The organism is Pseudomonas sp. Xaverov 259, from assembly GCF_019352915.1.
GTDB lineage: Bacteria > Pseudomonadota > Gammaproteobacteria > Pseudomonadales > Pseudomonadaceae > Aquipseudomonas.
In genome coordinates this window covers 1-57,671 of the sequence record NZ_JAAAFV010000042.1, presented here as the reverse complement: position 1 = coordinate 57,671, position 57,671 = coordinate 1, and the positions used below count along the sequence as shown (strand labels likewise).

Genomic DNA, 57,671 nt, shown 5'->3' with positions numbered 1-57,671 from the left:
CAAAATTCGCCAGCGTTCCATCCAACAAGAAGGACTGGCGTTGTTGATAAACCAAGTCGACAGTCCGCTCTACCATAGCGGTTACGGCACGCTGAAAAAGGCTGGAGTTTCGCCCCGTGTATTCCGGAAAGTATTCCCTGAAGTCATCAGGGTCGATACGCAATGCACTGGATCCCCCCTCCCCCATCAAGTGAATAAATGATTTTGAGACTTCTGTTTTGCCCGCGCCGGGAGAACCCGCCATGAATACCGAAACCGGATAATTTTCGCCCGGGTAATTAGCCAGACACGCCAGTTCACGTGCGATCCTGGTTCGATTTGCCTTGGCAAAAACCAATGCGCGATCAGAAATGCTTCGCTCCAGCGGGGTCATTAGGTACTCCTCAACGGAGGCCGACTCTAACATCGCTATCGCCTGGGAATACAACTGTCGGCCTACCTACGCTACTATGTGCGCCACATCACCCGCCGCTCCTGCGGGCAGGGCAACGCTTCACATTGGTACAGGCATACACCGTACCGTTCTGAAACCTATACGGAAACAGTCCTGTGACATTGGAACAAAACTATACCGCGATCCTCGGCCAGCTCGGCGAGGACGTTTCCCGCGAGGGCCTGCTCGACACGCCAAAGCGTGCCGCCAAGGCGATGCAGTACCTTTGCCGCGGCTATGAACAGACACTGGAAGAGGTCACCAACGGTGCCTTGTTCAGCTCCGACAACAGCGAAATGGTGCTGGTCAAGGACATCGAGTTGTACTCGCTGTGCGAACACCACCTGCTGCCGTTTATCGGCAAGGCGCATGTGGCGTATATCCCGAGCGGCAAAGTGCTGGGCCTGTCCAAGGTCGCGCGGATTGTCGACATGTATGCACGTCGCCTGCAGATCCAGGAAAACCTCAGCCGCCAGATCGCCGACGCGGTGATGCAAGTGACCGGCGCCCTGGGCGTGGCGGTGGTGATCGAGGCCAAGCACATGTGCATGATGATGCGCGGTGTGGAGAAACAGAATTCGTCGATGATCACTTCGGTGATGCTGGGTGAGTTCCGCGAAAATGCGGCCACTCGCAGCGAATTCCTCAGCCTGATCAAGTAACAGGCTGCGTAAGAAAAAGCCGGCGTTCATCGCCGGTTTTTTTTCGCCCGCGAAATTCAGGTAAGCTGCGGCCCCTTCTTCATGGGCAAGAGGTTTTCAGCCATGTTCGTCAAAGCACTTCGAGTGGGTCTCGGCCATATCATCATCGCGGGCGACTTCCTGACCCGCCCACGCAAAAAGCAGCGTTCTGCCGAGCAACAGGCACAGGTCAACGCGGCGGCCAAGGAGCTGACGCTGTATCAGTTCCACGCCTGCCCGTTCTGCGTGAAGACTCGCCGCACCCTGCACCGCCTGAATGTGCCGGTGGCACTCAAGGACGCGAAAAACAACGAACAGGACCGCCAGACGCTGCTGGAGCAAGGCGGCAAGATTAAAGTGCCATGCCTGCGTATCGAAGAAAATGGCCAGACCACCTGGATGTATGATTCCAAGGTGATCATTGATTATCTGGACAAGCGGTTTGCAGCGGTCTGACGGCTATAGGAAACCCAATGAGGGAGCCAGCTCCCACATTTAGTTATGTATTACCAAGTCCAGATCCAATAAGGCCGAGCCCAGGCACTTGCCATGGGCGTCCAGCGCCAGCGAGCGGGTCACGCCGCCGCGCAGGATCCCTGGCAGCACGAAGTTAAGCGCCTGCACGTTGGGCAATTCATAACGCCGCACTGGCGCTGCATCCGGCTCCCGCAAGCCGGCGAAAAACGCGGCGACGCGCTCGGGCGTGAGCTGTTCGCACAGCAACGGATAGTCCTCGGCGCGGTAGGCGATGATCGAGATGTTCGAGGTGTCGCCCTTATCGCCGGTACGGGAATGGGCCAGTGTGTGCAGTTTCATGCTTCGATCCTCGGGTTGACCGCGCTACGCGGCAGCAGCAAGGAGGCCACCGCCACCACCTGGCGCACGCTTTTACTCGCGCCGCCGCCGCCCGACGGGCCATTGGTGTAGAGGGTTTCCACTTCATTGCCGACCCGCACCGCTTCGCTGCGATCCTCACAACGGGCGGCCACGCGCAGGCGCACTTCCCAGGGTTCGACGTGGCTGCGCGGGCCGTGCAAGGAGTCCATGCCAATCAGCTCGGCGCGGATGTCTTGGATCTTCACACCCATCAGTTCCAGGCGCTTGAGTACGATATCCCGTGCCAACTCAGCCCGCGCGACAGCGCCCGGGCCGCCGTAGGACATCTGCCCTTCGCCAATCCATCCGTCCAGGTAACCCACGCTGACCTTCAACTGCTCAGGCCGCGCCCGGCCATCGGCGCCTTGGGCACGGACGCGATCCACGCCCTCCTCCACAAAACTCACTTGGGAAAAGTCTGCCGTCACGTCCGGCGTCAAGTAAGCCGCCGGGTCGTGTACTTCGTAGATCATCTGCTCGGTACACGTCGCACGACTGACCCGCCCGCCCGTGCCTGCGACCTTGGTGATCACAGCTTCGCCCTCGGCATCGATTTCGGCCAACGGAAAACCCAGGCGTGCCAGGTCATCCACATCCTTGAAGCCGGGATCGGCAAAATAGCCGCCGCTGACCTGCCCCGCACATTCCAGCAAATGCCCGACCAACGTACCGCGCCCCAGGCGCTGCCAGTCGTCCGCGGCCCAGCCGAATTCGAACATTTGCGGGGCCAAAAACAGCGACGGGTCGGCCACGCGCCCGGTGATCACCACATCGGCATCGGCGCGCAAGGCTTCAAGGATGCCGTCGACGCCCAGGTAGGCGTTTGCGGATATCAGTCGCTCGCCCAAAGCACCCACGGTCTGGCCGTTATCCAGCAAACAACCGGGCTGCAAGCCCTTCAATACGTCATCGCCCAGCACCGCCACGACCTTGAGGTCCAGGCTTAACGCCTTGGCAATGCGCCGCACTTCAACGGCCGCCGCCACCGGGTTGGCCGCGCCCATATTGGTAATGACCCGCAGGCGACGGCCGCCTTTTACGCCAACAAACGGCAACACCCGGCGCATGCGTTCACTCAGCAGCGGGTCGTAACCGCCCTGCGGGTCGCTGATACGCGCCTGTTGCGCCAGGGCAATGGTGCGTTCGGCCAGGCATTCGAACACCAGGTAATCCAGGTCGCCCTGTTCGGCCAGTTCCACGGCAGGCTCGATACGGTCGCCGGAGTAGCCGGCGCCGGAGCCGATGCGCAAGGTTTTCATCTCAAATCACTCCCAGGAGCAAGGCGGTCAGGGTCATCAACACCGACGCGGCAAACAGAAACGGAATGGTGAAGCGCTGGTGATCGGCCAGTTCGATCTTGCACAGGCCCACCAGCAGGAAGGTCGCAGGCGTCAGCGGGCTGACCGGGAAACCGGTGGTGTGTACGCCCAGCAATGAAGCCTGAGCCACTTGCAGCGGGTCGACGCCCAGAGCTTTGCCGACCTCGGCGATCACCGGCATCACGCCGAAATAGTAGGAATCGGGGTCGAACAGCATGCTCAACGGCATGGAAATAAAGCCCACCACCGCCGGGATCAACTTGCCGTGGCCGGCGGGAATCTGCGCCACCGCCACCTCGGCAATCGCCTTGAGCATGCCAGTGCCTTGCATGATGCCGGTGAACACGCCAGCGGCGAGCAGGATACTGGCCATGGTCAGGGCGGTTTTGGCGTGGGCATCGATGCGCGCGCGTTGGGCGTCCACATTCGGGTAGTTGATGCACAGCGCCACCACGGTGCCGAGCATGAACATCACCACCGGGTCGACCCAGCCGGCAATCATCACCACCATGACCAGCACGGTCAGCAACAGGTTGACCCAGAACAGGCGTGGGCGCCGCAGCTTGATGTCATCGTCGCTGAGCACCCGTTGCGGCACCGCATCCACCGAGGAACCGGCGCCCAGGCCCAGGCGTTTTTCTTCACGACGGCCCAGCCACCAGGCACAGGCAAACACGAAGACCAGGCCGACGATCTGCACCGGAATCAGCGGCTGGAACAGGTCGGCCACCGGCACATGCAGGGCCGCCGACGAGCGCAGCACCGGGCCGGTCCACGGCAGGAAATTGACCCCGGCGGCCATGGCGCAGACACACGCGAGGATGCGTTTGTCGATGCCCAACCGCGTATACAGCGGCAGCATCGCCGGCACCGTCACCAGAAACGTCACCGCGCCGGAACCGTCCAGGTGCACCAGCAGCGCGAGGGTCGCGGTACCGACCACAATCCGTGTAGGACGTGTGCCGACCGTGCGCAGGATGCGATCAATGATCGGGTCGAGCATACCGGCGTCGGTCATGATCCCGAAAAACAGAATCGCGAACACAAACATGCCCACCACCGGGGCGACGTTCTTGATTCCGGTAATGATAAAGGCGCTGGTTTGCAGGCCGAAACCGCCGAGCAGTGCAGCAATGATCGGCAAGGCGATCAGCGCCACCAGCGGCGACAGGCGTTTGCTCATGACGGCAGCGAGCAGGCACAAGATGGTAATGACACCCAGGGTAGCGAGCATGGGTTACTCCAGAGCGGCCTTGGTGGCCGGTTATTGTTTTCCCTGGAGTATTGGAAGCGGGTTAGTCTTTGTAAATTGGAATATTCGGCCTGGCACGTTCGGAAAAACAGAATGAAGAACAGCATCCAACACATACAAGCCTTTCTTGCCGTAGCCCGCACCGGCAGTTTCACCAAGGCCGCCAACGAGTTGCACTTGTCGCCCTCGGCCCTGACGGTACAGGTGCAACAACTCGAAGACTGGCTCGGTGTCGCCCTGCTCGACCGCAGCCCGCGTCATGTGAGCATTACCGCCGCAGGCGAAGACGCACGCGGCCCCATGGAAAAACTGCTGCTGGACCTGGACAACATCGTCACCGGCTCCCGCGATCTGGCCGCCCTTCGCCGTGGCGTGGTCACCCTCGCCGCGCTGCCTTCGGTGTGCGCCGGCGCGCTACCACCGGCCTTGCGCCTGTTTCGCGAACGCTTTGCCGGCATCGAAGTACGTTTGCATGACCTGGTAGCCCATCGCATCCACGCGCAGGTGCGTGAAGGCGTGGTGGATTTCGGCATCGGCGTGCGTGCACGGCTGAGCCACGGCCTGGCATTTTTGCCGGTGCTCAATGATCGGTTGTGTGCGTTTGTGCCGCTGGAGCATCCCCTCGCCCACCATCGCCAACTGACTTTGGAGCAATTGGCGGACCAGCCGATCATCCTCACCGGGCGCGACAGCAGTGTGCGCGAGCAGGTGGACGCGTTGTTTGATCAGACGCGGCTGACGATGAATGCCGGCATGGAGGCCAACTACATGTCGACGGTGCTGGCATTGGTGCGCCAGGGGTTGGGCATCAGTGTGCTGCCGGAGTCGGCGGCGGACAGTTTGGCGGGGTTGAAGCGCATCAACATTGACCATCCCGGCGTGAACCGCGAGATCGGCTTGATCAGTCGCAGCGGTATGGGCCTCAGCCCGGCGGCGCAGCGCTGTTTTGAATTATTAAATGATGAACTCTCTGGCAAAACATAAAGCTGAAACTGGACACTGTGGAAGCTGGCTTGTGTGGGAGCTGGCTTGCCTGCGATGCAGACACCTCGGTTTATCTATAAGCCCGAGCTGATGCTATCGCAGGCAAGCCAGCTCCCACACAAGCCCGCACCCACATATTGATCCGCGTTTAATCCAGCATCGCTACATGTTTAGGATGGCTCGCCACCCGCGCCAGCCACGCCTGCACACCCGGATAAGCGTCCAGCTCAAACCCACCCTCCTCGGCCACATGGGTATAGGCATACAACGCCACATCGGCGATGGAGAATTGATCACCCACCAGATAGGGGGTCAATTGCAGTTGGCGCTCCATGACCTTAAGCGCCTTGTAGCCACCTTTGTGCAGCTTCTTGTATTCCTCAAGACGGTCTGCAGGCAAGCCCAGGTAAAACTGGATAAACCGCGCTACCGCAATGTACGGCTCGTGGCTGTACTGCTCAAAAAACTGCCACTGCAGCACTTGCGTGCGCAGGCGTGGCTCGGCCGGCAAAAACTCGCTGCCATCGGCCAGGAAGTTGAGAATCGCGTTGGACTCCCACAGGCAGGTGCCGTCTTCAAGTTCCAGCACCGGGATCTTGCCATTCGGGTTCTTGGCCAGGAATTCAGCGGTCTGGGTGTCGCCCTTGAGGATGTCGACATCGATCCATTGGTACGGGATGCCCAGCAGGTTGAGCATCAATTTGACCTTGTAGCAGTTGCCCGACTTGTAATCGCCATAAACCTTGTACATGGGGCTCCCCTTATGCCGCTTGCGCGTGCTGTGCTTGACGGACTACCGCGGCCAGGCGCTTGAGACCTTCGTCCAGGCGGGCCGGGTCGATATGGCTGAAATTGAGGCGCAACGAGCCCAGGTGTTGATCGGGCTCGGAAAAGAACGGTTCACCGGGCATGAACGCCACGTCCTGAGCCAATGCTTGCGCCAACAAGGTGCGGGTGTCGAGCGGCTGTTTCAAGGTCAGCCAGAAGAATAATCCACCTTGCGGCACTTGCCAGTCGGCCAGCTCGCCAAAATGGCGCTCCAGGGCCGACTGGAATGCATCGCGGCGCTCGCGGTAAAAGTCGCGTAACTGCGCCAGGTGTTGCTGGTACTTTTGCGTGCCGAGCCACTGCATGGCCTGCCACTGGCCAATACGATTGGTGTGCAGGTCGGCCGATTGCTTGAGCTTGAGCAGGTGCGGGAACAAATCTTCGCTGGCGATCAGGTAACCGACGCGCAACCCCGGCAGCAGGGTCTTGGACACGGTGCCGGTGTAGATCCAGCTGGCCTTCTTCAAGCGCCCGGCGATCGGCTGCGCGCTGGCGCCGTCGAAGCTCAGCTCGCGGTAAGGCTCGTCTTCGATCAGGGTCACATCAAACTCATCAAGCAAGGCGGCCACGGCGGCGCGCTTGGCTTCGCTGTAGCGCACGGCCGAGGGGTTCTGGAAGGTCGGGATGAGGTAGATAAACGCCGGGCGATGGCGCTCGAGGCTGGCACGCAGGGCCGTCAGGTTCGGGCCGTCGGCCTCCAGTTGCACGGTGAGGCAATCGGCGCCGAACAGTTGGAAAATCTGCAGCGCAGCCAGGTAGGTCGGGCCTTCCAGCAAGACTTTAGTACCCTTGTCGATATACAGCTTGGCCGCCAGGTCCAGGGTTTGCTGGGAACCGCTGACCACCAGTACCTGGCTGGCCTGGCACGGTACGCCCAAGGCGCGGGCCTCGGCGGCGAGCAGTTCACGCAATTGCGGCTCGCCTTCGCTCATGCCGTACTGGCCGATGTTCAGTGGCAGGTCATCCCAATTCAGTGCCGGCAACATGGCTTCGGCGGGCAAGCCACCGGCGAACGACATCACATTCGGGCGCTGGGCCGCCGCCAGGATTTCACGGATCAAGGAGCTTTTGAGGCGCGTAACACGTTCTGAGAAGGCCATGAGGGTCACCGGTAGCGAAGTCGGGGGCAAATACGTCAAACTGGTTGACCGAAATTACGACGACTCGCGTGGATACGTCAATATGCTTGACCTTAAAAACCAGGGCAGCCAGCAGCAAGCCATGGAAGCCTTCTTCTTCGGCTACCAGGCCTTTACCGCCAAGGCCGACGAAATGCTCGAGCGCCGTGGCCTGAGCCGTGTGCACCAGCGCATCGTGTTTTTTATCGCGCGCTACCCCGCATTGAGCGTGAAAGAGCTGCTGGAGTTGCTTGGCGTGAGCAAGCAGGCGCTGAACATGCCGCTGCGCCAATTGCAGGAAATGCACTGGGTCAACAGTGTTGCGTCCGAGGCCGACAAGCGCAAACGCCTGCTGGAATTGACCGAAGAAGGCCAGCGTTTTGAGCAGTCGCTGCGCCGCGAGCAGGTCAAATTGTTGCAGCGCGCGTTCAGTGAGGCTGGTGAAGAGGCCGTGGCTGGATGGTTGGCGGTGAATCAGGCCCTCGCCGGCCAGCCTTGATTCCTACGCCGAGCGAGCGTGTTGTGGCAAACAGGCTTGTTGTGGCGAGTAAGCTTGTTGTGGCGAGCAGGCTTGCCCTGCGTGGGGCTGCGTAGCAGCCCCAAAACCTGCCGATGACCTCTAGCTGAAGCCCCGCGGTGACTGTTTCAGGGCCGCTTCGCGCCCCAACGCAGGGCAAGCCTGCTCGCCACAACAAGCCGAAGAAACGTCCCCGCATCTGCCTTTCATCCCCTAGCGCCGACAAAATCGAAAACATTATTTGCTTTATTTGTATACAAAAGCATAATTCGCTTCGTGCGAGTTCCTGACCCATTGGTCAACAAAACCCGCCAGTACCTCAAAGCGCTGCTGCCCACCTCTGTGACCGGCGCTGGAAATAACAATAAAACTCTTGAGGAGTACTTGCTGTGGATAGCCAAAAAACCGAAGCCCCTACGCTGGACCTCGCCCCACCGCAAGGCGGCTGGCTGGAACGCCTGTTCAAACTGCGCTTGCATGGCACCACAGTGAGAACCGAACTGATTGCCGGCCTCACCACCTTCATCACCATGGCCTACATCATCTTCGTCAACCCCAACATCATGGCCGACGCTGGCATCGACCACGGTGCAGCGTTCGTCGCCACCTGCATCGCCGCCGCGCTGGGCTGTCTGTTGATGGGGTTGTACGCCAACTGGCCGGTGGGCCTGGCGCCGGGCATGGGCCTGAATGCGTTTTTTACCTACACCGTGGTCGGCACCATGGGCTACCACTGGGAGACGGCGCTGGGCGCGGTGTTTATTTCCGGCGTGCTGTTCATGGGCCTGACGCTGTCGCGCGTGCGTGAATGGCTGCTCAACAGCATCCCCGTGAGCCTGCGCCATGCCATGGGCGCAGGCGTGGGCCTGTTTCTCGGGGTGATCGGCCTGAAGACCGCCGGCATCATCGTCGACAGCCCGGCTACCTTGATCAAACTCGGTTCGCTGCACGAGCCTGCGCCGTTGCTGGCGGCGGTGTGCTTCCTGTTGATCGCGATCCTCAGCTATCACCGGGTATTCGGCGCGATCCTGATCAGCATCATCGCCGTGACCCTCGCCGGTTGGGGCCTGGGCCTGGTGCACTACAACGGCATTCTCTCCACCCCACCGAGCCTGGCGCCGACCTGGATGGCCATGGACATAAAAGGTGTATTCAATGTCAGCATGATCAGCGTGGTATTCGCCTTTCTTTTTGTACACATGTTCGATACCGCAGGTACACTGATGGGCGTCGCGCAACGGGCCGGGCTGGTCAATGCCGATGGCAAAATCGACAACCTGTCCCGCGCATTGAAGGCCGATAGTGCCTCCAGCGTATTTGGCGCCATGGTCGGTGTGCCGCCGGTGACCAGCTATGTGGAAAGTGCTGCGGGTGTGGCCGCAGGTGGTCGCACTGGCCTCACGGCCGTGACCGTAGGCATTCTGTTTGTGGCGGCGATGTTTTTTGCGCCGCTGGCGGGGATGATTCCGGCGTATGCCACCGCTGGCGCGCTGATTTACGTGGCGATGCTGATGATGGCGAGCATGGCCCATATCAATTGGGATGAAGCTACCGACAGCATTCCGGCAATCGTCACGGCGATCATGATGCCGTTGACCTTCTCGGTCGCCGACGGTATCGCCCTGGGCTTTATCACTTACGTGGCGCTCAAGGCCGGCACCGGCAAGTACCGTGAGATTTCTGTCAGCCTGTGGGTGCTGTGCGCGATCTTTATCGCCAAGTTCATCTTCCTGTAGTTCGGGAACGGCTGGAAAACCGCCTCACCTTTGGGTGGGGCTTTTGCATGAAGGGAGAAATGTAGATGAACCTGGATACCTGGTTGTTGTTCAGTGGCGCAGCGTTGGTGGTGATCCTGATCCCCGGGCCGCTGTCGCTGTTGATGATCAGCAACAGCCTCAACTATGGCCTGCGCCGCTCGTACCCGGCGTTTCTGGGCGGGGTATTTGCCTCGATCTGCCTGCTGAGTGCCTCGGCATTGGGCCTGGGTGCGTTGTTGCTGGCCTCCGAGCAGTTGTTCAGCGCGTTGAAAATCGTCGGCGCGCTGTACCTGTTCTATCTGGCCTGGCAGAGCTGGCAGCAATCACGCCTGCCAACCCATGGCGCCGAGGTACCGCAGGCGCCGGCGGTGCCGCGCTTTCGTGCACTGTTCGGCCGGGCCTTTGTGCTGGGCGCCAGCAACCCCAAGGACATCCTGTTCTTCGCCGCTTTCCTGCCGCAGTTCCTCAGTAGCCAACAGCCGTTTCTGCCGCAACTGCTGATCATGATTGCCACCTGGAGCGTACTCGACTTGCTCTGCAAGCTCGCTTACGGCCTCGGCGCCCACGGTGCCGCGCGCTACCTGCGCAGCGGCGCGGGCCAGAGCTGGTTCAACCGCGTCAGTGCCTTGCTGTTCGGCGCCGCTGGCGTGCTCTCTTTGATCAAGACGCGGGTCTCAATTTGACGAAATAGACGGTTGGAGAGATATCCCCCATGATTGGCCAATGTATGCCCGCCAAAATCGGTACCAGTCGTTGTTCAGATCGCGCAATCGTCACCTCCCGGGCTAACGCCGGATCCTTGTAGGACCAGAGCGCCAAATCAAACCACTTATTCTCAAACCGTTTGTGGAGCCGGACATTGCCCATCTCCACCCACTCATAGGAAACGTAGTAAAGACGAGTGGGGGAGTTGGGGTGAGTCACCAACGACTCTTGAATAAACTTCCCGTAACGCCGGACATTGACGTCCCGAATGATAAAACCCTGCTGTTCCAGGACGCTCCTTACAGCGGCGCGCTGTGTGAGATTTCTGTCTGCCGTAGCCGCCTTGCCACCGTGCTGGAGCCTCTTCGCCGGCATGATAGTCGGTATGAAGTCGATACGTTCAAGCCCTGGCGCAACCCCTTGGTAATTGATGAAAGTGGTATTGCGCGCAATTGGAATGGGCCGCAACATCCGCAGCAAGTCATCCGTCTGGCCTGGGCGAGCCGGGGCTGGGGGCAGCCATTCGTCCAGCGTCGCACGTAGCCCGAGCATATGACTTGCCGTTGCCGGACGTGATGGGCCTGACAACTCGATCATTCTCACCACGACAAAGTCGCGGGTTCTGTTGGTCATAGTGGGAAACGCTTCAGCCACATACTGCTGTAGCGGCCTGTCGAACAGTGGCGGATGGTTTTGCCATCCACCTGTGGGGGTGCGTGATACCGGCAGGGGTTGGTGACGCCTGTCCCTGCCCGTCCAGCGCACGATATCTATCTCCGCCAAAGACACCAGCGGCTCATTTCTGGTGATAAACACGATACCGGTCAACGGAGCATGGTCGCCAGGGGGCAGCACTCTGTAAAAACCGCTGTTCGGGTCTGTGATGCTGGTATTAGGAGGAGCCACACGCAGGACACTTTGGGGATAACCCTGGGGATCCGTAGCCAGATTAAATATCCCGGAAGCCGGGGAACCCGACAACTGATCGGCAAACACTTGGGTGCGCCAATCCAGCCAATGGTTGGCCGACGTGGTCGACTGATAAATTCGGTTTTCAGTCGCCGTTCGTATAACCGGCGGGTGCCAGTCCGGCGAAGGTGGCGTTGGGGCGCGCCAGGGGTTGTGCACGCCAGAACTGGGACCCGGTTGCGGCGCATCGGCTCCCAGCAGCCATTCACGGGGCTGATCGATATGTAGAATCAGTTCATCTTGCCCTCCTCCCTGGCTATTTTTCAGGCGCAGCCCTCGCTCGTTCTCGCGCTGGTATACCGGGTAAACGTCATTACCCTCGCGGATAAACTGCTGGCCATTTTTCGCATAACGCCCTTTACCTCCCGGCCCCGCCAATTCAACGGCACCGTCCAGGCCGACAGGGGACTGAAAGTGTTCCAGCAGATGACGTGGCTTGACCGGTGACGGTTTCAAACCCGTGCGCGTGCCAAGCATAAACCCTTGATGGCGGTGCAAGCGCCCCAAAGCGGCACGCGAAACACGCGCGCCTTTCGGGGAAGGGCCAAAAGATGTGAGCACGTCGACGAACGCAAGTATCGTCAAGAACCCCACATCCACAGCATCATGGGCAGATCCGCTGTAATGATAGCGCCGCGCCGCAAGCAGCATTTCATAAAGGCTGATGCCAACACCCAGTACCGGGACAAAGCCCAGCAGCCCACGAATCGTCGCGTCGTACTGCTCGCCCAAACGCTGCTCGCGGTATTGCTCCAGCGTCTGGGAAGACTGGGATTGGGCCTGGGTACGACGTTGCAGTTCGAACACCTGGGCGTGGGCCAGCAGGAGCATGGCATTGCCGGTAGCAGTAGGCGCAGCCGCTAACCAACGTTCAGGCTGCGACTCAATTTGCTCCTTGATCAGAGCTTCGACGCTTGCCTGGTCAGCACGCGGTATCTTTGGCGGGGCCAAAAAAAACTCCACAAGCGCGGCAACAAAACGATACAGAAGGGGTTGACCAGGCTCACGCCAGTGAGGCAGGCGGGGTTGCACCTCCAGGTCTCCATCGGGGTAACGGTCAAGCGCCTCCGCCTCCCAGCCAGGCGCCACTTGGCGCGCCAACACCTTCTGGTTTTCGGGAAGTGCGCCGACAAGATTCATCGCCTTTTCTGCTTCGGCCAAGCTGGCATACGCGACAATCACCCGGCTTGCCGCAGCCATGGGCCAATACACCACACAGAGCTTTGATAACCGGTCATGAATGAACAATAAGCCAGCAATGTGCCGATCATGTTCTGAGGCAGCGTCCATCAGGCGCAGAACCGCCAACTGTACGTCAAACCCATCTTTTTTCAGGTCACTTGCCGACCGAGCGGCCATCGCCAGGGTAAACAGACGCTGCCCTTTTTCACCCAAACCTTGCTGGACCGCCGAATACAACTGCATCTGAGCGCGTTGTTGCAAAGCCCTATAGACCAGGGCCTGTGAGAGGCCAGGTGAGGTGGCCGGTCTGGACGCCGGCGGATAAAAAGCCTCGAGGATCAGCTTGTCGTACGCGCCACCCAGATCGAGCGAAGACACGGTGTCTATCAGGTAACGCACGCTCAAGCGCTCTTTCCAGGCCGAGTCCAGCCAGCGTGCGCGATTCAAGCGCCAGCGGGTCCAGGGCGCCTTGGGGTCGAGGTTGTGCAACGCCAATTGCAGCATACTGAAGGTGGTGCGCTGCGAGCTGACGACCATTTTTATATCGCGATCGCCCACCACGCACTGACTCGACGAGCCACACAAATGGGAGCTGACATCATCGGGCAAATCCAACAGTGGTTTGTCGATATCCAACTGCGGGTAAAAACCGTCCTGAGTCAAACGAGCAATCAAGGCATTACGGGCAAATGACTCCAGGCTCGGCAAATCCCGCCATAGTTTGCTCTCCACCGCAAAGGCATTCGTCAGATAACGGCGTGATAGTCGTTTGTAGTGTTTTCGACTACCGCTTGAGGCATAGCCCAACCACGACGGGAGTTTTTTCGCTTGAGTGGCTGCCACCCGCAACAGGTTGATATTGGATAAGGCTAGCGTTCTAGCATCATTGGCAGGTACTCGCAGGCACTCGAACAATTCCTGGGCCAGCAACATACGGCTCAACTGCAGATCGCTCAGCTCACTGAACAACCGCACACCCTTGCCCACAAGCTTGTTCAACGCGGCGTAATGTTGCATCAGTTTGGTGAACCAGTCTTTGAGCAGGGGGCGCTTGGTGGCCTCGTAGTTCACCACCAAGGGCGTATTGCTGGGTAATGCAGTGATCGCGGCCCGCGCCACCTCGCGCTGATCCCGTCCGATACAGCGCCACAGCACGGAGCCATCGGGGCTTTTCAGGCTGGTTTGAAGGCCTTCGGCGAAAGCGTTCAAGTTATCAAAGGGCACCAGTGCGCCATACAAACCCGTGACGCATAACAACACCGAGTGTGGACCGTTCGGGTGAGCCAGGGCCTGATTAGTGGTCACAAGCAAAGCCCCCAACAGCGGGTACAACGGGTCGGACACGCTGCCAACCGCTACCTGCAACACACAGGTATCAGCAGCACTGTCGCCGGGTACCCAGGATTCACTCAATACGGTATTCAATCGCTCCAGGTGCACGGAGGGCATCAGGTTCAACGCTTGCTGCATCTGGGCTTCCAGAAGCAAAGCACCGCGCAGGGCAGCCCCCACCGTTGCACCGCGATTAACTGCGCCCAAGGGGGTTTCAAGCCAGAACGCCTTTTGAAACATGCGGTCGTGCGGGCCATGCGCCAATTGACTCACTGTGCTCACGTGTTCCTGCCATCGCTGCTCAAGGCTCAAAAAGTCTTGATAGGGTGCACTGCTGTTGCCCACATCCGTCGGATCCAGCAGGGCCATCAAGCCTTTTTCGTAACGCGTGAGTTGCGCTTCACGGGTCTTGAGGGCGAGGTCCGGCGTCAGGCTTGCACACACAATTTCACCGCTGCGGCGCTGTTTGTCCCACTCCGGCAAGGCGTCCAGGCTGTTTCCCAGCAGGACGCTGCGTGCCAGCCGGCGACGGCCTTTTTCGATGAATTTGAGCAAACGTTTCACGTCAGGAGCGCTGGACTGCCCCACACCTTGAACGCCCACAGCCGCAGGGTTGATTGACAATGCACAGGCCACCTCGTTATCCCACTGCGCCTCCAGCAGCTCAGTCGCACTGGCGAGCAACACGTCTTCCTGGTGTACACCAATAAGCTGAAGGGTAAATGCCTGAGGCGTAACACTGGGTGTGTTACACAGTTCATGCCAACGGCGCAGCGGCAAGCACTGCCAAAGCACTTGGCTCAAAGGGCCGTTGACCAGTGCAGGCAGGTCGCACTGCATTCGGTACCAGGAACTGAACTCGTAAAACTCACGAATCAGACCCGGCAGGTAGATCACATGGGGCGTATCCCCCGCGATGCCTTCACGATAAATATGCAAAGCGCCCGGCACAGGCACCTGCGCCTGATTGGTGCCAGGCCACACCACCCTGCTCACTAGAATATTCGCCCACTCACCTGCGGCGCGACGGCGCGCATCGGCGCCGGGGATCTCCATGACTTTCACGACCATAGCAAAGCCGCAGTCCGAGAGTTGGTAAACGCGATGGGCCAGCAGTGCATTCTCGGCGAACAGGTTTTTTCGTAACTGGACCCAATGCTGCTTGCGCGTCAGCCAGGAGCCATAGGCCAGTTGCTGCCAATAGTCTCGTTCAGCCTTCTCAACCTGACCGAGCAGCGCCAACCCTTTCACACGTACCAGCACATCCCAGGCGGTAAACGCCAATGCCCGCGCAGGTTCGTCCTTGATACACAATGCAGTGAACTGGTTAGTGTCGAGTGGCACATCGGGGTCAATAAGGAGTGCCAGCGCTTTTTCGGTCAGGCTATAGACCTTCAGGGGAAAAGGCGGCGGACGGGATTCGGTAAACATCAGCGTGTCGGGGTCAAGGGCAAAGGCCTTGCGTAATGCGCCGCGGATAATGCCCAGGACTCTCGGCGCACGCCCGATCAAGCCTTTTAAGGATTTCGCCGCCTCTCTGGCCCTGGTTTGGGCTTCACACAGGCGATTGATTTCATAACTGGGCTGCGAGACCTCGTTAAGCCGTCGGGTCAGGAGTGTGCGAATCGCCGCATCACGCTCCGCGTCTGAGGTTTGCGGGTCATCAAAATCAAGCGCTTGCGCCGCAGCAGCCTCAGTGGCCAACCAGGCGGTGGTGTCGGTACTCATGGCGGACTGTTCCATACAGAAAAGCCGAGCCTAGGCACCTCGGCCGCCCCGGGTGCGTTACATAATTGGGCGGTCCGCAAGCCATTCAGAATAAAAAAAGCCCGCAGTGTGGGCGGGCAAAAAACCAACGAAGAGCTTTGGGGGTATGAAGCGAGGTGACGCTCAGCTACCGCGATAGGTGGAGTAGCTGTAAGGCGAAATCAGTAAAGGCACATGGTAGTGATCCTGCTCGGCGCTGATGCCAAAACGCAGCACGACGACGTCGAGAAACGCCGGCTCCGGCAACTGCACGCCACGGGCGCGGTAGTAATCGCCGGCGCTGAATTGCAGTTGGTAAACACCGCTGCGGTAGTCGTCGCCTTGCAGCAGCGGCGCATCGCAACGGCCGTCGCTGTTGGTGGTGGCCGTGGCCACCCGTTCCAACTGCGCGCCGTCGACACGGTACAGCTCGACCTGGATATTGCTGCCGGGGCAGCCGTGCGCGGCGTCCAAAACGTGTGTGGTCAAACGTCCCATGGCGTCTACGCGCCTCCTTAAGTCAGTAAAAGAGAAACCTGCACTTTTTCAGGGCATCGAAAAAGCCGGCGACGGCTGATTAAGACACTTTTTAAAAAAATTGTACACAATAAAAATCACAAAGCTTTGGATCTTCCCAACGGAGTTGCTCGATGAGTCAATTCATGAGTGAACCTTGCTTTTAAACGACCTTTTGTCCATTAGCTGACCAACCAGGCAAGTTTCTTGCTACACCCTTTTAACCGAGTGCTACAGAAAAAATGCAGAAATGCAGGCTTACAAAGTGGCAGATAAGTTGTATACAATCACTCATCGCTGTGACGCCACCCAGTCTTTTCACTGCCCGGTCGCCACACACACTTGCTACCACGAACAAGAAGGAAGACTGCAGTGAGCGCTGACTACCCACGCGACCTGATCGGTTACGGCAGTAACCCTCCTCACCCCCACTGGCCGGGCAAGGCACGCATTGCGCTGTCGTTCGTACTCAACTACGAAGAAGGCGGCGAGCGCAACATTTTGCACGGTGATAAAGAGTCCGAAGCCTTCCTCTCGGAAATGGTCTCGGCCCAGCCGCTGCAAGGCGCGCGCAACATGAGCATGGAGTCGCTGTATGAATACGGCAGCCGTGCCGGCGTGTGGCGCATCCTCAAGCTATTCAAAGAATTCGATATCCCGCTAACCATCTTCGCCGTGGCCATGGCCGCCCAGCGCCACCCGGATGTGATCCGCGCGATGGTCGAGGCCGGCCACGAGATCTGCAGCCACGGCTACCGCTGGATCGACTACCAGTACATGGACGAGGCCCAGGAGCGCGAGCACATGCTCGAGGCCATCCGCATCCTCACCGAGCTGACCGGCGAACGCCCACTGGGCTGGTACACCGGCCGCACCGGCCCCAACACCCGCCGACTGGTGATGGAGGAAGGCGGTTTCCTGTACGACTGCGACACCTATGACGACGACCTGCCCTACTGGGAACCCAACAACCCGACCGGCAAGCCGCACCTGGTGATCCCTTACACCCTGGACACCAACGACATGCGCTTCACCCAGGTGCAGGGGTTCAACAAGGGCGATGACTTTTTCGAGTACCTCAAGGACGCGTTCGACGTGTTGTATGCCGAAGGCGCCGAAGCACCGAAGATGCTTTCCATCGGCCTGCACTGCCGCCTGATCGGCCGCCCTGCCCGTCTCGCAGCCTTGAAGCGCTTTATCGAATACGCCAAAGGTCATGAACAGGTGTGGTTCACCCGCCGCGTCGACATTGCCCGTCACTGGCACGAAACCCACCCGTACACGGGAGCGGCGAAATGACTGCGTTCCAGACCCTGAAGCCATCGACCCTGAGCCGCGATGAATTTGTCGCCGCTTTCGCCGATATCTACGAACACTCGCCATGGGTGGCCGAAAAGGCCTTCGATCTGGGCCAGGACAACTCGATCGACCAGATCGAAACCCTGCACCAACGCATGAGCGATATCCTGTTGAGCGCCGATCATGCCAGCCAATTGGCCCTGATCAACGCTCACCCGGACTTGGCCGGCAAAGCTGCCGTCCAGGGCCAACTGACCCAAGCCAGCACCGATGAGCAAGCTGGCGCGGGGATTCACCAATGCACGAGTGAGGAGTTCTCGCGCTTCACCGAGCTGAACGATGCCTACAAGGCCAAGTTCAAGTTTCCCTTCATCATGGCGGTAAAAGGCAGCAACCGGCATCAGATCCTCGCCGCGTTTGAAACGCGCATTCACAACTCGGCAGACGCCGAGTTCAAATGCGCGCTGGCCGAGATCAACAAGATCGCGTTGTTCCGTTTACTGACCCTCTAACAGACCATCCCCAGCCACTCTATCTAAGGCAGACAAGAAGAATGAAAGCTTACGCCGTACCTTTCGAAAAGTTCGTCAACCTGGCCGACGCCCGCCTGGGCACCAAGATCCTCTCGGTGACCGATGACTGGTTTGCTGACGCCAACCGCCTGTTCCAGCCGACCCCGGCCGTGTGGAAGGAGGGCGTTTTCGATGACAACGGCAAGTGGATGGACGGCTGGGAGTCGCGCCGCAAGCGCTTCGAAGGCTACGACAGCGCGGTGATCCGCCTCGGCGTACCCGGTTCGATCAAAGGCGTGGACATCGACACTTCATTCTTCACCGGCAACTTCCCGCCATCGGCGTCCCTGGAAGCCTGCTTCCTGGCCTCGGGCGATCCAGATGAAAACACCCAGTGGGTGGAAGTGCTGTCGGCCGTAGAGCTGCAAGGCAACAGCCACCACTATCACGAGATCAACAACGACCAGGCCTTCAGCCACCTGCGTTTCAACATCTACCCGGACGGCGGCGTAGCCCGTCTGCGTGTGTACGGCGTGCCGTTCCGCGACTGGTCCTCGGTGGGCGACAACGAACAGGTCGACCTGGCTGCTGCGCTTAACGGCGGCCGCGCCCTGGCCTGCTCCGACGAACACTTCGGCCGCATGAGCAACATCCTCAACCCGGGCCGTGGCATCAACATGGGCGACGGCTGGGAAACCGCCCGTCGTCGCACGCCAGGCAATGACTGGGTGATCGTTGCGCTGGGCCACCCGGGCGAGATCGAGAAAATCGTGGTCGACACCCTGCACTTCAAGGGCAACTACCCGGACACTTGCTCGATCCAGGGCGCGTTCGTGAAAGGCGGCACCGACAGCCAGATCGAAACCCAATCGCTGTTCTGGCGCGAGCTGCTGCCGGCGCAGAAACTGGAAATGCACGCTGAACATACGTTTGCCGAGCAGATCAAGGCGCTGGGGCCGATTACCCATATCCGCCTGAACGTGTTCCCGGATGGTGGTGTGAGCCGCCTGCGGGTTTTGGGCAAGGTTTCGAAGTAACACCCGATCGTTCCCACGCTCCGCGTGGGAATGCATACCGTGACGCTCTGCGTCACAAGAGCGGACGCAGAGCGTCCGGGGCGGCGTTCCCACGCAGAGCGTGGGAACGATCCACAGAATTCGGATAAGAAGACAGCCATGCGCACACTAGTGATCGAACCCCTGACCAAAGAAGCCTTCGCCCCTTTCGGAGACGTTATCGAAACCGATGGCAGCGATCACTTCATGATCAACAACGGGTCGACCATGCGCTTTCACAAGCTGGCCACGGTAGAAACCGCCCAGCCTGAAGACCACGCCATCATCAGCATCTTCCGCGCCGATGCGCAGGACATGCCGCTGACCGTGTGCATGCTGGAAAGACACCCGCTGGGCAGCCAGGCTTTCATCCCGCTGCTCGGCAACCCCTTTCTGATCGTGGTCGCGCCACTTGGCGATGAACCTGTATCAGGCTTGGTCCGCGCCTTCGTCACCAACGGCAGGCAGGGCATTAATTACCATCGCGGCGTCTGGCACCACCCGGTGCTGACGATCGAAAAGCGGGATGACTTCCTGGTGGTTGATCGCAGTGGCACAGGCAATAACTGCGATGAGCATTTTTTCAAAGAGGATGAGCGTTTGATCCTCGCCCCCCACCAATAAGAGAAGGCTTGATCACCCGACAACAAGGGTGACAGGCGAGAGGTAAAGACTGTGGAAGCACATTTGATGGAATGGCTGAACCTTAGCGTGCGCTGGGTTCACATGATCACTGGCGTCGCGTGGATCGGCGCTTCCTTCTATTTTGTCTGGCTGGAAAACAACCTTAATCGCGTCAACCCAAAGGACGGCCTGGCCGGTGACTTATGGGCGATCCACGGTGGCGGTATCTACCACCTGGAAAAATACAAACTGGCCCCGCCGACCATGCCGGACAACCTGCATTGGTTCAAATGGGAAGCCTATTTCACCTGGATGTCGGGCATCGCGCTGCTGTGCGTAGTGTTCTACGCCAACCCGACCTTGTACCTGCTGGCCCCGGGCAGCAGCCTCAGCGGCCCGGAAGGTGTGTTGCTGGGCCTCGGCTCGTTGCTGGCCGGCTGGTTCATCTACTCCTTCCTCTGCGACTCCGCACTGGGCAAGCGCCCTGCCCTGCTCGGCCTGATCCTGTTCGTACTGTTGATTGCCGCTGCGTACGGCTTCAGCAAAGTGTTCAGCGGCCGTGGCGCCTACCTGCACGTGGGTGCGGTAATCGGCACCATCATGGTCGGCAACGTGTTCCGCATCATCATGCCCGCCCAGCGTGCGCTGGTGGCGGCCATCGCCGAGAACCGCACACCTGACCCGGCGCTGCCGGCCAAAGGCTTGCTGCGTTCGCGCCACAACAACTACTTCACCTTGCCAGTGCTGTTCATCATGATCAGCAACCACTTCCCGAGCACCTACGGCAGCCAATACAACTGGCTGATCCTGGCGGGTATCGCAGTGGCGGCGGTGTTGGTGCGTCACTACTTCAACACGCGGCATAACAGCCAGAAGTATGCGTGGACCTTGCCGGTGGGCGCATTGGCGATGATCTGCCTGGCGTATGTGACCGGTCCCAAGCCTGTGTCGACTGCACCAGATGTGGCCAAGGCGCCTGCCGCCATCGAGTACCAGCCGTTGCCGGAAACCGCGTTGGGCGGAGGTCTGAAACCCGCTGCACCGGCAGCACCGGCAGCAGCACCTGCTGCGGCACCGGCCCAGGCCTCGATTGATTTCGACAAGGTGCACGGCGTGATCCAGGAACGCTGCGCCGTGTGCCATTCGGCCAAGCCCACCAGCCCGCTGTTCAGCACTGCGCCAGCCGGCGTGATGTTCGACACCCCGGCGCAGATCCAGCAGCAGGCGGCGCGCATTCAAGCGCAGGCCGTGGCCAGCCAGATCATGCCGCTGGGCAACATCACCCAGATGACCCAGCAGGAGCGGGATTTGATCGGCACCTGGATCAACCAGGGGGCACGCACTAACTGACAGATTTACAGAGATCTCATGTGGGAGCTGGCTTGCCTGCGATGGCAGTGGGTAATCCAACCCTTCCGGTGCCTGATACACCGCCATCGCAGGCAAGCCAGCTCCCACAGTTGAGATCGGCGTCGTTTTGAAGACTGAGTTCCACCCGGCAATTGAATGCCAAACAACACAAAAATAAAAAAGATCCGAGGTGTTGCATGACCGAGTTAGTCGAACCGCAGATTCCCGCCGCACCCGCCATGGTGCGGCTGCCCCTCTTGCAACTGATTCTGGTTGGCCTGCAACACGTCTTGCTGATGTACGGCGGCGCCGTCGCCGTACCCCTGATCATTGGCCAGGCCGCAGGCTTGAGCCGTGAAGAAATCGCCTTTCTGATCAACGCCGACCTGCTGGTGGCCGGTATCGCCACCATGGTGCAGTCATTCGGCATCGGCCCGGTGGGCATTCGCATGCCGGTGATGATGGGCGCCAGTTTTGCCGCCGTCGGCAGCATGGTGGCCATGGCCGGCATGCCTGGCATCGGCCTGCAGGGCATCTTCGGCGCGACCATCGCTGCCGGTTTTTTCGGCATGTTGATCGCGCCGTTCATGTCCAAGGTCGTACGGTTTTTCCCACCGTTGGTGACCGGCACCGTGATCACTGCCATCGGCCTGTCGCTGTTCCCCGTGGCCGTGAACTGGGCCGGTGGCGGCAGCGCTGCTGCCACGTTTGGCTCGCCGGTTTACCTGGCGATTGCCGCACTGGTGCTGGCGACCATCTTGCTGATCAACCGCTTCATGCGCGGCTTCTGGGTGAATATCTCAGTGCTGATCGGCATGGCGCTCGGCTATGGCTTGTGCGGCCTGCTCGGCATGGTCGACCTCAGCGGCCTGGCCCAGGCGCCGTGGGTGCAGGTGGTGACGCCCCTGCATTTCGGCATGCCCAAGTTCGAGTTGGCGCCGATCCTGTCGATGTGCCTGGTGGTGGTGATCATCTTCGTCGAGTCCACCGGGATGTTCCTGGCGCTGGGCAAAATCACCGGCCAGGAAGTCACACCAAAGATGCTGCGCCGTGGCCTGCTGTGTGACGCTGGCGCCTCGTTTTTCGCCGGTTTCTTCAACACGTTTACCCACTCCTCATTCGCGCAGAATATCGGCCTGGTGCAGATGACGGGCGTGCGTTGCCGCTCAGTGACGATCATGGCTGGGGCGTTTTTGATTGTGCTGAGCCTGCTGCCCAAAGCCGCGTTTCTGGTGGCGTCGATTCCACCGGCCGTATTGGGCGGTGCCGCCATTGCCATGTTCGGCATGGTCGCGGCGACTGGCATCAAAATCCTGCAAGAGGCCGACATTGCCGACCGCCGCAACCAGTTGCTGGTGGCGGTCAGCATCGGCATGGGCCTGATCCCGGTGGTGCGCCCGGAGTTCTTCGCACAGTTGCCGCTGTGGATGAGCCCGATAACCCACAGCGGAATCGCCATGGCCACCCTCAGTGCCTTGTCGCTGAACATCCTGTTCAACATCCTCGGCGGTTCGGAACGGCCCGCTGTCGCCCACACGCATTGATTTCACCTGTTAGCAAAAAACAACAAAAATAATAAACAACAGGAAATACCCACATGCACCCTATTCACCTGGGGCCGGCCACAAGCCGCGCCCCATTCTCGCCCCCTGCGCTCTCTAACAGCGCACTTGAGCCAAGGCCTGGGAGCCAGTATTCTCCGCGCCCGCTCGAATCGACTCAAAAAAAAACAGCGAATGTAAAAGCTGACTGCAGGGCCAACTTATCCTGGCCCAATGTCTGCGGCCAACGTGCAGAAAAAACCTCGGAATTCGACTGCATCAAGTGCAGCCGAAGGTCTTTTATTGGCTTTTTAAACACCTTGGCGCAGCTCTTGCTAAAAGCACTAAAGCTGACCAAACAGACGATTTTTGCAGCGAACCAAAAGGCGCCACACCAGAGCGCCTGCGTAGAAAAACAACCATAAAACTTTGACTCGGGAGCAACCGAATGAAACCTATGTTCAAAGGCCTGATGCTGGCAGGATCCCTGCTGGCCGGCGGCCAAGCCGTGGCAGGCGATTTGTTGCAGTGGCAGAACAACAGCCTGACGTACCTGTGGGGCAAGAACTTCACCGTTAACCCGCAGATCCAGCAAACCGTCACCTTCGAGCACGCCGATGCGTGGAAGTACGGCGACAACTTCCTGTTCGTCGACCGCATCTTTTACAACGGCAAGGAAGACGGCAACGTCGGCCCAAGTACTTACTACGGCGAGTTCAGCCCACGCTTGTCGTTCGGCAAGATCTTCGACAAAGACCTCTCATTCGGCCCGATCAAAGATGTGCTGCTGGCCTTCACTTACGAGTTCGGCGAAGGCGATAACGAGTCGTACCTGCTGGGCCCGGGTTTTGACCTGAACATCCCTGGCTTCGACTACTTCCAGTTGAACTTCTACCAGCGCCAGACCGAAGGCAATCGCCCAGGCGATGGCGTGTGGCAGATCACGCCGGTGTGGTCGTACACCATTCCCGTGGGCAACTCCAACGTGCTGATCGACGGTTTCATGGACTGGGTAGTGGACAACGACAGGAACGCCCGTGGCACTTACCACGCCAACTTGCACTTCAACCCACAGGTCAAGTATGACCTGGGCAAGGCGCTGCATTGGGGCGAGAAGCAGCTGTATGTCGGCTTCGAATATGACTACTGGAAGAACAAGTACGGGATCGAAGATTCCGGCGCGTTCAAGACTAACCAGGACACGGCGAGCTTCCTGGTCAAGTATCACTTCTAAACATTAGTGAAAATCAAATGTGGGAGCGGGCTTGCTCGCGAATGCGGTGTGTCAGTCACTGAATCTGCTGGCTGATCCACCGCATTCGCGAGCAAGCCAGCTCCCACATTTAGTTCAGCGTCAGCCCAAGGAATCTGGACAATTCCTCACGCTTGGCCAACGCATCTTTCCTGCCCAGTTCAATCAACTCGCTGCAATACCCCGCCTCGAACAGCAAGTAACTCAACACCCCCGCCCCACTGGTCTTGGTAGCCCCTGGCCCGCGCAAGAACAGACGCAACGCCGCCGGCAACTCCTGCCGATGCCGCGCCGCGATCTCATCGATCGGCTGGCTGGGCGCAATCACCAGCACCTCTACCGGCGCCAGCCCAGGCGCAGCATGGCTGAATTGGTTCAGACGCTCCAACAGCTCGATATCGCTTTCCAGGCTGTCAATGAACGTGCTGTTGAGCATATGCCCGCCAATCTGCGCCAAGGTCGGCTCCTGGCCGGTGTAGGTACGCTGCATCGACGGTTCATTGCCGCGCGGGTTGCCGCTCACGCCCACCACCAGCACGCGGTTGGCACCCAGGTGCAAGGCCGGGCTGATGGGCGCGGATTGGCGCACGGCACCGTCACCAAAATATTCCTGATCGAGCTTGACCGGCGCAAACAGCAAAGGAATCGCAGAGCTGGCCAGCAAGTGCTCAACCGTCAGTTGGGTCGGCACACCGATACGCCGATGGCGCAGCCAGGCATCGATCTTGCCGCCGCCCTGATAGAACGTCACCGCTTGCCCGGACTCGTAGCCGAAGGCCGTAACTGCAACGGCGTGCAGATGCTTGTTGCGGATCGCCTCGTCGATGCCGTGCAGGTGCAGTTTGTCATTGAGCAGGTCACGCAGTGGCGTACTGTTGAGCAACGCCACCGGCACCTGAGCGCCGAAACCCAGCAGGCTATGGATAAAAAAACGGCTGGCCTGGCGCACCACGCCTGGCCAATCGCTGCGCAATACCAGATGGCTGCGAAAGCCCTGCCAGAACGCCGTGAGGCGTTGGATGGCGGCGGTGAAATCCGTGGCGCCACTGGCCAGGCTCACCGCATTGATCGCGCCGGCCGAGGTGCCGACAATCACCGGAAAAGGATTCGGTGCCCCCGGCGGCAGCAACTCGGCAATCGCCGCCAGCACCCCCACCTGATACGCCGCTCGCGCCCCGCCACCGGAAAGAATCAAGCCTGTGACCGGTTCAGCTGGGCGCATTGCGTCACTCCATAGCGGAAAAAAGTGCGGGTTATCGGCGGCGCGGTTCGTACAACTTAGCCTCGCCCGGTGGCCGGCTCTTGAAGCGCCGGTGCGTCCACAGGTACTGCTCGGGGCATTCGCGCACCGAGGCTTCAACCCACTGGTTGATGCGCAGGCAGTCAACTTCGTCGCTCTCGCCGGGGAAGTCGGTCAACGGCGGGTGGATCACCAGGCGGTAACCGCTGCCATCGGCCAGGCGCTCCTGGGTGAAGGGCATCACCAGCGCCTTGCCCAGCCGCGCAAACTTGCTGGTGGCGGTCACGGTAGCGGCCTGAATGCCGAACAGCGGCACAAAAATGCTTTGCTTGGCGCCGTAGTCCTGGTCCGGCGCATACCAGATGGCGCGGCCCGAGCGCAGCAGCTTGAGCATGCCGCGCACATCGTCGCGCTCCACTGCCAGGGAATCGAGGTTATGCCGCTCACGGCCACGGCGCTGGATAAAGTCGAACAACGGGTTGCCATGCTCGCGGTACATGCCATCAATGGTGTGCTTTTGCCCGAGCAGGGCCGCGCCGATTTCCAGGGTGGTGAAGTGCAACGCCATCAGGATCACACCCTTGCCATCCAGATGCGCCTGCTTCAAATGCTCAAGCCCTTCGACATGGGCCAGGCGCGCCAGACGCGCCTTGGGCCACCACCAGCTCATGGCCATCTCGAAGAAGGCGATGCCGGTGGACGCGAAGTTTTCCTTAAGCAGCCGTTTACGTTCCTTGGCGGACTTTTCCGGGAAGCACAGCTCGAGGTTGCGCGCGGCGATGCGGCGACGATCACCGGCCACGCAGTACATGCCGGCGCCAAGTAATCGACCAATGGTCAGCAATGCACGGTAGGGCAACTGAGTAATCAGCCACAGCAGGCCGAGTCCCAGCCATAACAGCCAAAAACGCGGGTGAAAAAATACAGCTCGAAAACGCGGGCGATCCATTACAGATTCCGGTAAAGACAAGGGCCGCGCATTCTACAACGTTCGACTCGGCTTGCGGCCCGTGGATGTTCTCGTTATAAGTCTCGACACTTTTCGTGACAAGCCGCTTTTGCCGACCATGAGCCAAACCGAACCGCTAGACCAAGATCCCGTGTTCCAGCTGAAAGGCAGCATGCTCGCCATTACCGTGCTGGAACTGGCCCGCAACGACCTCGACGCCCTGGACCGCCAGCTCGCCGCCAAGGTCGCCCTGGCGCCGAACTTTTTCAACAATGCCCCGCTGGTACTGGCCCTGGACAAACTCCCGGCCGGCCAGGGCGCCATTGATTTGCCCGGCCTGATGCGCGTCTGCCGCTCCCACGGTTTGCGCACCCTGGCGATTCGCGCCAGCCGTATCGAAGACATCGCCGCAGCCATCGCTATTGAACTGCCCGTATTGCCACCCTCCGGTGCCCGCGAGCGCCCGCTCGAACCGCTGGAAGGTGAAGGTAAGAAAAAACCGGAAAAACCGCCGGAACCTACCGTCAAGCCTACAAAGATCATCACCTCTCCCGTACGCGGCGGGCAGCAGATTTACGCTCAGGGTGGCGACCTGGTGGTGATCTCCTCGGTAAGCCCCGGGGCGGAACTTCTCGCCGATGGCAACATCCATGTATACGGCCCCATGCGCGGACGTGCCCTCGCCGGCATCAAGGGCGATACCAAGGCGCGGATTTTTTGCCAGCAGTTGAGCGCTGAGCTAGTGTCCATCGCAGGCCAGTACAAGGTTTCAGAAGATTTGCGCCGTGATCCGCTGTGGGGGGCCGGGGTGCAGGTCAGCCTGTCGGGCGATGTGTTGAACATCATCCGTCTTTAACGGATACTGCCGCATTTTCCAAGCATCTCTAGACTCTGATAGCAAAGCGAAACCGGCAAGACTTGTGTAGGAATAATTGGAAGTTGGCGTTTCCCCCGTGGAAACCACATCTTTTTCCTATAAAGGCTGTCCGCCTGCAGCGAGTTTCAAGAGATGTTTTTCAGGGACCGAAAAGTCCTTTTTCCTTAGGGGTGAAACACCTTGGCCAAGATTCTCGTGGTTACATCCGGCAAGGGTGGTGTGGGTAAGACCACCACCAGCGCCGCTATCGGTACCGGCCTCGCTCTGCGCGGCCATAAAACAGTCATCGTCGACTTCGACGTCGGTTTGCGTAACCTCGACCTGATCATGGGCTGCGAACGCCGCGTGGTGTACGACTTCGTCAACGTGGTGAACGGCGAAGCCAACCTGCAACAGGCCCTGATCAAGGACAAGCGCCTTGAGAACCTGTACGTGCTGGCCGCCAGCCAGACCCGCGACAAAGACGCGCTGACAAAAGAAGGCGTGGGCAAAGTTCTCGCCGAGCTCAAAGAAACCTTCGAATACGTGGTGTGCGACTCCCCGGCCGGTATCGAAACTGGTGCTCACCTGGCGATGTACTTCGCCGATGAAGCCATCGTCGTCACCAACCCGGAAGTCTCCTCGGTACGTGACTCGGACCGCATGCTCGGCCTGTTGGCCAGCAAGTCCCAGCGCGCCGAAAAGGGTGAAGACCCGATCAAGGAACACCTGCTCCTGACCCGTTACAACCCTGAGCGCGTCAGCAATGGCGAAATGCTTGGCGTTGAAGACGTGAAAGACATCCTCGCAGTGACCCTGCTGGGCGTGATCCCGGAATCCCAGGCCGTGCTGAAAGCATCCAACCAGGGCGTGCCGGTGATTCTTGATGACCAGAGCGACGCCGGCCAGGCGTACAGCGATGCAGTCGATCGCTTGCTGGGCAAGACCGTGGAACATCGCTTCCTCGATGTTAAGAAGAAGGGATTCTTCGAGCGTATCTTTGGAGGCAACTAAACAATGAAATTTCTCGACTTCTTTCGCGCCAACAAAAAGCCAAGTACCGCGTCGGTAGCGAAAGAGCGTCTACAGATCATCGTGGCGCACGAACGCGGCCAACGCAGTACCCCGGACTACCTGCCAGCCTTGCAGAAGGAACTGGTCGAGGTGATCCGCAAGTACGTCAATATCGGCAACGATGACGTGCATGTCGCCCTTGAAAACGACGGCAGCTGCTCGATTCTGGAACTCAATATCACCCTGCCTGATCGTTAATCGAAAAGGCGGCTGCCACGGCGGCTCGATCACCTTGATCCCTTTTGGGGAACCGGGTGGGCGAGTCGCCGTTGGCGTTTGTTACGAGGCTGTTTAATGCCGCTGTCCAATATTCATATCCTGCATCAGGACGCCGCCGTCCTGGTGGTGAACAAGCCTACCCTGCTGCTCTCGGTGCCTGGCCGCGCCGATGACAACAAGGACTGCCTGATCACCCGCCTGCAGGAAAACGGCTACCCCGAAGCCCGCATCGTCCATCGCCTGGACTGGGAAACCTCAGGGATCATCCTGCTCGCACGGGACGCCGACAGTCACCGCGAACTGTCGCGCCAGTTTCACGACCGCGAAACCGAAAAAGCCTACACCGCCTTGGCTTGGGGCCAGCCGGAACTGGACAGTGGCAGCATCGACCTGCCCCTGCGCTACGACCCGCCGACCAAGCCGCGCCACGTAGTCGACTATGAGTTTGGCAAAAACGCGCTGACCTTCTGGAAAGTGCTGGAGCGATGTGACGATTGGTGCCGCGTGGAACTCACGCCGATCACCGGGCGCTCGCACCAGTTGCGGGTGCATATGCTGTCGATCGGCCATCCGCTGCTGGGTGATGGCTTGTACGCCCATGAACAAGCCCTGGCCGCCTGGCCGCGTCTGTGCCTGCATGCGAGCATGTTGAGCTTCACGCACCCGCAAAGCGGTGAGCGTTTGCGTTTCGAGTGCCCGGCTCCGTTCTAAAATTGGCAATACGACCAAAATGTGGGAGCGGGCTTGCTCGCGAATGCGGTGGATCAGATACACATTCTGTGACTGACACACCGCATTCGCGAGCAAGCCCGCTCCCACATTTGTTATGTGCAGTTCTCGCCATCGAACGGTAAACTCCGCGCATTGCTGTCTGGAGCTATTTATGCGCGAAGCGTTGAATCAAGGCCTGATCGACTTCCTCAAGGCCTCCCCTACTCCTTTTCATGCCACTGCCGCCCTCGCCCAGCGCCTGGAAGCGGCCGGTTACCAGCGTCTCGACGAGCGCGAAACCTGGGCCACCGAGGCCAACGGGCGCTATTACGTCACCCGTAACGATTCCTCGATCATCGCCTTCAAGCTCGGTAAGCATTCGCCGCTGCAAGACGGCATCCGTATGGTCGGCGCCCACACCGACAGCCCGTGCCTGCGGGTCAAGCCCCAGCCGGAGCTGCAACGCCAGGGCTTCTGGCAGTTGGGCGTGGAAGTCTACGGCGGCGCGCTGCTGGCGCCGTGGTTCGACCGCGACCTGTCGCTGGCCGGCCGCGTGACCTTCCGCCGCGACGGCAAGGTCGAGAGCCAACTGATCGATTTCAAGTTGCCGATTGCCATCATCCCCAACCTGGCCATTCACCTGAACCGTGAAGCCAACCAGGGCTGGGCGATCAATGCCCAGACCGAGCTGCCGCCGATCCTTGCGCAGTTTGCCGGTGACGAGCGAGTGGACTTCCGCGCCGTGCTCACTGAGCAACTCGCCCGCGAACACGGCCTGAACGCCGATGTGGTGCTCGACTACGAGTTGAGCTTCTACGACACGCAAAGTGCTGCGGTGATCGGCCTCAATGGCGACTTCATTGCCGGTGCGCGCCTGGACAACCTGTTGTCGTGCTACGCCGGCCTGCAAGCCTTGCTGACCAGCGAAAATGACGAAACCTGCGTGCTGGTGTGCAACGACCACGAAGAAGTCGGCTCCTGCTCGGCCTGCGGCGCCGATGGCCCGATGCTGGAGCAGACCCTGCGCCGTCTTTTGCCGGAAGGTGAGGAATTCGTACGTACCATTCAGAAATCACTGTTGGTCTCGGCAGACAATGCCCACGGCGTACACCCCAACTACGCGGAGAAACACGACGCCAACCATGGCCCGAAACTCAATGCTGGCCCGGTGATCAAGGTCAACAGCAACCAGCGCTACGCCACCAACAGCGAAACCGCCGGGTTCTTCCGCCACCTGTGCATGGCCCAGGAAGTACCGGTGCAGAGCTTTGTGGTGCGCAGCGACATGGGCTGTGGCTCGACCATCGGCCCGATCACCGCCAGCCACCTGGGCGTGCGCACCGTGGACATCGGCTTGCCGACGTTTGCCATGCACTCGATTCGTGAGCTGTGCGGCAGCCATGATCTGGCGCACCTGGTGAAGGTGTTGGGTGCGTTTTATGCGAGTCGCGATCTGCCCTGATCTCAGGGGCTGAATGCGGTCAAAACTGTGGGAGCGGGCTTGCTCGCGAAAGCGGAGTGTCAGTCAATTCATCTGTAACTGGCACACCGTATTCGCGAGCAAGCCCGCTCCCACAGTTGGTTTTGCATAAACCTGACCCATATCACTGCCACTTTGCATAATCCGGCCTAGACTTGTCAGTATTCCCACTCCGACAAGGCCGTCGCCCCATGATCTCCATGTCTTCATTCCACGCCATGCTCATTCCCATCATCATCGGCATGATCCTGCTCGCGACCGGCTTCAACTTTCGCGACAAGCCCGTGGGTGTGTTTGGCATGTGGATCGGCATGCTGTTGATTCTCGGCACCGTGGTTTACAAGATCCTCGCCAAACTCGCGGAATAACAAATGCACTCGCATTGGGCATAGCGGCCTCGTACACTCGGTCAATTCGTCGTTTTCAAGGTTGACCGCCTCGTGCTTTCCCGTCTGTTTGCCCTGCCCTGCTATTTTCTGATCGCCCTGCTCACGCTGCTGCCCCTTGCGCCAGCAAACGCCGTGAGCCTGCCCGGCCTGCTGGGCAGTACCAACAAGACCCAGCCCCAGGCCGATGTGCCGCTGGGCCAGTCGCTGGACGAGGTGATCAAAACCCTGGAAAACGACCAGCAGCGCACCCAGTTGCTGAGCGACCTGAAGAAGCTGCGCGAAGCCACACAAAAAGCCCAGCCCGTCGCCGAGCAAGGCGTGCTTGGCTTGATCGGCAGCACCTTGGCCGAGCTTGAAGCCCAGTTTTCCGGGGCCGACAGCCCGCTGGGGCGCTGGTCCAACGAGGTCGACCTGGCCAAGGATGAACTCACGGCGCTGATGTTGCCGGCCACCGAATGGCTGCCGATCATTTTCGGTTTTGCCGTGATCCTGGCAGTGTGGAGCCTGCTGGCCGCCGCGCTGATCTGGCTCAGCCACCGCGTGCGCGAGCGTTTCGGCCTGCCCGAAGAACTGCCGCAACACCCGCGTACCTGGGACATGGTGCGCTTCGCCCTGCGTAAACTCGGGCCGTGGCTGATTGCGTTGATCATCACGGTTTACCTCAGCTACGCGCTGCCGTCGTCCCTGGGCAAATCCCTGGCGATGGTGCTGGCCTATGCGCTGGTGGTCGGCACCTGTTTCTCGGCGATCTGCGTGATTGCCTTCTCGGTACTCGACGGCCCGCACCGTCACCGGGCGCTGTATATCCTGCGTCATCAGGCCTTCCGCCCGTTGTGGTGGATCGGCAGTTTTGCCGCCTTTGGTGAAGCCTTGAGCGACCCAAGGCTGGTCGCGGCGCTTGGCCAGCACCTGGCCCACACTGCCGCGACTGTCGCCAATGTAATGGCGGCGCTGTCCACTGGCGTGTTTATCCTGCGCTTCCGCCGCCCGATTGCGCACCTGATCCGCAACCAACCGCTGTCGCGCCGCCTCACACGCCGCGCCCTCACCGACACGCTCTCGATCATCGGCTCCTTCTGGTACATCCCGGCGCTGTTGCTGGTGGGCATCTCACTGTTCGCCACCTTCCTGTCGGCCGGCGACACCAGCACCGCGCTGCGCCAATCGCTGCTGTGCACGGTGTTGCTGGTGTTGTGCATGGTGATCAACGGGCTGGTGCGCCGCCATGCGCTCAAACCACAACGTGGGCACAAGCGCCACGCGCTGTACTCCGAGCGCCTGAAAAGCTTCGTCTATACCCTGGCCCATCTGGTGGTGTGGCTGGTGTTCATCGAGCTGGGCCTGCGCGTGTGGGGCCTGTCGATGATTCGCTTTACCGAAGGTGACGGGCATGAAGTCAGCGTCAAGCTGTTCGGCCTGGGCGGCACGCTGCTGTTTGCCTGGCTGATCTGGATTCTCAGCGACACCGCGATCCACCATGCCCTCACCCGCTCGCGCAAAGGCCTGGCCAATGCGCGTGCGCAGACCATGATGCCGCTGATCCGCAACGTGCTGTTCGTGACCATCTTTATCATCGCCGCCATCGTCGCCCTGGCGAACATGGGCATGAACGTCACGCCGCTGCTGGCCGGTGCCGGTGTGATCGGTATCGCCATCGGTTTCGGTGCACAGTCGCTGGTAGCCGACTTGATCACCGGCCTGTTCATCATCATCGAAGATTCCCTGGCGATTGATGACTACGTGGATGTCGGCGGCCACCTCGGCACCGTCGAAGGCCTGACCATCCGCACCGTGCGCCTGCGCGATATCGACGGCATCGTGCACACTATTCCGTTCAGTGAAATCAAGAGCATCAAGAACTATTCGCGGGAGTTCGGCTACGCGATCTTCCGGGTGGCGATCCCCTTCAATATGGAGATCGACGACGCCATCAAGCTGATGCGCGATGTCGGCCAGAAAATGCGCAACGACCCACTGCAACGCCGCAATATCTGGTCGCCGCTGGAAATTCAGGGCGTTGAGAGCTTTGAGTCCGGCAGCGCGATCCTGCGGGCGCGCTTCAAGACCGCGCCGATCAAGCAGTGGGAAGTGTCGCGGGCGTTCAACCTGTCACTCAAGCGCCATCTGGATGAAGCCGGGCTGGACCTGGCAACACCGCGCTTGAGCGTGCAGGTGGTGACCGCCGGCACTGTGCAGGAGAAAGATCAACAACAATAAATAAGGAGAGGTCTGTATGCGTTTGAACGGTCTGACACACCAATGGGTTTTCGGCATGCTCTGCGGGCTCGCCAGCAGCGCGGTGATTGCCGCCAGCAGCGGCCAGGGCAGTGAACAAGAGAGTGCCCGGGAGGAAATCGCCGCCCAGGCCAAAATCCTCGAACCGGCGTTGCTGGAAACCCGCCGCGATATCCACGCCCACCCCGAGTTGGGCAATACCGAAACCCGCACCGCCGAACTGGTCGCCAAACAACTGCGCGACCTGGGCCTTGAAGTCAAAACCGGCGTGGCCCGCACCGGCGTGGTCGCCATCTTGAAAGGTGCGCTGCCCGGCCCCACCGTGGCCCTGCGTGCCGACATGGATGCGCTGCCGGTCAAGGAAGTCGCCGACCTGCCCTTCGCCTCCAAAGCCAAAGGCACCTACCTGGGCAAGGAAGTCGACGTGATGCACGCCTGCGGCCACGACGCCCACACGGCAATCCTGCTGAGCACCGCGAAAATTCTCACCGGCATGCGCGAGCGCCTGCCCGGCACCGTGGTGTTTTACTTCCAGCCGGCCGAAGAAGGCCCGAGCGACTTTATCCCCGACGGCAAAAACACCTGGGGTGCAAAAATGATGGTGCAGGAAGGCGTGATGAAGTCGCCCAAGCCAGACGCGGTGTTCGGCCTGCATGTCTGGGCCGGTGTGCCTGCCGGGCAAATCGCCTATCGCCCTGGCCCGACCCTGGCCAGCTCCGATGACCTGCGCATCAAGATCCTCGGCAAACAGACCCACGCCGGCCGCCCGTGGGACGGTATCGACCCGATCACCGTCGGCGCGCAGACCATTGTCGGCCTGCAAACCGTGGTGAGTCGCCGCACTGACATCTCGTCATTCCCATCGGTGGTGAGCATCGGCACCATCAACGGCGGCACCCGCTACAACATCATCCCCGAGTCGGTGGACATGAGCGGCACCATCCGTTCCTACGACTACGGCATTCGCCAGAAGCTGCACGCGGACGTGCGCCAGACTGTAAAGAAAATCGCCGAAAGCGGCGGTGCCAAGGCCGAAGTCACGATCATCGAAAAATACGACCCGACCATCAACAACCCGGCACTCACCGAAAAAATGCTGCCAAGCCTGCGTTGGGCGGCCAAGGATGATGTGGTGCAAGGCCCACTGGTGGGCGGCGCCGAGGACTTCTCGTTTTACGCCAAGGAAGCGCCAGGGCTGTTTGTGTTTCTGGGCGTGACGCCGAGGGATCAGGACATGAGCAAAGCGGCGCCGAATCATAATCCGGGGTTCTTTGTGGACGAGTCGGCGTTGGTGGTGGGGGTGCGGACGCTGGCGTCGTTGGCGACGGATTACCTGTATACCAACACGCAGCAGTAAGGCTTTATGTGGGAGCGGGCTTGCTCGCGAATGCGGTGTGTCAGTTAGCGAAAGTATTGACTGATCCGACGCATTCGCGAGCAAGCCCGCTCCCAAACAAGCCCGCTCCCACAGTTGATCTGGGGTGTGTCAGCCAGCCAGTGCGGCGCCATCCATCTTCTGGCGCAGGCTCAGCGGGCGCATGTCAGTCCAGGTCTCTTCGATGTAGGCCAGGCACTCTTTCTTCATGCCGCTCTTGCCCACGGTGCGCCAGCCTTCGGGCACAGCCTTATAGTCGGGCCAGATGGAATACTGTTCTTCGTGGTTGACCACTACCTGAAACAGGATGTCGTCGCGGTCAAATACTGAGGTCATTGCTGTTCTCCATCGCTGAAAAGCCGGCTGCGCACCACGCGCAGCACTGATATCTGTAGAAACGTACCAAGCCCACTAAAAATTAGAGGCTGGCGACCGCTGCCGTCAGCGCGCGCCCGAAGATCTCGGCCACGCGGTCGACTTCGGCAGCAGTAATCACCAGCGGCGGCAGGAAGCGCACCACACTGCCGTGCCGGCCGCCCAGCTCCAGGATCAGGCCACGCTTGAGGCATTCGCGTTGCACCAGCGGCGCCAATTGGCGATGCACCGGCGGGTGGCCCTGGATATCGGGCGTGCCGTTCGGGTCGACCAGCTCAACGCCCAGCATCAGCCCACGCCCACGAATATCGCCCAGGTGCGGAAAGTCGCGCTGCAGGATGCGCAGGTGCTCCGCCAGGCGCTCGCCCATGGCCGCCGCGTGGCCGGCCAGGTCGTGCTCCTTGAGGTAGCGCATTACCGCCGAGCCCGCCGCCATCGCCATCTGGTTACCCCGGAACGTTCCGGCATGCGCGCCCGGCAACCAGGTGTCGAGCCAGTCGCGATACACCACCACCGCCAGCGGCAAGCTGCCGCCGATGGCCTTGGACATCACCACAACGTCGGGGATGATGCCGGCGTGTTCAAAGGCAAACATCTTGCCGGTGCGGCCGAAACCGCTCTGGATTTCATCCACGATCAACGCCACACCGGCCTGTTCGGTGATGCGTCGCAAGCCGCGCAGCCAGTCAAGATCAGCCGGGATCACACCGCCCTCGCCCTGCACCACCTCGACAATCACCGCCGCCGGCAACAGCACGCCGGCTTCCGGGTCGTTGAGCAGGTTTTCCAGGTAATGCAGGTTGACCCGCACACCCTCGGCGCCGCCCAGGCCGAATGGGCAGCGATAGTCGTAGGGGAAAGGCAAAAACTGCACGCCATTGCCGAGCAGAGCGCCCAAGGGTTTCTTCGGCCCCAGGCTGCCCATCAGGCTCAGCGCGCCCTGGCTCATGCCGTGATAGCCGCCCTGGAACGACAGCACCGTGCTGCGACCCGTGGCAGTGCGCACCAGCTTCAACGCAGCTTCCACCGCATCCGTGCCGGTGGGGCCGCAAAACTGGATTTTGGCTTCCTGCGCAAGCGTTGCCGGCAGCAGGCCGAACAGGTCCTGGACGAACTGGTCCTTGACCGGCGTGGTCAGGTCGAGCGTGTGCAGGGGCAGCTCGTCGCTCAGCACCTGCTGGATGGCTGCGATCACCACCGGATGGTTGTGGCCGAGTGCCAAGGTGCCGGCACCGGCGAGGCAGTCGATAAAGCTGCGGCCTTCGACGTCTTCCACGTAAATGCCCTTGGCGCGCTTAAGTGCCAACGGGATACGCCGCGGGTAGCTGCGGGCGTTGGATTCCTGCTGGCGCTGGCGGGCCAGCAATGGGGTTTCTTCAAAGTGGTAGAGCGTTTCCACCGGTGCTGCGCCTGCATGCACCGGTGCGTCTTCGATACGGCTGGTAGCGACTGACATCTCTCGATCCCTCAATACGCGGGTGGGGGTGACCAAACGGGCGATCCGCGTATGTGCGGATTTCATGTTCTGGAGACGCACCAGCGGTGGGGGGATTTAGGCTTGTTGTGGTTTTTGATCGACAGCGGGACGCGGAGCGTCCGGGGCGGCATTCCCACGCAGAGCGTGGGAACAATCAAATCCCCCGATACCGCTCATTCAACGCATACAAAATCGCGCACGTCTCGCCATCCAACGCGCCACAATAATCCCGGTGACGAAAACGCATCTGAAACGCCCGCGTGCGCAGTTCAAACTCACGACGATTCAAGGCCGGTTTATATCCGAATCGCTGAAACGCCCGCTCCACCTCCACTTCCGGCGGCAACCCCAGGCAAAACCGCCGCTGAAACATCGCCCGTGTTGCCTCATCAAACCAGGCGCCGATCCCGGCCTCGAACAAGCACTGCCAGGGCAACCGAGGCCCAGGATCACTCTTGCGCCAATACGCCACATCTGAATGCCCGAGCACATCCAAAGGCCCCACCTGCGGGTAACGCCCAAGAATGTCGCCAACCAGCGCAATCAACATGCCTACCTGCTCCCGGCCATACGCAGGGAAGGTAAACACCCCGCCATCGTCCCGCGCCAGATTGATAATCTCGATACCAATCGCACGGCTGTTGAGGTTATCGCGCCCGCCCCAATGGCTAACGCCGGCATGCCAGGCACGCTTATCCTCGTCCACCAGGCGAAACACCCGCAACTCGTCATAACCGGCAGCGCGATAGCTGGGCTCATCAGGGTCAGGGAGTAAATAGTGAGCGCTGACGCCATCTTGGGTCAGCGTACGCAAGGACGCTGCAAAGGGTGCCGCGGTGTAATGCAAAACCACCTGCTGCACGACCTCGCCGTTGCGTTGATTAAAATCCTGGGCGGGGAAACTGCTGTCGATCACCAACATAAGAACCATCCTTTTCAATACAGGCCGAGTCATTCAGCCCGTTCAAACGCAAAAAAATTACCGCCATCCTGAAGGTATGAATTTCAGGCTGGCAGTAACTATTTAGTGTTTGAAGAAAAGTGTTCAGCGCCGCAGCGGCATGCCCAAGTCGACCCGCAGGCCATCAGGTTGGCTGTCGAATTTGAGCGAGCAGGAGCAGCGCTGCACGATGGCCTGCACGATCGCCAGGCCCAGGCCACAGCCCTCGCTGCTGCCATTACGCCAGAAACGTTGGGTCAGGTACTGCAGGTCTTCGGCAGAAATCTGCTTGCCATGGTCGCGCACGCGAAAGACCACCGTGTCGGCGCTGGTGAACACATTCAGCTCCACACGGGTATCGCCCGGCGTATGACGCAGTGCGTTATCCAACAGGTTACGCAAGGCCGCTACCGCCAGAGCCACCGGCATTTCCACCGGGGCTTGCGTGAGGTTGTCCGCCAGGATCAGGTCAATGCGGCGGTTATCGCCCGCATTGGCGTCCTGAATCGCCAGCCGCGCCACTTGCTCGGCGCTTGATTGCAAGCCATCGTCAAACGACAGGCTGCCCTCGACACGCGCCAGCAGCAGCAATTGCTCCAGGGTGCGATGCAAGCGGTCGGCGCCCTCTTCGGCGTGGGCCAGGGACTGGTCACGGGCCGCGCCGTCGGTCATGCGGGCCACTTGCAGGTGGGTTTTGATCGCCGTCAGCGGGCTGCGCAGTTCGTGGGCGGCATCGCCGGTCAGCCGGCGCTCGCGCTCGATGGTCTTGGCGATGCGCTGCAGCAGCTGGTTTTGGGTGTCGAGCAGCGGTTTCAACTCGCTGGGCAGCGGGTGAATCTGCAGCGGTTCGAGGGAATCGGCACTGCGGCGCATCAAGGCATCGCGCATGCGGTTAAGCGGCAACAGGCTTTGGCCGATGCCCAGCCATAGCAGGCACAAGCAACCCAACAGGGCCACGCCCACCGGCACCGAAGCCGCCAGCAGGATCGACAGGTTCAGCGCCTCGCGCTCCACCTGACGGTCGGCGGTGGTGATCAGCAGGTCACCACGGGACAAGGTGAAGCTGCGCCAGCCCACACCGTCGATCATCTGGTCGCGAAAACCGCTTTTGCGCGACTCCAGGCCTTCATCCGGGGTCATGTGGCTGCGCGCCAGGATTTCCCCGCGCAGGGAGCTGACCTGACAAGCCATGCCGCCTGGCACGTTGAGTTGTTCAGTGCGCAAATGCGTAGGCGCGCCGCTCACACTGGCCAGGCCCGGCATCTGCTCGGTCAGCCCGGCCACCATGCGCGCCGATGCCACCAGGCGCTGGTCGAGGGAAAACATCATCTGGTTGCGCAGATCGTTGAGCATCCAGGCGGCAGCCAGGACCCAGATCAACACAAAAGCAGCGCCCAACTTGAACGTCAGGCGCAGGCGCAAACTCATCACGACGCGTCCTCTCCCCCATCCGCCGTGCCCAGGCGATAACCCAAACCGCGCACGGTTTCGACGATGCCATTGCCCAATTTGCGGCGCAGGTGGTGGATGTGTACGTTGAGGGCGTTGCTTTCCAGTTCGTCGTTGAAGCCGTAAACGCTGTCCTTGAGCTGTTCGCTGGACAATACGCGGCCCTTGTTATGCAGCAGCGCCTGCAGCAATGCTTGCTCGCGACGCGACAGGTCGACCGGCTGGCCGGCCAGGAAAGTTTCGCGGCTGCTGGGGTCGTAGGCCAGTTGGCCATGTTCGATCAGGTTGACCCGGCGCCCTGCCACCCGGCGCAGCAACGTTTGCAGGCGTGCGGCAAGCTCGCGCAGGTCGAAGGGTTTGAGCAGGTAGTCGTCGGCACCGGCTTGCAGGCCGTCGACACGGTTGGTGACTGAATCACGCGCGGTAAGGATCAGCACTGGGATTTCCAGGCCCTGGCTGCGCTGTTGTTGCAACAACTTGAGGCCGTCTTCATCGGGCAGGCCGAGGTCGAGCACCATGATGTCGAACGTGGCGGCCTTGAGCATCGCGCGTGCGGCGGCGGCCGAAGCCACGCGCTCGACGGTAAAACCCTGGGCGCCAAGCCCGGCCACAATGCCGCTGGCGATCAGTTCGTCGTCTTCACAGACCAGTACGTGCATGGTTAACCCTTCATGAAAGATGGGGGAATTAAAGGTCGGGCGGATTAAGCGCCGATTATGCCGTGAAAACCGACACGCTCAGTTTAGAATAGCGCCCGGTTAATCATCGGTTAATCAACACCACACATTGTGTGCCTAACTTGCATCGAACTAAGGCTTGACCATGCGGTATCTGTTTACCTTTCTGCTGGTGTTATTCGCAGGGTTCGCCCAGGCCGCGCCGGGCAATCCATTCGAGACCAAACCCGATTTTTTGCCGGTGGGCAAAGCGTTCACCTTTACCTCCGAGCGTCTTGAAAGCGGCGAAACCCAGCTGTATTGGCAGATTGCCGACGGATATTACCTTTATCAGCAGCGCATGAAGTTCGACGGCCTGGCTGAAAAACCCGTGCTGCCGCAAGGCGAAGCCCATAGCGATGAGTTCTTCGGCGAGCAGCAAGTGTACCGCCAGGGCCTGGAAGTGAAGATCCCGGCCGGCGCCACCGGCCAGCTCAAGCTCGGCTGGCAGGGCTGCGCCGATGCCGGCCTGTGCTACCCGCCGCAATCAATCACTGTAGACCTGGGCGGCAACCCGGCTGTTGCGGCGACCGCGCAAGCTCAAGACCAAAGCCTGGCCAGCGGCCTGCAACAGCGCAGCCTGGGTTGGAGCCTGCTGGTGTTCTTTGGCCTGGGCCTGCTGCTGGCATTTGCCCCGTGCTCACTGCCGATGCTGCCGATCCTCGCGGGCCTGGTGGTCGGCAGCGGCGCCAGCCCCCGTCGCGGCTTTGCCCTGGCCAGCAGCTATGTGGTGTGCATGGCGCTGGTGTATGCGGCGCTCGGCGTACTGGCCGCGCTGCTGGGCGGCAACCTTGCCGCCCTCCTGCAAACGCCGTGGATCCTCGGCAGCTTTGCCGCGCTGTTTGTGATCCTGGCCCTGCCGATGTTCGGCTTCTTTGAACTGCAACTGCCGGCCTTCCTGCGTGATCGCCTGGACAACGTCAGCCGTCAGCAAAGCGGTGGCAGCCTGGTCGGCGCCGGTATTCTCGGTGCGCTGTCCGGCCTGTTGGTCGGCCCGTGCATGACCGCGCCGCTGGCGGGCGCCCTGCTGTATATCGCCCAGAGCGGCAACGCGCTGCACGGTGGTTTGATCCTGTTCGCCATGGGCATCGGCATCGGCATCCCGCTGTTGCTGCTGGTAACCGTGGGCAACCGCTTCCTGCCCAAGCCGGGCACCTGGATGAACGTGCTCAAGGGCATCTTCGGCTTCCTGTTCCTCGGCACTGCCGTGCTGATGATCCGCCCGGTGGTCGGCGAAAGCCTGTGGCTCGGCCTGTGGGGCGCCTTGGCGCTGGTGATGGCCTACTGCGGCTGGACACTGGCCCGCGAATACGGGCTGGTGGCCAAGGTATTCGGCGCCGGCTCGCTGGTGCTGGGCCTGTGGGGCGCGCTGCTGGTAGTCGGCGCGGCTGGTGGCAGTGACGACCTGTGGCAACCGTTGAAGGTCTACAGCGGCTCGAAGGTCGCTGCTGCGCCGAGCGCCCACGACGCGTTCATGACCATCAATGACCCCGCCGTGCTGCAAAGCCAGCTCGACAGCGCCAAGGCCCAGGGCCAATGGGTGCTGGTGGACTACTACGCCGACTGGTGCGTGTCATGCAAGATCATGGAAAAACAAGTTTTCGGCCAACCCCAGGTGATGGACGCGCTTAAAGACGTGCGCCTGTTGCGCCTGGACGTTACCGCCGACAACGCCGCCAGCCGCGAGCTGCTCGGGCGCTACAAGGTGCCGGGGCCACCGAGCTTCGTTTGGATCGGCCCGGACGGTGAAGAACGTCGCGCCCAACGCATCACCGGCGAAGTGGATGCCGCCGCCTTCCTGCAACGCTGGACGCAAACCCGAGACGCACGCTGATGCTGACCCTGACCATCGGTACGTTCGCCATCGCCCTGAATCACATCCTGCTGATCAGCGCGCTGATCCTCGCCACGCTGGTGGGCTGGCGCGTGGCCAAGCGCGGCGGTGAGAACCCCGAATCGGTGCTGTTCAGCCTGTTCCTGCTGGGCATGCTGGTGGCACGCTTAAGCTTTGTACTGATGTACTGGAGCGACTACAGCCACGACCCACTGCAAATGGTCGATTTGCGCGACGGCGGCTTCCTGCCCTGGCCCGGCGTGATCGCGCTGGTGCTGGGCGCCGTGTTCTACGGCTGGCGCCGCCCGGCCATGCGCACGCCGCTGAGTGCCGGGGTGGTCACCGGCCTGGTGTTCTGGGGCCTGACCAGCGTGTCCTTGAGCCTTTACGACAAGGGCTCGCAACTGCCGGACATCACCTTGCGTAACGCCAATGGCGACGTGGTGCAACTGGCCGATTACAAAGGCGGCCCGCTGGTGATCAACCTCTGGGCCACCTGGTGCCCGCCGTGCCGCCGCGAGATGCCGGTGCTGGAGCGCGCGCAACATCAACGGCCGGACGTGACCTTCCTGTTCGTCAACCAGGCCGAAAGCATGCAAAGCGTCAGCACCTTTCTCGCCACCCAAGGCCTGACCCTCGACAACGTGCTGTTCGACGCCAGTGGCCGTCTTGGCCAGGCCGTGGGCTCCATGGCCCTGCCGACTACTTTGTTCTACCAAGCCGACGGGCGCCTGATCAACAGCCACCTGGGCGAGCTGTCCCAGGCCAGCCTGGCCCGTGCCATGGAACCCTTCGACACTGCCCCTGCTGCCACAAGGAAACCGACATGCCAAGACTCCGCCACCTGCTGACCCTGCTGCCGCTGACGCTTGCGGCCACACTGGCCCAGGCCGAAGACTGGCCGGCGCCGATCAAACAGATCGAAGCCAAGGGCGCCAAGATCCTCGGCAAGTTCGACGCGCCCAGCGGCCTCACTGGTTACGCTGCGCAATACCAGAACCGTGGCATGGCCCTGTACCTGACCGCCGACGGTAAAAGTGTGCTCGCCGGTAACCTGTACGACGCCCAAGGCAATGACCTGAGCAGCGCACCGCTGGAAAAACTGGTGTACGCGCCGATGGCCAAGGAAGTCTGGGCCAAGATGGAACACAGCAACTGGATCCAGGACGGCGACAAAAACGCGCCGCGCATCGTCTACCTGTTCAGTGACCCCAACTGCCCGTACTGCAACATGTTCTGGGAACAGGCACGCCCGTGGGTCAAGGCCGGCAAGGTGCAATTGCGCCACATCATGGTCGGCATCATTCGCGAAGACAGCCCAGGCAAATCTGCCGCGCTGCTGGCTGCCAAAGACCCGCAAAAAGCCCTGGAAGCACACGAAGCCGCCGGCAAGGGCAGCAAATTGCAGGCGCTGGACAAGATCCCGGCAGATATCGAAGCCAAGCTGGATGCCAACATGAAGTTGATGGAAGAGCTTGAACTGTCGGCAACACCGGCGATTTTCTATCGGGATGACAAGGGCGGCTTGCAGCAACAGCAAGGCGCGCCGTCGCCAGACAAACTGGTGAAGATTCTCGGGCCGAAATAGCCCATCAGATCGTTTCCCACGCTCTGCGTGGGAATGCCTCAGGTGACGCTCTGCGTCACGCTTTGGGACGCAGAGCGTCCTGGGCTGCATTCCCACGCAGAGCGTGGGAACGATCAGTTACAAACCTTCCAACTCCGCCATCAGATCACTCAAGCGATCCACCTTCTCCTCACTGATCTCATTGGCCGCCAGCCCGTCGATATACTCGGCCAACTCCGCCACCGTGCTGCATTCGAACATTGCCCGCAGCGGCACATCGCGTTGCAGGGTTTTCTGCACCCGCGAAGCAATCTGCGTGGCCAGCAACGAATGCCCGCCCAGCTCGAAAAAGTTGTCCTGCACGCCCACCCTCTCGACCTTCAGCACCTCGGCCCAGATCGCCGCCAAGGTGGTTTCCAGTTCGTTGCGTGGCGCCAGGTAATCCTGGCTGTGCAACTGGCCAATCTCCAGTGCCGGCAGTGCCTTGCGGTCCAGCTTGCCATTGGCGTTCAGCGGCAGGCGCTCGAGCCACAGCCAGTGCAGCGGCACCATGTATTCCGGCAGCTCCGTGCGCAGGCGTTGCTTGATGCGGTCCAGGCGCTCGGCTGGGTTCAGCGCTGCATCCGTCGCCACCAGGTAACCCACCAAATGTTTGCCGTTGACGCCTTCCTGCACGCCGACTGCCGCATCCCGCACTTCCGGCTGTTCATGCAGGCGCGCTTCGATTTCACCCAGTTCGATGCGGTAACCACGAATCTTCACCTGATGGTCGATACGCCCGACGTATTCCAGCACACCATCGCTGCGCCGACGCGCCAGGTCGCCGGTGCGGTACAGCCGCTCGCCCGACGCGCCAAACGGGTTCGGCACAAACACTTGGGCGGTGCGCAATGGGTCGCTGACATAACCACGCCCTACGCCCGTGCCGGCCACACACAACTCGCCCACTGCCCCTTGCGGCACCAGTTCCAGCGCACCGTCGAGCAGGTACAAACGGTTGTTGTCGGTCGGCGTGCCAATCGGTAGATAGGTGCCACGGGTCGACGCCAGGTCAACGCGGAAGAACGCCACGTCATCCGAACACTCCGCCGGGCCATAAGCATTGACCAAACCAATCTGCGGGTAACGCAGCAACCACTGGTGCGCCAGCTCCGGCGGCATCGCCTCACCCGTCGGCAGCATCCAGCGCAAGCCATCCAGGCTCATGCGCTCCTGGGCCAGCATGCCCTGGATCAGCGACGGCACACTCTCCAGCACGGTAATACCTTGGGCCTGCACGTGCGCCAACAAACCCTGCGGGTCATGGGCGATGGTGTTCGGCACAATATCCACCCGCGCGCCAAACAGCGGCGCGGCGAGGAACTGCCACACAGAAATATCGAAGCTCTGCGAAGCGGTCTGGGCGATCACATCCGTCTCAGTCAGTTGCAGATACGGCACCTTACTCAACTGGTTATTGAGCATGCCGCGCTGCTCGACCATCACGCCTTTGGGCAAGCCCGTGGAGCCGGAGGTGTAGATCACATAGGCGAGGTTATCCGGCGCACTGTAGATGCCGGGGTTTTCGCCACGGCCGGGCACTTCTTCCCATACCAGCAACTGGCAGTCGGTGCCGTCGAGCAACTCAATCGCCTGCTCGCGGCACGCCTCGGTGCACACCAGCAACGGCGTGCGGCTCAGGTCGATGATGCGGCTCAGGCGCTGGCTTGGCAGGCCTGGGTCCAGTGGCAAGTAACCGGCTCCGGCCTTGAAGCTGCCGATGATCATGCCGAGCAAATCCAGGTTACGCTCGGCCAGCAGCGCCACCGGCTGATCCAGCCCGACACCGGCCTCGATCAGCGCGTAGCCCAGGCCGTTGCTGCGACGGTTCAATTCATCGTAGGTCCATTGCTGGTCGAGGCAACTGGCAGCGATGCGCTGCGGATGTTGCGCCACCTGCACTTCGAACAACTCGACATAGCTGCGTTCCAGCGGGTAGTCATGCTCACTCTGGTTACAGCCGTCGACCAGGAACGCCCGCTCCTGCTCGCCGATCAGCGGCAAGTCCGCCATGTCGCCATGGAAGCCCTGCACCAACGCCAGCAGCAGGCGCTTGAACTCGCCGAGCATGCCTTGCACGGTGGTTTCATCGAAATAGCGCTGGTCGTAGGACAGGTGCAAGCCGAGGTCATCGCCCGGATAACACACGGCCGTCAGCGGGAAGTTGGTGTGGGTGCGGCCGGAGTCCGAGGTGGCATTCAGGCTTTGCGCACGGTCCAGCACCGAGACTTCCACCGGTGCGTTTTCAAACACGAACAGGCTGTCGAACAGCGGCTGGCCTTTAGGCAATTCGCTGTGTTCCTGGATAGTCACCAGCGGCAGGTATTCGTATTCACGCAGTTGCATATTGCTGTCGAGCAGGCCGCTCAGCCACTGGCGCACACTGCAAGTCTGGTCGTCTTCCGGCAGTTTCACCCGCAGCGCGATGCTGTTGATGAACAGGCCGACGGTGCGTTGCATCTCGGGCATTTCCACTGGGCGCCCGGCCACCGTGACGCCGAACAACACGTCACGATCACCGCTCAAACGCCGCAGCACCAAGGCCCACGCCGCCTGGGCGAAGGTGTTGACGGTGAGTTGATGGGCCTGGGCCAATTCACGCAACTGCGCGCCGTCGCGGGCATCCAGGCGGGTGTAGCAATCGCCCACCACCATGCCGCCACTGTGGCCTGCGTGTTCACGCAGGAATGGCCGGTCGCTCGGGATCGGCGTGGTGCGCTCAAACCCTTGCAGGTTCTGCTGCCACCACTGGCGCGCTTCATTCAGGTTCTGGCGTTGCAGCCAGGCAATGTAATCGCGGTAGCGTGGCGGCGTGGCCAGTTGCGCCTCACGGCCCTCACCCAGGGCCATGTAGATGTCGAAGAAATCATTCATCAGCAACGAGCGGCACCAGGCATCGATCAGGATGTGGTGGTTGCTCATCATGAACCAGTAGCGCGCCTCGCCCACGCGGATCAGCCGCAGGTGGAACGGCGCCTGGTTGAGCAGATCAAACCCGGCTTCGCGCTCGGCCTTGAGCAAGGCTTGCAGACGCGGCTCCTGTTCGGCTTCGGGGTCATGGCTCCAGTCCAGGTATTCAATCGGCGTGCTGCCCGGCTTGTGGATCACTTGCAGCATGTCCTCGCCGACGTTCCAGCAGAACGACGCACGCAAGGCTTCATGCCGGGCGATCACCGCCTGCCAGGCCTGGGCGAAACGCTCGGGGTCCAGGGCGCTGTTGATGCGGTAGCGGTCCTGCATGTAATAGAGGCCGGTGCCCGGTTCCAGCAAGGTGTGCAGCAGCAGGCCTTCCTGCATGGGCGTCAGCGGGTAGACGTCTTCGATGACGTGGGCCGGCACCGGCAGGCTGTCGAGCTGTGCCTGAGTCAGGTGCGCCAGCGGGAAGTCGGACGGCGTGAGGCCACCCGCCTCGTCGTTGAGGCAATGCTCAGTCAGGCTTTGCAGCTCCGCCACATAGGCATCGGCCAGCTCACGGATGGTCTGCTGGTTATGCCGCTCACGGCTGAAGGTCCAGCGCAGCACCAATTCGCCGCCGTACACCTGGCTGTCGACACTCAGCTCATTGGGCAGCGGCGCATCCGGGTCGTGGGCCAGGCCCGCCGACTCATCCAGCGGATGAAACAGCGCATCGGCGCCGAAGCTCTGGTCGAACTGGCCGAGGTAGTTGAAGGTGATCTGCGCTGTCGGCAGCGCGGCCATGGCCTGCTTGCACTGATCGTCCGCCAGGTAACGCAGCACGCCATAACCCAGGCCTTTGTGCGGCACGCCGCGCAGTTGTTCCTTGATGGCCTTGATCGAGTCGCCCTGCCCGGCTTGCGGCGTCAGGCGCAACGGGTAAGCACTGGTGAACCAGCCAACGCTGCGGGTCAGGTCGATTTCATCGAACAGGGTTTCACGGCCATGGCCTTCCAGTTGGATCAACGTCGAGGCGTGCCCCGTCCAGCGGCACAGCACGCGGGCCAACGCCGTCAGCAGCAAGTCATTGACTTGGGTGCGATACGCGCTCGGCGCCTGTTGCAGCAACTGCCGCGTGTGTTCGGCACCGAGGCGCACGCTGACGGTTTCAGCCTCACGGTTGCGCAGTGAACCCTGTGGGCGCTCCACCGGCAACGCCACTGCCGGACCGGCCAGTTGCTCTTGCCACAGGCTCAATTCTTCGCGCAGGGACTCGCTGCCGGCATAAGCGCGCAGACGCGCCGCCCAATCGCGCAATGCGCTGGTCTTGGCCGGCAGGCTGACGGACTGGCCGTCGCTCAGCTGGCGGTAAACCGTTTGCAGATCCTCCAGCAATACGCGCCACGATACGCCGTCCACCACCAGGTGATGAATCGCGATCAGCAGGCGTTGCTGGCCTTGTGGGCCGTCCACCAGCAAAGCCCGCAGCAACGGGCCATACTCAAGGTCGAGGCTGCGTTGAGTGTCGGTGAACAGTGCGGTGCAATCCTGCATATCGCGCACTTGCGCCTGCATCAGCACGCCGCCTTGGGGCACGGCCAAGTGCTCGGCATGCCAGTGTGCGTCGCGCTTGGAGAAGCTCAAGCGCAAGGCGTCGTGATGCTCCAGCACCGCCAGCAGCGCTTGCTCCAGGCGATGGGGCTCGAGCAATTGCAGCGGCTTGAGCAGCAATGCCTGGTTCCAGTGCTGACGGTTGGGGATCTCGGTATCAAAGAACCAGTGCTGGATCGGCGTCAGGCCCGAGCTGCCGGTAAGCAGCCCCTGTTCGGCAGTCACTTGCTCCGAGCGCGTGGCCACGGCGGCCAGGGTTTGCACGGTCTGGTGCTGGAACAAATCCCGTGGGCTGAAATGAATCCCGGCCTGCCGCGCACGGCTGACCACCTGGATCGACAGGATCGAGTCACCGCCCAGTTCAAAGAAGTTATCGTCCAGGCCGACTTGCTGCACGTTCAACACCGCGCACCAAATGGCCGCCAGGGTTTGCTCCAGCTCATTGCGTGGCGCCACGTAGGTTTGGCGATTGGCCTCAGGATCCGGTTGCGGCAAGGCGCGGCGGTCGAGTTTGCCATTGGCAGTGAGCGGCATGCTGTCGAGCACGATCAGGTGCGCGGGCACCATGTAGTCCGGCAGTTGCGCCTTGAGGTGCGCCTTCAGCGCTTCGCGCAAAGTGGCAGGCTCGGCGTCGCTGACCAGATAGGCCGCCAGCTGTTTACCACTGGGTGAATCCAGCGCCAGCACCACGGCTTCGCGCACGTCCTGGTGCTCCAGCAGGCGCGTTTCAATTTCGCCCAGTTCAATACGGAAACCGCGAATCTTCACTTGATGGTCGATACGGCCCAGGTACTCCACCAACCCATCGGCGCGTTGCCGTACCAGGTCGCCGGTACGGTACAAACGGCCGCCATTGACTGCGAACGGATCAGCGACAAATCGCTCAGCCGTCATGCCCGCACGCTCGTGATAACCCTGGGCCAGACCCGCGCCGCCCACATACAGTTCGCCCGTCGCGCCTTGTGGCACCAGCGCCAGGTCGGCGTCGAGAATATAGGCCACGCGAGCGCCGATGATGCTGCCGATCGGCACGCTGGCGGCGCCCTCTTCCAACACCTCCGGCGCCAGGCTGGCCAGCGGCATCACCACGGTTTCGGTCGGGCCATAGGCGTTGAAAAACAGCTCGGGCTGGAACGCCGCACGGATACGCTGCAAGTGTTCGCCGGTCAGCGCCTCGCCGCCGGTGATGCACATGCGCACCGGCAACGTCTGTTGCTGGGTCGCCAGCCATTGTGCCAACTGGCTGCCATAGCTTGGGGTAAAGCCGAGAATATTGATGCCATGGGCGCGGATCAGCGCGCAGATTTCTTCGGCATCCCATTGGCCTTGGGCACGCAATACCACCTGCGCACCACTGAGCAACGGCACCAGCAAACGCTCGGTGGCGGCGTCGAAGTTGATGGAGTAGAAGTGCAGTTCGCAATCATCTGGGCGCATGCCAAAGCGCTCGATCACGGCCTGGCAATGCATGGCGATTTCAGCGTGGGACACCACCACGCCTTTCGGCTTGCCGGTGGAGCCGGAGGTGTAGATCAGGTACGCCTGATGTTGCGGCAGGCTGATAAACGGCAGCTCGTCGGCGGGGTAGTTGGCCAACACCGGCAAGTCATCTTCCAGGCACCAGCACGCCACGGTGGCAGGCAGCTCGCCAAGGGCTTCGAACATCGCCGCATCACTGAGCAGCAGGCCGATGCCGCTGTCTTCAATCATGTAATGCAGGCGGTCGAGCGGGTATTCCGGGTCCAGCGGCACATAAGCGCCGCCTGCCTTGAGGATCGCCAGCAGGCCGATGACCATTTCCAGCGAACGCGGCAGCGCCAGGCCGACCCGCACCTGCGGGCCAACGCCGCGCTCACGCAGCATCCGCGCCAGGCGGTTGGCGCGTTCGTTCAGTTCGCGATAGCTGAGCGTCACCCCGGCAAAGGTCAACGCCGCTGCATCCGGGCGAGCCACGGCTTGTTGGCTGAACAGTGGGTGAATGCACTGATCCAGACGGTGCTCGCCCGCCTCGATACCCAGGCTGCTCTGCAATGCGCGCTGCTCATTGGCCGTCAGCAAAGGCAACTCGCTCAGTCGCTGTTGCGGGTTGGCGATCAACGCTTCCAACAGGTTTTGCCAATGTTCGGCCATCCGCGCAATACGCGGCTCGTCGAACAGATCGGTGCTGTAGGTCAGGCAGCAACCCAGGCGATGGTCGAGGTCGGTGACTTCCAGGTTGAGGTCGAACTTGGTCGCCCGCGCATCGTTGACCAGGTATTCGACGCTCATGCCCGCCAGTTGGCGGCTCTGCTGGAACTCCCAGCGCTGCACGTTGCACATCACCTGGAACAGCGGGTTATACGCCGCGCTGCGCGGTGGTTGCAGGGCTTCCACCAGATGATCGAATGGCAGGTCCTGGTGAGACTGGCCGTCGATCACGGTATGGCGCACCTGCTCGAACAACTCGGCCACATTCATCTGCCCATTGAGCTGGCAACGCAGCACCTGGGTGTTGAGGAACGCGCCGATCAACCCTTCGCTTTCCGGGCGAATACGGTTGGCCACCGGCGCGCCGATGCGCAGGTCGGTCTGGCCGCTGTAGCGGTAGAGCAACACCGCCAAGGTGGCGGTCATGGTCATGAACAAGGTCAGGCCACGCTCGGCGTTGAAGGCGCGCACGCGAGCGGCCAAATCATCGCTCAGATCGAAGCGGTACAGCTCGCCTTGATGGCTTTGCACCGGCGGGCGTGGGCGGTCGGCGGGCAGTTCGAGCAAAGGATGCTCATGGCCCAGTTGCGCGGTCCAGTAATCCAGTTGGCGCTGGCGCTCACCCGACTCCAGCCACTGGCGCTGCCACACGCTGTAGTCGAGGTATTGCACCGTCAGCGGCGCCAGCGGCGAGTCGCGTTCGTCGATAAACGCCTCGTACAGTGCGCCGAGTTCACGGGCAAAGATGTCCATCGCCCAGCCTTCGGTGACGATATGGTGCAGGGTCAGCACGAAGTAGTGCTCCTGCTCACCGGCCTTGACCACGCAAGCGCGCAACAGCGGCCCGGTTTCCAGGTTGAACGGCGTGTGCGCTTCCTGATCGGCAAAATCTTGCAGGCGCTGCTGACGCTCAACCTCGGTGAGCGCGGAGAAATCCTGCCAATCCATGCGCAAGCCGGTTTGCGCCGCGACCTTCTGATACGCCACGCCATCGACGCTCGGGAAGGTGGTGCGCAGGGTTTCGTGGCGCATGATCAGTGCCTGCAAGGCCGCCTCAAAACGCCCCACGTCCAGCACGCCGCGCAGGCGCGCCATGCCGCCGACGTTGTAGGCCGGGCTGTCGGGCTCCATCTGCCACAGGAACCACATGCGCTGCTGTGAATAGGACAGCGGCACCGGCGCGCTGCGGTCGACCCTGGCGATAGCGGTTTGCTGATTGCGCTGGCCAGACGCCTGGATCACGCCCACTTGCTCGGCAAACGCACCCAGCTCGCTGGCTTCGAACAAGGTGCGCAACGGCAACTCGACGTCGCAGGCCTGGCGGGTGCGGGAGATGATTTGCGTGGCCAGCAACGAGTGGCCACCGAGGGCAAAAAAGTCGTCGCGCAGGCCGATACGTGGCAAGCCCAGCACTTCGCGCCAGATCGCGGCGATTTGCTGTTGCAGCGGCGTTGCAGGCTCGATGTGCTCGCGGGTTTGCCACACTGGGTCCGGTAAGGCGCGGCGGTCGAGTTTGCCGCTGGGGCTCAGGGGCATGGCGGCCAGGCGCATCAGCAAGGCGGGCACCATGTACTCCGGCAGCTCAGCGGCCAGGGCGGCTTTTACGTCCTGCTCGGCAAGCTCCATCTGCGCGGTGTAGTAGCCGATCAGTTGTGCATCACGCACCAGCACCACGGCTTGGGCGATGCCGTCCAGCGCCAGCATCCGGGCCTCGATTTCTTCGGGTTCCACACGGAACCCACGCAGCTTGACCTGCTGATCAAGGCGACCGAGGTATTCGAGCACGCCATCGGCGCTCCAACGCACGCGGTCGCCGGTGCGGTACAGGCGGGTGCCGGGTTCGCCCAGCGGATCGGCGACAAAACGCTCGGCGGTCAGCCCGGCGCGGCCTAGGTAACCGCGCGCCAGGCCGATGCCGCCGATGCACAGTTCGCCCGGCACACCGGCCGGCAATGGATTGAGTTGCTCGTCGAGCACGCGGCAGATCACATTGCCCAGCGGCCGGCCGATGGGCGAGCGCTCGCCATCCGCAACCTGGCAATGCCAGTGGGTCACGTTGATCGCGGTTTCGGTCGGGCCATAACGGTTGTGCAGTTGCACCGCCGGCAACTGCGCCAATACGCGGTTACGCAGCTCGGCAGGCAAGGCTTCGCCGCCGGAGAACAGACGTCGCAGGCTGGTGCACTCAGCCACCAGTGGCTCGTCGATAAACAGCTGCAACAGCGGCGGCACAAAGTGCAGCGTGGTCACGCCGTGTTCCTGTACGAGCTGCGCAATGCGGTGCGGGTCGCGATGCTCACCAGGGCCGGCCAGCACCAAACGGCAACCGGTGATCAGCGGCCAGAAGCACTCCCACACCGACACGTCAAAACTGATCGGTGCCTTTTGCATCAGCACATCGGTGTCGTTCAGTTGATAAGTGGCCTGCATCCACTGCAAGCGCTCGGCCAGGGCCGCATGGGTATTGCCCACGCCTTTGGGCTGGCCGGTGGAGCCGGAGGTGTAGATGACGTAAGCGAGGTTGTCGCCATTCAAGTGCAGGCCCGGCGCCTGGGTCGGCCAGCTGTCCAGGTGCAGGCTGTCCATGGCGATCACGCACACGCCCTCGGTGGCCGGCAGCAGTTCAAGCAGTGCGGTTTGGGTCAGCAACAGGTGTACGCCGCTGTCCTTGAGCATGTAGGCCAGGCGGTCGGCGGGGTAATCCGGGTCGAGCGGCACATAGGCGCCGCCGGCCTTGATGATTGCCAGCAGGCCGATCAGTAGCTGTGGCGAACGCTCGGCGGCGATGGCCACGCACACATCCGGGCCGACGCCTTTGTCGCGCAGGTAGTGGGCCAGGCGATTGGCCTGGGTGTGCAGTTGGGCGAAGCTCAGGCTGCCGCCCTGCCAGACCAGTGCGGTGTTGTCCGAGACCTGTTGGCTGAGCAACTCGGGCAGCCACTGCTGGGCCGGGGCACACGGAGCTTCGCTCCATGGCTGCTGCTCGTCTGTGTGCATCAGCTTGAGGTCGCCGATGGCGTGCTCCGGCTGCTCGCACACCGCTTGCAGCAGGCTGACGAAATGCTCGGCCAGGCGCTGGATGGTCGTGCTGTCGAACAGCTCATCGGCGTAGTCGAACGCCAGGCTCAAGCGCCCGTTACGGTCTTCTTCAGTGTGCAGTTGCAGGTCGAACTTGGCTTCGCGGCTGTGCCATGGCAGCTCATCGGCAAGCATGCCCGGCAGGCGGCGCAAGGCGCTCAGGTCGCGCTGCTGGTGGTTGAACATGACCTGGAACAGGCCTTGTTCGCGGGCCTGGGGGAAGGCTTCCAGCAGTTGTTCGAAGGGCAGATCCTGGTGGGCCTGGGCGCCCAGCGCAGCCTGGCGCGTTGCAGCCAACAGCTGATTGAACGGCAGGCGCCCGTCCAGCTCAACGCGCAGCACCAAGGTGTTGATGAAGAAGCCAATCAGGCCTTGGGTTTCCTGGCGCGGGCGGTTGGCGTTGGGCACGCCGATGCGAATATCGCGCTGGCCGCTGTAGCGGTAAAGCAGGCTCTGGAACGCCGCCAGCAACAGCATGAACGGGGTGGAATCATGGGCTTGCGCGGTCTGGCGAACGGCTTCGCTGAGCGTCGCGTTCAAGCGCACGCTATGGCGCGAGGCACTGTGGGTGTGCTGCGCAGAGCGTGGATGGTCGGTGGCCAGGCTCAGGGCCGGGTGCTCATCACCCAGTTGCGCCTGCCAATACGCCAATTGCCGCTGGCCTTCGCCTTCGGCCAGCCATTGGCGCTGCCAACTGCCGTAATCGGCGTATTGCAGGGCCAGTGGCGGCAGCTCCAGGGTTTGGCCTTGGGTCGCGGCGGCATAAAGACGCGAGAACTCGTCGATCAGAATGTTGAGCGACCAACCGTCGGCGATGATGTGATGCAAGGTCACCAGCAGTTGGTGATCTTCATCGTCCAGGCGCACCAGCGTTACCCACAGCAACGGGCCTTTTTCCAGGTCGAACTGGGTGCGTGCTTCGTCCTCGCGGATTTGCTGCGCGCGGGCTTCGCGTTCGGCGGTGGGCAGGTCGCTGAGGTCGATCACTTGCAGCTCGAAACCCGTGTTGGCCTCGACACGCTGGAAGGCTTGGCCATCGCGCTCATAGAAGCGTGTGCGCAAGGCTTCGTGGCGCTGGATCAACTGCTGGAAGCTCGTACGCACCGCGTCTTCATCCAGCTCGCCGCGCAAACGCAGGGCGCCGGGGATGGTGTAGGCGCTGCTGTGCGGGTCCAGTTGCCAGGTGATCCACAGGCGGTTCTGTGCCAGGGATTGCGGCAGGTCGTCCTGGCGTGACAAGGCCTGGATCGCGCCTTGGGCAATGCCGCCGTCTTGCTGCAACTGCGCCACATGGGCGGCGAACGCCGAGAGCGTCGGCGCTTCGAACAGCAGGCGCAGGTTCAGCTCCAGGCCCAGGGTTTCACGCAAGCGCGCGACCACTTGGGTGGCGGTGATGGAGTTGCCGCCGAGCAGGAAGAAATGGTCATCGGCCGCCACCGTTGCGACCTGCAATTGCTCGCACCAGATCGCTGCAATTTGCTTTTGCAGCTCGGATTCAAGCAGCGCATCGCTGGCCTGGGCTTGCAGATTCGGGAACTGCGCGTAGCTGTCGAGGCTGCCATCGGCATGGCGAAGCACGCAGGCCGAACGCTGCACCTTGCCGCTGGAGGTCTTGGGCAAGGCGCCGGGGTTGAGCAACACCACCACGCTCGGGGCTTCTTGATAAGCCTCGGCCACGGCTTGGCGAATCGCCTTGATCAAGGCCTCGGGCGGCAGGATTTTCTGCACGCTGCGGCTGATTTCTGCGGCAATGCCAATGCCTTCCAGGCCCTGGTCCTGCACGGCAAAGGCGGCGACACGGCCCTTGCGCACCAATTCGACTTCGCGCTCGACGGTCTGCTCAATGTCTTGGGGATACAGGTTGTGGCCGCGCACGATCAGCAGGTCTTTGAGGCGGCCGGTGATGTACACCTCGCCGTCGCGGATAAAGCCCAGGTCGCCGGTGCGCAGCCAGGTGCGACCGGCGTGTTGTACAAAGGTCTTGGCGCTGGCTTCGGGGTTGCGCCAGTAGCCGTGGGCGATGCTGGGGCCGGCGGCCCAGAGTTCGCCGACGCTGTTGTCGGGCAGTTCGGTAAGCGTGTGCGGATCGACGATCAGCACCGCGTGTTCCGGCTGGCGTGTGCCGCAACTCATGATTGCGCTGCCCTGCCCCGGTTCAGCGCGGTTGGCGGCCAGCGCCTGCTCATCCACACGCAACGCGGGGATGCCTTGGCCACGGGTGCCACCGGCGACAAACAAAGTCGCCTCGGCCAGCCCGTAGGAGGCGAAGAAATTGTTCGGGGTAAAACCACACGCGGCAAACTTCTCGGCGAAGCGTTCCAGGGTGTCAAGGCGGATCGGCTCGGAGCCCGAATAGGCCACGCGCCACTTGCTCAAGTCCAGGCGTTCCAGGGCCGTTTCACTGACCCGCTCACTGCACAGCCGATAGGCGAAATCCGGCCCGCCGCTGATGGTGCCACCGTATTCGCTGATCGCTTCCAGCCAGCGCAATGGCCGGCCGAGGAAGTACGCCGGCGACATCAACACACAGGGCACGCCACTGAAGATCGGTTGCAGCAAGCCGCCGATCAGGCCCATGTCGTGGTACAGCGGCAGCCAGCTGACGATCACGTCATCCGGGTTCAGATCAATGCCGAAGCCGCGACGGATCAGCACTTCGTTGGCCACCAGGTTGCCGTGGCTGACCTGCACGCCCTTGGGTAGCGCGGTGGAGCCGGAGGTGTATTGCAGGAAGGCGATATCGTCCGCTTGCAGCTCGGGCTCGACCCAATTGCCAGCGCTCTGCAGGGTATCGACGCTCAACACCGGTGGCGCGTTTTCGATCTGCGCCAGGCCGTCCGCCAAGCTGGCGATGGTCAGCAGCAGGCGCGGCTCGGCATCGCTGATGATCGACAGCAGGCGCTCCTGATGGTGACGTTTGGTGGATTCCGGCGGATAGGCCGGCACCGCGATGACCCCGGCGTACAGGCAACCAAAGAACGCCGCGACGTAATCCGGGCCGCTGGGGAACAGCAGCACCGCACGGTCACCCAATGCCGCATTGGCCTGCAAGGCGGCGGCAATGGTGCGGGCGCGCTGGTCGAGGTCGCGGTAACTGAGCACAACGCTGTCGGCGGCGGATTCGGCAAGGAAGCGCAGGGCCACCTGGTCCGGAGTCTGCGCGGCGCGGCGTTGGAGGGACTGGACCAGGGTGCGGGGAAGTTCGAAGGCGTCCATCATGGGGTTCCTGCCTGAAATCGGCTTACGGGAAAATCGGGAATTAGGGCCGTGCTAAACGGCTGCCAGTTGGCGCGCCACATCATTGCGCCAGCGGGCCAAGTGCTCGTCGGCATAGCGGCGCAGGCAGCGCAGCACCGCGCTCTCGTGCTGCACGAGGAAGAAGTGGTGGCCGTCGAACATGTCGAGGGAAAAGCCGCTGGCGGCATCCAGCTGCCAGTCGAGCAACTGATCGGCGCGCACACTGTCCTGCTTGCCGCCAAATACATGGATCGGCATGCCCAGCGGCGCGCGCTCGCCATAGGTGAAGCTGCCGCACAGCAGGAAGTCGGCGCGCAAAATCGGCAGCATCAACTGCATCAATTCCGGGTTGCCCAGCGCCTCTTCGGCGGTGCCCTGCAGCTCGCGCAGGCGGGCGATCAATTGCTCGTCGGTCTTTTCGATGGCGTATTCGCTGACATCGCGGCGTGCCGGGCCGGCGGTACCGGAGGCAAATAGCGCCAGCGGCGCAGGCAGATTGCGTGCCTTCAGGGCATGCGCCAGTTCAAATGCCAGCAGGCCGCCGAGGCTGTGGCCGAACAGTGCATAGGGACCGCTCAGGTCGCGACTGATTTCCTCCGCCAGTTGCGCCGCGAGGGTTTTGATATCGCGCTGCAACGGCTCATCCATGCGCATGCCGCGCCCCGGCAACTCCAGCGGGCACACCTGCAACCAGTCAGGCAGCGCCCGCCGCCAGCGTGCATAAACCATCGCGCTGGCACCCGAATAGGGCAGGCAGAACAGGCGCAATCGCGTGGAAACGCTCATTGATCGCGGTCTCCAAACTGAAACACGCTGCCTGCACGATAAAAACCCATTTCGCCCTCCTGCGGGTGCTGATCCTTGGCCGTTTGCTAACGGACCTGTCACCCAGAAGAACGGACGGCCCCGGCAAATAATTAGTCGTTGGGGCTAAGCGAGAAGTGGTTCACACCGAACAAGAAAGCATAAGATTAGTTCGCCTTCTCATTTGACAATCATTATCATTCAGCATAATTTGTTGCCCGATGTGTAGGAGGCCTCAGCAAGGACGCCCTCCCCTAACTCTTTCGCGACAAGGTGATTTCCATGACGGAACAAGTATCCACAGGCAGGTGTGATTCACCCCTTTTGCAGGCATTCGTCGACAATCGACTTATTTTGGTGAAGATCGCCGCCCGTATTACCGGTTGCCGCTCGCGCGCCGAAGACGTGGTGCAGGACGCCTACTTCCGACTGCAATCGGCGCCGACCATCACCTCGTCATTCAAGGCTCAATTGAGTTATCTGTTCCAGATCGTGCGCAACCTGGCGATCGATCACTACCGTAAGCAGGCCCTGGAGCTGAAATATTCGGGGACGGAAGAGGAAGGCTTGAATGTGGTCATTCACGGCGCTTCACCGGAAACCTCGCATATCAACTTCAACACCCTGGAAAACATCGCCGACGCCCTGACGGAGCTGCCCCAGCGCACCCGCTACGCGTTCGAGATGTACCGCCTGCACGGCGTGCCGCAAAAAGACATCGCCAAGGAGTTGGGCGTGTCCCCAACCCTGGTGAACTTCATGATTCGCGATGCGCTGGTGCATTGCCGCAAGGTATCGGGCAGCCATAGCGATACGTTTGCGCGCAGGGTGTGAAGCTGTGGGAGCTTGGTTGCCTGCGATGGCGGTTTTTCGGTGTGTATATCCATTGCTGCGGTAACGGCTGCTTAGGGTTCCGCCCTGACGGCGGGTCACTTTTGTAAAGACACAAAAGTAACCAAAAAGTCACGCCCCAACACTCGGTGCCTCGCTATGGCTCGGCATGCCCGCAATCCGCCAGTGATTTGGGGGGCCGCCGCCACGCGCCATCCATGGCGCGGGGCGGCTAAACCGGCATCCCTGCCGGTTT

43 protein-coding genes (1 of these 43 running past the window's edge) are annotated in these 57,671 nt (G+C 61.3%); 26 read left to right on the top strand and 17 right to left on the bottom strand.

What is annotated here, in order from left to right; all coding sequences use genetic code 11:
* Positions 1–373 carry the 5' portion of a zeta toxin family protein gene (locus tag K0H48_RS18565; RefSeq protein WP_219268612.1) on the bottom strand. Its footprint begins 359 nt before the window's first position, so only the first 373 of its 732 coding nucleotides appear in the window; its start codon is at positions 371–373; its stop codon lies beyond the left edge, outside the window.
* Between the two features lie 176 nt (positions 374–549).
* Between K0H48_RS18565 and folE the strand changes: the two genes are divergently transcribed.
* Both folE and K0H48_RS18555 read left to right on the top strand, forming a co-directional pair.
* Complete coding sequence (gene folE, locus K0H48_RS18560; RefSeq protein WP_019826593.1) at positions 550–1,095, top strand: GTP cyclohydrolase I FolE; 546 nt, start codon at positions 550–552, stop codon at positions 1,093–1,095.
* 102 nt (positions 1,096–1,197) lie between these two features.
* Positions 1,198–1,569: a glutathione S-transferase N-terminal domain-containing protein gene (locus K0H48_RS18555; RefSeq protein ID WP_138814546.1), complete on the top strand. Its 372-nt coding sequence runs from the start codon at positions 1,198–1,200 to the stop codon at positions 1,567–1,569.
* A 39-nt stretch (positions 1,570–1,608) separates the two neighbouring features.
* On the opposite strand, the gene K0H48_RS18550 is transcribed toward K0H48_RS18555, so the two are convergent.
* Genes K0H48_RS18550 through K0H48_RS18540 form a run of 3 tightly spaced genes read right to left on the bottom strand, consistent with a single transcriptional unit; the run spans position 1,609 to position 4,542 of the window.
* On the bottom strand, positions 1,609–1,929 hold the full coding sequence (locus K0H48_RS18550; protein WP_219268611.1) for a hypothetical protein: 321 nt from the start codon (positions 1,927–1,929) through the stop codon (positions 1,609–1,611).
* Positions 1,926–3,248, bottom strand: a complete 1,323-nt coding sequence (locus tag K0H48_RS18545) for an acyclic terpene utilization AtuA family protein (protein ID WP_219268610.1) — start codon at positions 3,246–3,248, stop codon at positions 1,926–1,928. Before K0H48_RS18545 ends, K0H48_RS18550 begins: the two co-directional genes overlap by 4 nt.
* A 1-nt stretch (position 3,249) precedes the next feature.
* On the bottom strand, positions 3,250–4,542 hold the full coding sequence (locus K0H48_RS18540) for a CitMHS family transporter (RefSeq protein WP_138814543.1): 1,293 nt from the start codon (positions 4,540–4,542) through the stop codon (positions 3,250–3,252).
* A 111-nt stretch (positions 4,543–4,653) separates the two neighbouring features.
* Between K0H48_RS18540 and K0H48_RS18535 the strand changes: the two genes are divergently transcribed.
* Positions 4,654–5,544 (top strand): LysR family transcriptional regulator, encoded by an 891-nt coding sequence (locus K0H48_RS18535; RefSeq protein WP_219268609.1) that lies wholly within the window; start codon positions 4,654–4,656, stop codon positions 5,542–5,544.
* 148 nt (positions 5,545–5,692) lie between these two features.
* Here K0H48_RS18535 and K0H48_RS18530 read toward each other — a convergent pair whose 3' ends face one another.
* The gene (locus tag K0H48_RS18530; RefSeq protein ID WP_219268608.1) at positions 5,693–6,295 is read right to left on the bottom strand and encodes a glutathione S-transferase family protein; all 603 of its coding nucleotides are present in this window, start codon (positions 6,293–6,295) and stop codon (positions 5,693–5,695) included.
* Positions 6,296–6,305: 10 nt separating this feature from the next.
* On the bottom strand, positions 6,306–7,472 hold the full coding sequence (locus K0H48_RS18525; protein ID WP_219268607.1) for a PLP-dependent aminotransferase family protein: 1,167 nt from the start codon (positions 7,470–7,472) through the stop codon (positions 6,306–6,308).
* An 82-nt stretch (positions 7,473–7,554) separates the two neighbouring features.
* Here K0H48_RS18525 and K0H48_RS18520 point away from each other — a divergent pair, with 82 nt between their 5' ends.
* The 3 genes from K0H48_RS18520 (at position 7,555) to K0H48_RS18510 (ending at position 10,447) form a co-directional block, all read left to right on the top strand.
* Positions 7,555–7,989, top strand: coding sequence for a MarR family winged helix-turn-helix transcriptional regulator (locus tag K0H48_RS18520; protein WP_219268606.1), 435 nt, complete (start codon positions 7,555–7,557; stop codon positions 7,987–7,989).
* A 407-nt stretch (positions 7,990–8,396) separates the two neighbouring features.
* Positions 8,397–9,743, top strand: coding sequence for an NCS2 family permease (locus K0H48_RS18515; RefSeq protein ID WP_017137842.1), 1,347 nt, complete (start codon positions 8,397–8,399; stop codon positions 9,741–9,743).
* Between the two features lie 65 nt (positions 9,744–9,808).
* A complete protein-coding gene (locus tag K0H48_RS18510) occupies positions 9,809–10,447 on the top strand; it encodes a LysE family translocator (RefSeq protein WP_219268605.1) in 639 nt (212 codons plus the stop codon).
* Here the strand turns inward: K0H48_RS18510 and K0H48_RS18505 are convergent.
* Together K0H48_RS18505 and uraH are read right to left on the bottom strand one after the other, a co-directional pair.
* Entirely contained in the window at positions 10,425–15,680 is a 5,256-nt protein-coding gene (locus K0H48_RS18505) for a DUF6543 domain-containing protein (protein ID WP_219268604.1), read from the bottom strand. The genes K0H48_RS18510 and K0H48_RS18505 overlap by 23 nt on opposite strands.
* A 162-nt stretch (positions 15,681–15,842) precedes the next feature.
* On the bottom strand, positions 15,843–16,196 hold the full coding sequence (gene uraH, locus K0H48_RS18500) for a hydroxyisourate hydrolase (protein WP_056861106.1): 354 nt from the start codon (positions 16,194–16,196) through the stop codon (positions 15,843–15,845).
* Between the two features lie 390 nt (positions 16,197–16,586).
* Here uraH and puuE point away from each other — a divergent pair, with 390 nt between their 5' ends.
* The 8 genes from puuE (at position 16,587) to K0H48_RS18460 (ending at position 23,829) form a co-directional block, all read left to right on the top strand.
* Positions 16,587–17,513 (top strand): allantoinase PuuE, encoded by a 927-nt coding sequence (gene puuE / locus K0H48_RS18495; RefSeq protein WP_138814535.1) that lies wholly within the window; start codon positions 16,587–16,589, stop codon positions 17,511–17,513.
* Positions 17,510–18,025: a 2-oxo-4-hydroxy-4-carboxy-5-ureidoimidazoline decarboxylase gene (gene uraD / locus K0H48_RS18490; RefSeq protein WP_219268603.1), complete on the top strand. Its 516-nt coding sequence runs from the start codon at positions 17,510–17,512 to the stop codon at positions 18,023–18,025. The genes puuE and uraD overlap by 4 nt, the downstream gene beginning before the upstream one ends.
* Positions 18,026–18,066: 41 nt before the next feature.
* Entirely contained in the window at positions 18,067–19,062 is a 996-nt protein-coding gene (gene alc, locus K0H48_RS18485) for an allantoicase (protein WP_138814533.1), read from the top strand.
* Positions 19,063–19,200: 138 nt separating this feature from the next.
* A complete protein-coding gene (locus K0H48_RS18480; RefSeq protein WP_105523190.1) occupies positions 19,201–19,704 on the top strand; it encodes an ureidoglycolate lyase in 504 nt (167 codons plus the stop codon).
* 51 nt (positions 19,705–19,755) lie between these two features.
* On the top strand, positions 19,756–21,054 hold the full coding sequence (locus tag K0H48_RS18475; RefSeq protein WP_219268602.1) for a urate hydroxylase PuuD: 1,299 nt from the start codon (positions 19,756–19,758) through the stop codon (positions 21,052–21,054).
* Between the two features lie 197 nt (positions 21,055–21,251).
* The gene (locus K0H48_RS18470; protein WP_219268601.1) at positions 21,252–22,598 is read left to right on the top strand and encodes a nucleobase:cation symporter-2 family protein; all 1,347 of its coding nucleotides are present in this window, start codon (positions 21,252–21,254) and stop codon (positions 22,596–22,598) included.
* Between the two features lie 53 nt (positions 22,599–22,651).
* A complete protein-coding gene (locus K0H48_RS18465) occupies positions 22,652–23,020 on the top strand; it encodes a hypothetical protein (protein WP_219268600.1) in 369 nt (122 codons plus the stop codon).
* Between the two features lie 23 nt (positions 23,021–23,043).
* Complete coding sequence (locus K0H48_RS18460; RefSeq protein ID WP_017137852.1) at positions 23,044–23,829, top strand: outer membrane protein OmpK; 786 nt, start codon at positions 23,044–23,046, stop codon at positions 23,827–23,829.
* Between the two features lie 109 nt (positions 23,830–23,938).
* Here the strand turns inward: K0H48_RS18460 and K0H48_RS18455 are convergent, their stop codons facing one another.
* Both K0H48_RS18455 and K0H48_RS18450 read right to left on the bottom strand, forming a co-directional pair.
* Positions 23,939–25,069 carry a patatin-like phospholipase family protein gene (locus tag K0H48_RS18455; protein WP_219268599.1) on the bottom strand — a complete coding sequence of 377 codons (1,131 nt, stop codon included), beginning with the start codon at positions 25,067–25,069 and terminating at the stop codon, positions 23,939–23,941.
* Positions 25,070–25,100: 31 nt separating this feature from the next.
* The gene (locus K0H48_RS18450) at positions 25,101–26,036 is read right to left on the bottom strand and encodes a lipid A biosynthesis lauroyl acyltransferase (protein WP_219268598.1); all 936 of its coding nucleotides are present in this window, start codon (positions 26,034–26,036) and stop codon (positions 25,101–25,103) included.
* A 118-nt stretch (positions 26,037–26,154) separates the two neighbouring features.
* Between K0H48_RS18450 and minC the strand changes: the two genes are divergently transcribed.
* The 8 genes from minC to K0H48_RS18410 all read left to right on the top strand — a co-directional run bounded on the left by minC (position 26,155) and on the right by K0H48_RS18410 (position 34,357).
* Positions 26,155–26,892 (top strand): septum site-determining protein MinC, encoded by a 738-nt coding sequence (minC, locus tag K0H48_RS18445; protein WP_219268597.1) that lies wholly within the window; start codon positions 26,155–26,157, stop codon positions 26,890–26,892.
* A 201-nt stretch (positions 26,893–27,093) separates the two neighbouring features.
* Positions 27,094–27,906 carry a septum site-determining protein MinD gene (minD, locus tag K0H48_RS18440; protein ID WP_017737535.1) on the top strand — a complete coding sequence of 271 codons (813 nt, stop codon included), beginning with the start codon at positions 27,094–27,096 and terminating at the stop codon, positions 27,904–27,906.
* A gap of 3 nt (positions 27,907–27,909) precedes the next feature.
* Complete coding sequence (gene minE / locus K0H48_RS18435; RefSeq protein ID WP_003175252.1) at positions 27,910–28,164, top strand: cell division topological specificity factor MinE; 255 nt, start codon at positions 27,910–27,912, stop codon at positions 28,162–28,164.
* A 96-nt stretch (positions 28,165–28,260) separates the two neighbouring features.
* Positions 28,261–28,896 (top strand): pseudouridine synthase, encoded by a 636-nt coding sequence (locus K0H48_RS18430; RefSeq protein ID WP_219268596.1) that lies wholly within the window; start codon positions 28,261–28,263, stop codon positions 28,894–28,896.
* Between the two features lie 172 nt (positions 28,897–29,068).
* Positions 29,069–30,358 (top strand): M18 family aminopeptidase, encoded by a 1,290-nt coding sequence (locus tag K0H48_RS18425; protein WP_017137857.1) that lies wholly within the window; start codon positions 29,069–29,071, stop codon positions 30,356–30,358.
* A gap of 218 nt (positions 30,359–30,576) precedes the next feature.
* Positions 30,577–30,744: a hypothetical protein gene (locus K0H48_RS18420; RefSeq protein ID WP_163005562.1), complete on the top strand. Its 168-nt coding sequence runs from the start codon at positions 30,577–30,579 to the stop codon at positions 30,742–30,744.
* 72 nt (positions 30,745–30,816) lie between these two features.
* Entirely contained in the window at positions 30,817–32,982 is a 2,166-nt protein-coding gene (locus K0H48_RS18415; protein WP_219268595.1) for a mechanosensitive ion channel domain-containing protein, read from the top strand.
* A 16-nt stretch (positions 32,983–32,998) separates the two neighbouring features.
* On the top strand, positions 32,999–34,357 hold the full coding sequence (locus tag K0H48_RS18410) for an amidohydrolase (RefSeq protein WP_219268594.1): 1,359 nt from the start codon (positions 32,999–33,001) through the stop codon (positions 34,355–34,357).
* Positions 34,358–34,486: 129 nt separating this feature from the next.
* On the opposite strand, the gene K0H48_RS18405 is transcribed toward K0H48_RS18410, so the two are convergent.
* The 5 genes from K0H48_RS18405 to K0H48_RS18385 form a co-directional block, all read right to left on the bottom strand.
* Complete coding sequence (locus K0H48_RS18405) at positions 34,487–34,711, bottom strand: MbtH family protein (RefSeq protein ID WP_138814524.1); 225 nt, start codon at positions 34,709–34,711, stop codon at positions 34,487–34,489.
* An 82-nt stretch (positions 34,712–34,793) separates the two neighbouring features.
* A complete protein-coding gene (locus K0H48_RS18400) occupies positions 34,794–36,206 on the bottom strand; it encodes an aspartate aminotransferase family protein (protein WP_219268593.1) in 1,413 nt (470 codons plus the stop codon).
* A 175-nt stretch (positions 36,207–36,381) separates the two neighbouring features.
* A complete protein-coding gene (locus K0H48_RS18395; protein ID WP_219268592.1) occupies positions 36,382–37,149 on the bottom strand; it encodes an N-acetylmuramoyl-L-alanine amidase in 768 nt (255 codons plus the stop codon).
* A 123-nt stretch (positions 37,150–37,272) separates the two neighbouring features.
* Positions 37,273–38,595, bottom strand: coding sequence for an ATP-binding protein (locus K0H48_RS18390; protein WP_219268591.1), 1,323 nt, complete (start codon positions 38,593–38,595; stop codon positions 37,273–37,275).
* Positions 38,595–39,275 (bottom strand): response regulator transcription factor, encoded by a 681-nt coding sequence (locus K0H48_RS18385; RefSeq protein ID WP_017134987.1) that lies wholly within the window; start codon positions 39,273–39,275, stop codon positions 38,595–38,597. Before K0H48_RS18385 ends, K0H48_RS18390 begins: the two co-directional genes overlap by 1 nt.
* Before the next feature lie 163 nt (positions 39,276–39,438).
* Here K0H48_RS18385 and dsbD point away from each other — a divergent pair, with 163 nt between their 5' ends.
* Genes dsbD through dsbG form a run of 3 tightly spaced genes read left to right on the top strand, consistent with a single transcriptional unit; the run spans position 39,439 to position 42,754 of the window.
* Entirely contained in the window at positions 39,439–41,166 is a 1,728-nt protein-coding gene (dsbD, locus tag K0H48_RS18380) for a protein-disulfide reductase DsbD (RefSeq protein WP_219268590.1), read from the top strand.
* The gene (locus K0H48_RS18375) at positions 41,166–42,017 is read left to right on the top strand and encodes a TlpA disulfide reductase family protein (RefSeq protein WP_069788106.1); all 852 of its coding nucleotides are present in this window, start codon (positions 41,166–41,168) and stop codon (positions 42,015–42,017) included. The genes dsbD and K0H48_RS18375 overlap by 1 nt, the downstream gene beginning before the upstream one ends.
* Entirely contained in the window at positions 41,993–42,754 is a 762-nt protein-coding gene (gene dsbG / locus K0H48_RS18370; RefSeq protein ID WP_065911508.1) for a thiol:disulfide interchange protein DsbG, read from the top strand. The genes K0H48_RS18375 and dsbG overlap by 25 nt, the downstream gene beginning before the upstream one ends.
* 117 nt (positions 42,755–42,871) lie before the next feature.
* On the opposite strand, the gene K0H48_RS18365 is transcribed toward dsbG, so the two are convergent.
* Positions 42,872–55,762 (bottom strand): non-ribosomal peptide synthetase, encoded by a 12,891-nt coding sequence (locus K0H48_RS18365; RefSeq protein WP_219268589.1) that lies wholly within the window; start codon positions 55,760–55,762, stop codon positions 42,872–42,874.
* A gap of 51 nt (positions 55,763–55,813) precedes the next feature.
* On the bottom strand, positions 55,814–56,566 hold the full coding sequence (locus K0H48_RS18360) for a thioesterase II family protein (protein WP_219268588.1): 753 nt from the start codon (positions 56,564–56,566) through the stop codon (positions 55,814–55,816).
* Between the two features lie 300 nt (positions 56,567–56,866).
* Here K0H48_RS18360 and K0H48_RS18355 point away from each other — a divergent pair, with 300 nt between their 5' ends.
* Positions 56,867–57,418 (top strand): RNA polymerase factor sigma-70, encoded by a 552-nt coding sequence (locus K0H48_RS18355; RefSeq protein WP_005789991.1) that lies wholly within the window; start codon positions 56,867–56,869, stop codon positions 57,416–57,418.
* Positions 57,419–57,671 lie beyond the last annotated feature (253 nt).

Coding starts and splice junctions, on each gene's coding strand:
- K0H48_RS18555 (WP_138814546.1), top strand. CDS start 1,198: ATGTTCGTCAAAGCACTTCGAGTGGGTCTCGGCCATATCATCATCGCG.
- K0H48_RS18550 (WP_219268611.1), bottom strand. CDS start 1,929: ATGAAACTGCACACACTGGCCCATTCCCGTACCGGCGATAAGGGCGAC.
- K0H48_RS18545 (WP_219268610.1), bottom strand. CDS start 3,248: ATGAAAACCTTGCGCATCGGCTCCGGCGCCGGCTACTCCGGCGACCGT.
- K0H48_RS18540 (WP_138814543.1), bottom strand. CDS start 4,542: ATGCTCGCTACCCTGGGTGTCATTACCATCTTGTGCCTGCTCGCTGCC.
- K0H48_RS18535 (WP_219268609.1), top strand. CDS start 4,654: ATGAAGAACAGCATCCAACACATACAAGCCTTTCTTGCCGTAGCCCGC.
- K0H48_RS18530 (WP_219268608.1), bottom strand. CDS start 6,295: ATGTACAAGGTTTATGGCGATTACAAGTCGGGCAACTGCTACAAGGTC.
- K0H48_RS18525 (WP_219268607.1), bottom strand. CDS start 7,472: ATGGCCTTCTCAGAACGTGTTACGCGCCTCAAAAGCTCCTTGATCCGT.
- K0H48_RS18520 (WP_219268606.1), top strand. CDS start 7,555: ATGCTTGACCTTAAAAACCAGGGCAGCCAGCAGCAAGCCATGGAAGCC.
- K0H48_RS18510 (WP_219268605.1), top strand. CDS start 9,809: ATGAACCTGGATACCTGGTTGTTGTTCAGTGGCGCAGCGTTGGTGGTG.
- K0H48_RS18505 (WP_219268604.1), bottom strand. CDS start 15,680: ATGAGTACCGACACCACCGCCTGGTTGGCCACTGAGGCTGCTGCGGCG.
- uraH (WP_056861106.1), bottom strand. CDS start 16,196: ATGGGACGTTTGACCACACACGTTTTGGACGCCGCGCACGGCTGCCCC.
- uraD (WP_219268603.1), top strand. CDS start 17,510: ATGACTGCGTTCCAGACCCTGAAGCCATCGACCCTGAGCCGCGATGAA.
- alc (WP_138814533.1), top strand. CDS start 18,067: ATGAAAGCTTACGCCGTACCTTTCGAAAAGTTCGTCAACCTGGCCGAC.
- K0H48_RS18480 (WP_105523190.1), top strand. CDS start 19,201: ATGCGCACACTAGTGATCGAACCCCTGACCAAAGAAGCCTTCGCCCCT.
- K0H48_RS18470 (WP_219268601.1), top strand. CDS start 21,252: ATGACCGAGTTAGTCGAACCGCAGATTCCCGCCGCACCCGCCATGGTG.
- K0H48_RS18465 (WP_219268600.1), top strand. CDS start 22,652: ATGCACCCTATTCACCTGGGGCCGGCCACAAGCCGCGCCCCATTCTCG.
- K0H48_RS18460 (WP_017137852.1), top strand. CDS start 23,044: ATGAAACCTATGTTCAAAGGCCTGATGCTGGCAGGATCCCTGCTGGCC.
- K0H48_RS18455 (WP_219268599.1), bottom strand. CDS start 25,069: ATGCGCCCAGCTGAACCGGTCACAGGCTTGATTCTTTCCGGTGGCGGG.
- K0H48_RS18450 (WP_219268598.1), bottom strand. CDS start 26,036: ATGGATCGCCCGCGTTTTCGAGCTGTATTTTTTCACCCGCGTTTTTGG.
- minC (WP_219268597.1), top strand. CDS start 26,155: ATGAGCCAAACCGAACCGCTAGACCAAGATCCCGTGTTCCAGCTGAAA.
- minE (WP_003175252.1), top strand. CDS start 27,910: ATGAAATTTCTCGACTTCTTTCGCGCCAACAAAAAGCCAAGTACCGCG.
- K0H48_RS18430 (WP_219268596.1), top strand. CDS start 28,261: ATGCCGCTGTCCAATATTCATATCCTGCATCAGGACGCCGCCGTCCTG.
- K0H48_RS18425 (WP_017137857.1), top strand. CDS start 29,069: ATGCGCGAAGCGTTGAATCAAGGCCTGATCGACTTCCTCAAGGCCTCC.
- K0H48_RS18420 (WP_163005562.1), top strand. CDS start 30,577: ATGTCTTCATTCCACGCCATGCTCATTCCCATCATCATCGGCATGATC.
- K0H48_RS18410 (WP_219268594.1), top strand. CDS start 32,999: ATGCGTTTGAACGGTCTGACACACCAATGGGTTTTCGGCATGCTCTGC.
- K0H48_RS18405 (WP_138814524.1), bottom strand. CDS start 34,711: ATGACCTCAGTATTTGACCGCGACGACATCCTGTTTCAGGTAGTGGTC.
- K0H48_RS18400 (WP_219268593.1), bottom strand. CDS start 36,206: ATGTCAGTCGCTACCAGCCGTATCGAAGACGCACCGGTGCATGCAGGC.
- K0H48_RS18395 (WP_219268592.1), bottom strand. CDS start 37,149: ATGTTGGTGATCGACAGCAGTTTCCCCGCCCAGGATTTTAATCAACGC.
- K0H48_RS18390 (WP_219268591.1), bottom strand. CDS start 38,595: ATGAGTTTGCGCCTGCGCCTGACGTTCAAGTTGGGCGCTGCTTTTGTG.
- K0H48_RS18385 (WP_017134987.1), bottom strand. CDS start 39,275: ATGCACGTACTGGTCTGTGAAGACGACGAACTGATCGCCAGCGGCATT.
- dsbD (WP_219268590.1), top strand. CDS start 39,439: ATGCGGTATCTGTTTACCTTTCTGCTGGTGTTATTCGCAGGGTTCGCC.
- K0H48_RS18375 (WP_069788106.1), top strand. CDS start 41,166: ATGCTGACCCTGACCATCGGTACGTTCGCCATCGCCCTGAATCACATC.
- dsbG (WP_065911508.1), top strand. CDS start 41,993: ATGCCAAGACTCCGCCACCTGCTGACCCTGCTGCCGCTGACGCTTGCG.
- K0H48_RS18365 (WP_219268589.1), bottom strand. CDS start 55,762: ATGATGGACGCCTTCGAACTTCCCCGCACCCTGGTCCAGTCCCTCCAA.
- K0H48_RS18360 (WP_219268588.1), bottom strand. CDS start 56,566: ATGAGCGTTTCCACGCGATTGCGCCTGTTCTGCCTGCCCTATTCGGGT.
- K0H48_RS18355 (WP_005789991.1), top strand. CDS start 56,867: ATGACGGAACAAGTATCCACAGGCAGGTGTGATTCACCCCTTTTGCAG.